This window comes from Pseudomonas sp. LBUM1671 (genome assembly GCF_059695685.1).
Window position 1 is genome coordinate 4,166,082 of record NZ_CP166782.1, and the last position, 57,671, is coordinate 4,223,752.

46 protein-coding genes and 2 pseudogenes (2 of these 48 cut by a window edge) are annotated in these 57,671 nt (G+C 60.9%); 22 read left to right on the forward strand and 26 right to left on the reverse strand.

The features are described 5' to 3' along the window. Together ctpM and ACA060_RS19345 are read right to left on the reverse strand one after the other, a co-directional pair. Window positions 1–1,292, reverse strand: the 5' portion of a protein-coding gene (gene ctpM / locus ACA060_RS19340) for a methyl-accepting chemotaxis protein CtpM (RefSeq protein WP_497312557.1). The gene continues 391 nt to the left of window position 1, outside the view; only the first 1,292 of its 1,683 coding nucleotides appear in the window; the start codon lies at window positions 1,290–1,292; the stop codon falls past the left edge of the window. 141 nt (window positions 1,293–1,433) lie between these two features. Beyond that, window positions 1,434–2,750, reverse strand: coding sequence for a Na+/H+ antiporter family protein (locus ACA060_RS19345; RefSeq protein ID WP_497318305.1), 1,317 nt, complete (start codon window positions 2,748–2,750; stop codon window positions 1,434–1,436). 1,562 nt (window positions 2,751–4,312) lie between these two features. Here ACA060_RS19345 and ACA060_RS19350 point away from each other — a divergent pair. Both ACA060_RS19350 and ACA060_RS19355 read left to right on the forward strand, forming a co-directional pair. Continuing rightward, window positions 4,313–4,459, forward strand: a pseudogene (locus tag ACA060_RS19350) (HAMP domain-containing protein); the annotation flags it as partial. 102 nt (window positions 4,460–4,561) lie between these two features. Next, complete coding sequence (locus ACA060_RS19355; protein WP_371922087.1) at window positions 4,562–5,317, forward strand: methyl-accepting chemotaxis protein; 756 nt, start codon at window positions 4,562–4,564, stop codon at window positions 5,315–5,317. A gap of 201 nt (window positions 5,318–5,518) precedes the next feature. On the opposite strand, the gene ACA060_RS19360 is transcribed toward ACA060_RS19355, so the two are convergent. The 4 genes from ACA060_RS19360 to ACA060_RS19375 are packed head-to-tail and all read right to left on the reverse strand — an operon-like array spanning window position 5,519 to window position 8,114. Next, entirely contained in the window at window positions 5,519–6,832 is a 1,314-nt protein-coding gene (locus tag ACA060_RS19360) for a sensor histidine kinase (RefSeq protein ID WP_497312559.1), read from the reverse strand. Then, window positions 6,829–7,497 (reverse strand): response regulator transcription factor, encoded by a 669-nt coding sequence (locus ACA060_RS19365; RefSeq protein ID WP_109633283.1) that lies wholly within the window; start codon window positions 7,495–7,497, stop codon window positions 6,829–6,831. The genes ACA060_RS19360 and ACA060_RS19365 overlap by 4 nt, the downstream gene beginning before the upstream one ends. Window positions 7,498–7,500: 3 nt before the next feature. Beyond that, on the reverse strand, window positions 7,501–7,806 hold the full coding sequence (locus ACA060_RS19370) for a PepSY domain-containing protein (RefSeq protein WP_109633285.1): 306 nt from the start codon (window positions 7,804–7,806) through the stop codon (window positions 7,501–7,503). Beyond that, window positions 7,806–8,114 carry a PepSY domain-containing protein gene (locus tag ACA060_RS19375; RefSeq protein WP_109633287.1) on the reverse strand — a complete coding sequence of 103 codons (309 nt, stop codon included), beginning with the start codon at window positions 8,112–8,114 and terminating at the stop codon, window positions 7,806–7,808. Before ACA060_RS19375 ends, ACA060_RS19370 begins: the two co-directional genes overlap by 1 nt. Before the next feature lie 323 nt (window positions 8,115–8,437). Here ACA060_RS19375 and ACA060_RS19380 point away from each other — a divergent pair, with 323 nt between their 5' ends. The 5 genes from ACA060_RS19380 to codA all read left to right on the forward strand — a co-directional run bounded on the left by ACA060_RS19380 (window position 8,438) and on the right by codA (window position 13,898). Beyond that, on the forward strand, window positions 8,438–9,517 hold the full coding sequence (locus ACA060_RS19380; RefSeq protein ID WP_109633289.1) for a hypothetical protein: 1,080 nt from the start codon (window positions 8,438–8,440) through the stop codon (window positions 9,515–9,517). An 84-nt stretch (window positions 9,518–9,601) separates the two neighbouring features. Next, window positions 9,602–9,958, forward strand: a complete 357-nt coding sequence (queD, locus tag ACA060_RS19385; protein ID WP_008152165.1) for a 6-carboxytetrahydropterin synthase QueD — start codon at window positions 9,602–9,604, stop codon at window positions 9,956–9,958. A gap of 277 nt (window positions 9,959–10,235) precedes the next feature. Then, window positions 10,236–11,069 carry an alpha/beta fold hydrolase gene (locus tag ACA060_RS19390; RefSeq protein ID WP_497312562.1) on the forward strand — a complete coding sequence of 278 codons (834 nt, stop codon included), beginning with the start codon at window positions 10,236–10,238 and terminating at the stop codon, window positions 11,067–11,069. 296 nt (window positions 11,070–11,365) lie between these two features. Continuing rightward, window positions 11,366–12,637, forward strand: a complete 1,272-nt coding sequence (gene codB / locus ACA060_RS19395) for a cytosine permease (protein WP_497312564.1) — start codon at window positions 11,366–11,368, stop codon at window positions 12,635–12,637. 13 nt (window positions 12,638–12,650) lie between these two features. After that, entirely contained in the window at window positions 12,651–13,898 is a 1,248-nt protein-coding gene (gene codA, locus ACA060_RS19400; protein WP_497312566.1) for a cytosine deaminase, read from the forward strand. Window positions 13,899–14,008: 110 nt separating this feature from the next. Here the strand turns inward: codA and ACA060_RS19405 are convergent, their stop codons facing one another. Both ACA060_RS19405 and ACA060_RS19410 read right to left on the reverse strand, forming a co-directional pair. Next, on the reverse strand, window positions 14,009–15,001 hold the full coding sequence (locus ACA060_RS19405) for a diaminopimelate epimerase (protein WP_497312568.1): 993 nt from the start codon (window positions 14,999–15,001) through the stop codon (window positions 14,009–14,011). 46 nt (window positions 15,002–15,047) lie between these two features. Further along, window positions 15,048–15,827, reverse strand: a complete 780-nt coding sequence (locus ACA060_RS19410; protein WP_497312570.1) for an AraC family transcriptional regulator — start codon at window positions 15,825–15,827, stop codon at window positions 15,048–15,050. Window positions 15,828–15,918: 91 nt separating this feature from the next. On the opposite strand from ACA060_RS19410, the gene ACA060_RS19415 reads away from it, so the two are divergent. Further along, window positions 15,919–16,170, forward strand: a complete 252-nt coding sequence (locus ACA060_RS19415) for a hypothetical protein (RefSeq protein ID WP_497312572.1) — start codon at window positions 15,919–15,921, stop codon at window positions 16,168–16,170. 137 nt (window positions 16,171–16,307) lie between these two features. Beyond that, window positions 16,308–17,459 carry an MFS transporter gene (locus ACA060_RS19420; RefSeq protein ID WP_109633299.1) on the forward strand — a complete coding sequence of 384 codons (1,152 nt, stop codon included), beginning with the start codon at window positions 16,308–16,310 and terminating at the stop codon, window positions 17,457–17,459. 116 nt (window positions 17,460–17,575) lie between these two features. On the opposite strand, the gene ACA060_RS19425 is transcribed toward ACA060_RS19420, so the two are convergent. The 8 genes from ACA060_RS19425 to ACA060_RS19460 all read right to left on the reverse strand — a co-directional run bounded on the left by ACA060_RS19425 (window position 17,576) and on the right by ACA060_RS19460 (window position 26,952). Next, on the reverse strand, window positions 17,576–19,999 hold the full coding sequence (locus tag ACA060_RS19425) for a TonB-dependent siderophore receptor (protein WP_497312574.1): 2,424 nt from the start codon (window positions 19,997–19,999) through the stop codon (window positions 17,576–17,578). Window positions 20,000–20,096: 97 nt separating this feature from the next. Further along, window positions 20,097–21,071 (reverse strand): FecR family protein, encoded by a 975-nt coding sequence (locus ACA060_RS19430; RefSeq protein WP_497312576.1) that lies wholly within the window; start codon window positions 21,069–21,071, stop codon window positions 20,097–20,099. A gap of 40 nt (window positions 21,072–21,111) precedes the next feature. Continuing rightward, a complete protein-coding gene (locus ACA060_RS19435; protein WP_109633302.1) occupies window positions 21,112–21,612 on the reverse strand; it encodes a sigma-70 family RNA polymerase sigma factor in 501 nt (166 codons plus the stop codon). Window positions 21,613–21,946: 334 nt separating this feature from the next. Beyond that, window positions 21,947–22,309: a DUF6124 family protein gene (locus ACA060_RS19440; protein WP_497312578.1), complete on the reverse strand. Its 363-nt coding sequence runs from the start codon at window positions 22,307–22,309 to the stop codon at window positions 21,947–21,949. Window positions 22,310–22,724: 415 nt separating this feature from the next. Beyond that, complete coding sequence (locus ACA060_RS19445) at window positions 22,725–23,285, reverse strand: hypothetical protein (protein ID WP_497312580.1); 561 nt, start codon at window positions 23,283–23,285, stop codon at window positions 22,725–22,727. 223 nt (window positions 23,286–23,508) lie between these two features. Beyond that, window positions 23,509–24,345 (reverse strand): helix-turn-helix transcriptional regulator, encoded by an 837-nt coding sequence (locus ACA060_RS19450; protein ID WP_497312582.1) that lies wholly within the window; start codon window positions 24,343–24,345, stop codon window positions 23,509–23,511. Window positions 24,346–24,398: 53 nt separating this feature from the next. Further along, a complete protein-coding gene (locus tag ACA060_RS19455; protein WP_497312584.1) occupies window positions 24,399–25,817 on the reverse strand; it encodes an aminotransferase in 1,419 nt (472 codons plus the stop codon). A gap of 31 nt (window positions 25,818–25,848) precedes the next feature. After that, window positions 25,849–26,952: a polyamine ABC transporter substrate-binding protein gene (locus ACA060_RS19460; protein WP_497312586.1), complete on the reverse strand. Its 1,104-nt coding sequence runs from the start codon at window positions 26,950–26,952 to the stop codon at window positions 25,849–25,851. A 217-nt stretch (window positions 26,953–27,169) separates the two neighbouring features. Here ACA060_RS19460 and ACA060_RS19465 point away from each other — a divergent pair, with 217 nt between their 5' ends. The 4 genes from ACA060_RS19465 (at window position 27,170) to ACA060_RS19480 (ending at window position 32,115) form a co-directional block, all read left to right on the forward strand. Beyond that, on the forward strand, window positions 27,170–27,952 hold the full coding sequence (locus ACA060_RS19465) for an enoyl-CoA hydratase (RefSeq protein ID WP_497312588.1): 783 nt from the start codon (window positions 27,170–27,172) through the stop codon (window positions 27,950–27,952). Next, entirely contained in the window at window positions 27,949–29,130 is a 1,182-nt protein-coding gene (locus tag ACA060_RS19470) for an acetyl-CoA C-acyltransferase family protein (RefSeq protein WP_497312590.1), read from the forward strand. Before ACA060_RS19465 ends, ACA060_RS19470 begins: the two co-directional genes overlap by 4 nt. Before the next feature lie 274 nt (window positions 29,131–29,404). Continuing rightward, window positions 29,405–30,526, forward strand: a complete 1,122-nt coding sequence (locus ACA060_RS19475) for an HlyD family secretion protein (protein ID WP_497312592.1) — start codon at window positions 29,405–29,407, stop codon at window positions 30,524–30,526. Next, window positions 30,523–32,115, forward strand: coding sequence for a DHA2 family efflux MFS transporter permease subunit (locus ACA060_RS19480; RefSeq protein ID WP_497312594.1), 1,593 nt, complete (start codon window positions 30,523–30,525; stop codon window positions 32,113–32,115). Before ACA060_RS19475 ends, ACA060_RS19480 begins: the two co-directional genes overlap by 4 nt. On the opposite strand, the gene ACA060_RS19485 is transcribed toward ACA060_RS19480, so the two are convergent. Then, window positions 32,116–32,556, reverse strand: a complete 441-nt coding sequence (locus ACA060_RS19485) for a carboxymuconolactone decarboxylase family protein (protein ID WP_497312596.1) — start codon at window positions 32,554–32,556, stop codon at window positions 32,116–32,118. A gap of 186 nt (window positions 32,557–32,742) precedes the next feature. On the opposite strand from ACA060_RS19485, the pseudogene ACA060_RS19490 reads away from it, so the two are divergent. Next, window positions 32,743–33,075 (forward strand): annotated as a pseudogene (locus ACA060_RS19490) (TonB-dependent receptor domain-containing protein); the annotation flags it as partial. Between the two features lie 146 nt (window positions 33,076–33,221). Here the strand turns inward: ACA060_RS19490 and ACA060_RS19495 are convergent. Beyond that, window positions 33,222–34,664 carry a mechanosensitive ion channel domain-containing protein gene (locus tag ACA060_RS19495; protein ID WP_497312598.1) on the reverse strand — a complete coding sequence of 481 codons (1,443 nt, stop codon included), beginning with the start codon at window positions 34,662–34,664 and terminating at the stop codon, window positions 33,222–33,224. A gap of 131 nt (window positions 34,665–34,795) precedes the next feature. Then, complete coding sequence (locus ACA060_RS19500; RefSeq protein ID WP_497312600.1) at window positions 34,796–35,662, reverse strand: pirin family protein; 867 nt, start codon at window positions 35,660–35,662, stop codon at window positions 34,796–34,798. Window positions 35,663–35,887: 225 nt separating this feature from the next. On the opposite strand from ACA060_RS19500, the gene ACA060_RS19505 reads away from it, so the two are divergent. Both ACA060_RS19505 and dkgB read left to right on the forward strand, forming a co-directional pair. Further along, a complete protein-coding gene (locus ACA060_RS19505; RefSeq protein WP_497312602.1) occupies window positions 35,888–36,427 on the forward strand; it encodes a PaaI family thioesterase in 540 nt (179 codons plus the stop codon). A 236-nt stretch (window positions 36,428–36,663) separates the two neighbouring features. Beyond that, window positions 36,664–37,467: a 2,5-didehydrogluconate reductase DkgB gene (gene dkgB / locus ACA060_RS19510; RefSeq protein WP_109633387.1), complete on the forward strand. Its 804-nt coding sequence runs from the start codon at window positions 36,664–36,666 to the stop codon at window positions 37,465–37,467. Between the two features lie 3 nt (window positions 37,468–37,470). On the opposite strand, the gene ACA060_RS19515 is transcribed toward dkgB, so the two are convergent. The 6 genes from ACA060_RS19515 to ACA060_RS19540 form a co-directional block, all read right to left on the reverse strand. Next, on the reverse strand, window positions 37,471–40,659 hold the full coding sequence (locus tag ACA060_RS19515; RefSeq protein WP_497318308.1) for a transporter substrate-binding domain-containing protein: 3,189 nt from the start codon (window positions 40,657–40,659) through the stop codon (window positions 37,471–37,473). A 36-nt stretch (window positions 40,660–40,695) separates the two neighbouring features. After that, on the reverse strand, window positions 40,696–41,316 hold the full coding sequence (locus tag ACA060_RS19520; protein WP_497312604.1) for a response regulator: 621 nt from the start codon (window positions 41,314–41,316) through the stop codon (window positions 40,696–40,698). A gap of 142 nt (window positions 41,317–41,458) precedes the next feature. Then, window positions 41,459–41,866 carry a response regulator gene (locus ACA060_RS19525; protein ID WP_497312606.1) on the reverse strand — a complete coding sequence of 136 codons (408 nt, stop codon included), beginning with the start codon at window positions 41,864–41,866 and terminating at the stop codon, window positions 41,459–41,461. A gap of 103 nt (window positions 41,867–41,969) precedes the next feature. Beyond that, complete coding sequence (gene mgtA, locus ACA060_RS19530; protein WP_497312608.1) at window positions 41,970–44,672, reverse strand: magnesium-translocating P-type ATPase; 2,703 nt, start codon at window positions 44,670–44,672, stop codon at window positions 41,970–41,972. A gap of 518 nt (window positions 44,673–45,190) precedes the next feature. Beyond that, window positions 45,191–46,528, reverse strand: a complete 1,338-nt coding sequence (locus ACA060_RS19535; RefSeq protein ID WP_497312610.1) for a lysine N(6)-hydroxylase/L-ornithine N(5)-oxygenase family protein — start codon at window positions 46,526–46,528, stop codon at window positions 45,191–45,193. Window positions 46,529–46,650: 122 nt separating this feature from the next. Next, complete coding sequence (locus tag ACA060_RS19540) at window positions 46,651–47,133, reverse strand: sigma-70 family RNA polymerase sigma factor (protein WP_497312612.1); 483 nt, start codon at window positions 47,131–47,133, stop codon at window positions 46,651–46,653. A 321-nt stretch (window positions 47,134–47,454) separates the two neighbouring features. Between ACA060_RS19540 and ACA060_RS19545 the strand changes: the two genes are divergently transcribed. From ACA060_RS19545 to ACA060_RS19555, 3 genes are read left to right on the forward strand one after another with little or no spacing between them, the layout of a single operon-like run. Next, entirely contained in the window at window positions 47,455–48,627 is a 1,173-nt protein-coding gene (locus tag ACA060_RS19545) for an efflux RND transporter periplasmic adaptor subunit (protein WP_497312614.1), read from the forward strand. Continuing rightward, a complete protein-coding gene (locus tag ACA060_RS19550) occupies window positions 48,627–50,600 on the forward strand; it encodes a MacB family efflux pump subunit (RefSeq protein ID WP_497312616.1) in 1,974 nt (657 codons plus the stop codon). Before ACA060_RS19545 ends, ACA060_RS19550 begins: the two co-directional genes overlap by 1 nt. 7 nt (window positions 50,601–50,607) lie before the next feature. After that, entirely contained in the window at window positions 50,608–52,002 is a 1,395-nt protein-coding gene (locus ACA060_RS19555) for an efflux transporter outer membrane subunit (protein WP_497312618.1), read from the forward strand. A 137-nt stretch (window positions 52,003–52,139) separates the two neighbouring features. On the opposite strand, the gene pvdP is transcribed toward ACA060_RS19555, so the two are convergent. Next, window positions 52,140–53,768: a pyoverdine maturation tyrosinase PvdP gene (gene pvdP / locus ACA060_RS19560; RefSeq protein WP_497312620.1), complete on the reverse strand. Its 1,629-nt coding sequence runs from the start codon at window positions 53,766–53,768 to the stop codon at window positions 52,140–52,142. Between the two features lie 252 nt (window positions 53,769–54,020). Between pvdP and pvdM the strand changes: the two genes are divergently transcribed. From pvdM to pvdO, 3 genes are all read left to right on the forward strand, one after another. Next, complete coding sequence (gene pvdM, locus ACA060_RS19565) at window positions 54,021–55,370, forward strand: pyoverdine-tailoring dipeptidase-like protein PvdM (protein ID WP_497312621.1); 1,350 nt, start codon at window positions 54,021–54,023, stop codon at window positions 55,368–55,370. 30 nt (window positions 55,371–55,400) lie between these two features. Continuing rightward, window positions 55,401–56,681, forward strand: a complete 1,281-nt coding sequence (gene pvdN, locus ACA060_RS19570) for a pyoverdine-tailoring periplasmic protein PvdN (protein WP_497312623.1) — start codon at window positions 55,401–55,403, stop codon at window positions 56,679–56,681. 216 nt (window positions 56,682–56,897) lie between these two features. Next, window positions 56,898–57,671 carry the 5' portion of a dihydropyoverdine dehydrogenase gene (pvdO, locus tag ACA060_RS19575; protein ID WP_497312625.1) on the forward strand. Its footprint extends 105 nt past the window's final position, so 774 of the gene's 879 nt are visible here — the first part of the coding sequence; it begins with the start codon at window positions 56,898–56,900; its stop codon lies beyond the right edge, outside the window.

Consider the following 57,671-nt stretch of genomic DNA (forward strand, 5'->3'; position numbering starts at 1 on the left):
TCGTCGGCCACCACCGCAAAACCACGACCCGCCTCACCGGCGCGCGCGGCTTCAATGGCGGCGTTCAGTGCCAGCAAATTGGTCTGTTCGGCAATCGAACGAATCACTCCCAGCACGCTGACAATCGACGACACGTCTTTCTGCAGGCTATCAAGGGACACGCCGCTGCTGCGAATGTCGTCCACCAACGCATGAATCTTCACGATGCTGCCGGCTACCACACGCTTGGCGGTCTGGCCTTCTTCGTCGGTTTGCTGAGCAGCCACCGCCGCGTTTTGCGCGCTTTTCGCCACTTCCTGTGCCGCCGCCGACATTTCGTTGATCGCCGTGGCCACCTGATCAGTCTCGTGACGCTGACGCTCCATGGCCTGATCCGAACGCTGGGCCTGATCGGAAACCTGATTCACCAGGCCGGTCAGTTGCGAAGTCATTTCGGTGATCTGGCGCACCAGGCTGTGGATCTTGTCGACGAAGCGGTTGAACGAGCCGGCCAGTTCGCCGAGTTCGTCCTGGCTGGTGATGGTCAGGCGACGAGTCAGGTCGCCCTCGCCCGCCGCGATGTCATCGAGGTTGGCTTTCATCAGGTTCAGCGGACGCAGGATGGTATTGGCCAGCAGCAGTCCGACCGCCGCGATCACCAGCAACATCACCACCGCGAGGCCGGCGATGGTCAGCACCACGCCTTCCATCCGCTCTTGCACCTTGGCTTCGACCAGCGCGACTTGCGCCTCGATACCGTCAAGGTTCACCGACGTACCGACCGCCATGTCCCATTTCGACAGGTACTCGGTGTAGCCCAGTTTCGGCACGAGCACTTGGGTGTTGCCGGGCAACGGCGAGCTGTATTGCAGGTAATGCGTGCCGTCTTTGGCGACTTTCACCAGATCGCGGTTGACGTAGACGCCGTTCGGGTCGCGGTTGTCCTTGAAGCTCTGGCCCACGCCATCGGGGCTGTTGGCCTTGAACAGGCGCACGGTGTTGGAGTCGTAACCGAAGAAATAGCCGTCCTTGCCGTAGGTGATGCTCGACAGCAGCTTGATCACCTGCGCCCGCGCCGCGTCATCGCCGGGGGCGGCCGCGTCGTAAAGCGGTTTGATCGTGGTCATGGCCACAGCGACGTAGCTTTGCAGGGTTGCCTTGGCATCGCTGAGCAGGCGCTGACGGGTTTCCTCGACTTCCTTGCGCGCCTGCTCCTGCAGAATGAACAACGTGGTCAGGCTGATGACCAGCGCAAAGAGCAACACCGGGAGGACGGCAAGGGACAGGACTTTAGCCTTCAGGCTCATGCGCATGACGGTTCACTCTTTTGATTTTGTTGGCGTGGTTAAAGGCTTTAACGGCACGCCAACGAAAAACTGTAGGAGCCAGGCTTGCCGGCGAAGGCGATTTTGAAGACGCCTTCGCCGGCAAGCCTGGCTCCTACGAAAGTGAAATCAGAGGACCATCGCGGCAACCCAGCCGAACGCCAGCAGTGGCAGGTTGTAGTGCAGGAAGGTCGGGACCACGGTGTCCCAGATGTGGTGATGCTGGCCATCGATATTCAGACCAGAGGTCGGGCCCAGGGTCGAGTCCGAGGCCGGCGAACCGGCATCACCCAGGGCGCCGGCCGTGCCGACGATGCACACGATCGCGATCGGGCTGAACCCCAGCTGCACGCACAACGGCACGAAAATCGCCGCCAGGATCGGCACGGTGGAAAACGACGAGCCGATGCCCATGGTCACCAGCAGGCCGACCAGCAACATCAACAACGCGCCGATGCCTTTGCTGTGCCCGATCCACGACGCCGACGTCTCAACCAGCGTTTGCACCTCACCAGTGGCTTTCATCACTTCGGCGAAACCCGAGGCGGCGATCATGATGAAGCCGATCATCGCCATCATCTTCATGCCTTCGGTGAACAGGTCGTCGGTGTCGCGCCATTTCACGATGCCCGACACCGAAAAGATCAGGAATCCGGACAGCGCCCCGATGATCATCGAATCCAGCAGCAATTGAATGATGAACGCCGCCGCGATGGCCACAGCGGCCACCATGAGGCTCAGCGGGTTGTATTCCACCGCGACTTGCTCGACTTTCTCGATCTTTTCCAGGTCGTAAACGCGTTTCTTGCGGTAGCTGATAAACGCGACCGCAAGGCCCACGACCATGCCCAGCGCCGGAATGCCCATGGCATGTGTGACGTTGATGCCGCTGATGTCGACGCCGCTGCGGGCAACATTGGCCAGCAGGATTTCATTCAGGAAGATGTTGCCGAAGCCCACCGGCAGGAACATGTACGGCGTGATCAGGCCGAACGTCATGACGCAGGCGATCAAACGGCGATCCAGTTGCAGCTTGGTCAGCACATATAAAAGCGGCGGCACCAGCAGCGGAATAAAGGCGATATGTATCGGCAGAATGTTCTGCGAAGCGATGGCCACTACCCAGAGCAAGCCGATCAGCAGCCACTTGACCTGACGGCCACCGTTGGCGTGTTGACGATCAACCATCAGCAGGGCTTTGTCCGCCAGGGCATGGGCCAGGCCGGACTTGGCAATCGCTACGGCGAACGCGCCGAGCAAGGCATAGGACAACGCGACCGTCGCGCCGCCGCCGAGGCCGCTGTTAAAGGCTTTAAGGGTGGCGTCGATGCCCAGGCCACCGGTCAATCCGCCGACCAGGGCGCCGACAATCAGCGCGATCACTACGTGCACGCGGGACAGGCTGAGGATCAGCATGACGCCGACCGCGGCAATTACAGCATTAATCATCGTTACCTCAGGGCAAGCGAAATGAGCTCAGCCGGCCGTCTGCGAAGAGCCGCCAGCGGATTGAAGAATGGGTTTTATTAGAGGGCGCGCACTGTGCCGCAGAGTCGGCCCGGTGTCAAAGCGTGTGGGCCTGGCGGATGTGCCACGGGTGGTGATGAACCTTGTGGTGAGGGGATTTATCCCCGTTCGGCTGCGAAGCAGTCGTCAAACCTGACCATTCGGTGTGGTTGAAAGAATGCAGGGGGCCGCTTCGCGCCCCAACGGGGATAAATCCCCTCGCCACAGGCTAGCGCCCTCACCACAAAAGGCCGCCGACCAACGGTCGTTTCATCATTCAGGAACTGCCATAAAGAAAGCACGATCGCGGCCGTTACAGTGCAAAGTCTCAGATAAATATCGAATAAGGACGTCTCTCCATGTCGCTCAGACAACTTTCCATCCAATGGAAAATCACCCTGCTGGCCGGGCTGTGCCTGGCCGGCATCGTGACCCTGCTGGTGGGTCTTTCCCTGTATCGCATGGAGCACAGCTCCGAAATGGTGAAAGCCTCGAGCATGGAGATGCTCACCGAAGCCGCTCGGGCCCGGATCGAATCCCAGGGTGAAAACCAGGCGCTGGTGATTCGCCAGCAGTTCATGGACGCCTATCAGTACGGCCACGGTTTTTCGCGTCAGGTGCTGTTCCTGCGCGATCAGGCGGAGAAGCGCTTTCTGGACGCCTTCGACCTGCGTGAAGACCTGACCCGCCAGGTCAAGTCAGCGTTGCAAGCCAACCCGGAATTGCTTGGCCTGTCGCTGGTGTTTGAAGCCAACGCGCTGGACGGCAAGGACGATCTGTTCGCCGGCCAGGCCGAGCTGGGCAGCAACGACAAGGGCCGTTTCGCCCTGTACTGGTCGCAACCGACGCCAGGCAACGTGACGTCGATGGCGCTGCCGGAAAGCGACATGGCCGACACCAAAGCTGGCCCCAGCGGCGAAGCGGCCAACGCGTGGTTCACTTGCCCGCGCACCACGCTCAAGCCGTGCGTGATCGAACCGTATTTCTATGTGATCGACGGCCAGAACGTGCTGATGACCAGCATCGTGTTCCCGCTGATGGTCAACGGCAAAGTCATCGCCTCGCTGTCTGTGGACATTAACCTCAACAGCCTGCAGGCCATGAGTCAGGGCGCGAGCAAAAAACTCTATGACGGCCAGACCAATGTCAGCATCATCAGCCCGGTCGGCTTGCTCGCCGGTTACAGCCCGGACGCCAGCAAACTCAGCCAGCGCCTGGATGCGGTGGATAAGACCAACGGTGCCGAGCTGATTCGCATGCTCGCCACCAGCAGCAAAACCGAAAGCCTGCACAGCAACCAGCAACTGAAAGTGCTGTCCCCTTTCCAGCCGATCCCCGGTGGAAAACCCTGGGGCGTGTTGCTCGACGTGCCGGAAAAAGTCCTGGTCGGCCCTGCCGAAGCCCTGAAAAACCAACTCGATGACAGCAACCGCAGCGGCACTCTGGTTGAACTCGGCCTCGGTGTACTGGCCGCTCTGATTGGTTTGTTGCTGGTGTGGCTGATGGCGCGCAGCGTGACCAAACCGATCCTCGGCGTGGCGCACATGCTCGAAGACATTGCCAGCGGCGAAGGCGACCTGACCCGGCGCCTGGCTTACGACAAGCAGGATGAACTGGGCCAGTTGGCCAGCTGGTTCAACCGTTTCCTCGACAAGCTGCAACCGATCATCGCCGAAGTGAAACGCTCGGTGCAGGACGCCCGCAGCACCGCGGACCAATCCTCCGCCATCGCCACGCAGACCAGCGCCGGCATGGAGCAGCAATACCGTCAGGTCGATCAAGTCGCCACCGCGTCCCACGAAATGAGCGCCACCGCCCAGGACGTCGCCCGCAGTGCCGCGCAAGCCGCCCAGGCGGCAAAGGATGCCGATCAAGCGACTCGCCGAGGCCTGACCGTCATCGACCAGACCACCACCAGCATCGACAACCTCGCCGCCGACATGAGCGCGGCCATGGTGCAAGTCGAAGGCCTGGCGGCCAACAGCGAGAAAATCGGTTCGGTGCTGGAAGTGATTCGCGCCATCGCCGAGCAGACCAACCTGCTGGCGCTCAACGCCGCGATCGAAGCGGCCCGTGCCGGTGAGGCCGGCCGTGGGTTTGCGGTGGTGGCCGATGAGGTACGCAATCTGGCGCGACGCACGCAGGAGTCGGTTGAAGAAACCCGTCTGGTGATCGAGCAGTTGCAAAGTGGCACGCAGGATGTGGTCGGCTCGATGAACAACAGCCATCGCCAGGCGCAAGGCAGTGTCGAGCAAGTGGGCCAGGCGGTGACGGCGCTGCGTCAGATTGGCGAGGCGGTGACGGTGATCAGCGACATGAACCTGCAGATCGCGTCTGCGGCCGAAGAGCAGAGCGCGGTGGCCGAGGAGATCAACAGCAACGTGGCGACGATTCGCGATGTGACGGAGTCGCTGTCAGGGCAGGCGAACGAGTCGGCGCGGGTGAGTCAGTCGCTCAATAGCCTGGCGAATCAACAGCAGAGTTTGATGGATCAGTTCCGGGTCTGAACTTAGTGGGGCGTCATATGAAAACACCCCTCACCCCAGCCCTCTCCCCAAAGGGGAGAGGGGGAAAGGGAGCCGATCTCCATTGGCTTCCAAACCTGAGCTCGTCTTTATTTCCTCGGTCGCAGAATATCTAAAAAACAACTCGGTGAGTCCCCTCTACCCCCTGGGGAGAGGGTTAGGGTGAGGGGTGGATTTCAAGTTCTAGCGCTTAGGCAACTCAATCACCACACGCAACCCACCCCACTCGCTCTCCTCCAACCTCATCACCCCGCCCCACGTGTCGACGATATCGCGCACAATCCCCAGCCCCAACCCATGCCCATCCGTCTGTTCATCCAGCCGTGTTCCCCGGTTCAGCACCTGATCGCGTTGTGCCTCAGGAATCCCCGGCCCGTCATCTTCCACACTTAGCTCAAACCCCTCAGCCGTCTCGACCACGCTCAACCGCACCTCGGCATCCGCCCATTTGCAGGCGTTATCCAAGAGATTTCCCAGCAATTCGAGCAGATCCTCGCGATCCCATGGCAATTGCAAACCGGTCGGTGCGCGGTAGCTCAGGTTCAAGTGTTCGCCGTGAATCATGTTCAACGTCGCCAACAACCCCGGCAGTTCCCCATCGCAATCAAACAACGCCCCCGGCAGCGCATCGCCGGACAACCGGGCGCGGTTGAGTTCGCGATTGAGTCGCTGCTGGACCTGTTCCAGTTGCGTCTTGAGGAGCTTGCGCAGTTCGGGATGAGCGTTGAGTTTTTCGCTGGAAGCCACGCTCAACAAAACCGCCAACGGCGTTTTCAGCGCATGCCCAAGGTTGCCCAGGGCATTGCGCGAACGCTTGAGGCTGTCTTCAGTGTGCGCGAGCAAATGGTTGATCTGCGCCACCAGCGGCTCCAGTTCCACCGGCACCTGATCATCGAGTTGCGAGCGCTGGCCCTGCTGCAACTGGGCGATCTGTTCACGGGCCTTTTCCAGTGGACGCAAGGCGCGGCGCACGGTGATGCGTTGCAGCAGCAGAATCAGCAGCAGCCCCGCCAACCCGAGGCCCAGACCGATCTGCTGCATGCGCCGGAAGCTCTCGCGCACCGGCGTGTAGTCCTGCGCCACGCTGATCGAAATCGATTGCCCGAGCCGTCGATAATCCGAACGCAGCACCAGCAATTGCTGGCCCTCCGGACCCAGTTGCAGGTTGCTGTGCAGGCCGGGATGGTCGAGTGGCGGCAGTTCCTGATCCCACAACGAGCGGGAACGCCAATGCTTGTCGGCAAAATCGATACGGAAGTAGTGCCCGGAAAACGGTCGTTGATAGGCTGGCGACAGGTGCCGCTCATCCAGTTGCAACCCCGCCGGCCCGCGCACCAGCGCCACCAGCAGGTTTTCACTGTCGTTGCGCAAACCGTCTTCGAGGTAGCGCTGCAGCCCCTTTTCGAACAACCACAAGCTGGTTTGCGCCAGCACCAGGCCGACGACCACCATCACGCTGATCAGCCCCAGACTCAAGCGGCGCTGAATCGATCTCACTGGGCTTGTCCGCCGAACAGGTAACCCTGGCCGCGACGGGTTTCGATCACGCTGCGCCCGAGCTTGCGCCTCAGGTGGTTGACGTGAACTTCGAGCACGTTGGAATCGCGCTCGGTTTCACCGTCGTAGAGGTGTTCGGCGAGGTGGCTTTTGGAAAGGATCTGCTCGGGGTGCAGCATGAAATAGCGCAGCAGGCGGAATTCCGCAGCGGTCAGCTGGATGTCGGCGCCGTCGCGGGTCACGCACTGACGGCCTTCATCCAGGTGCAATCCGGCGGCTTTGAGCGTCGGCTGGTTGGCCTGGCCGTGGGAGCGACGCAATAACGCCTGGACCCGCAGGTGCAGCTCCTCGGGGTGGAACGGCTTGGTCAGGTAATCGTCGGCGCCGGCCTTGAGGCCTTCGATCCGCTCGGCCCAGGAACCGCGCGCCGTGAGGATCAGCACCGGCGTTGCCAGACCTCCGGCCCGCCATTGCGCCAGCACCTCGAGCCCCGGCAACCCCGGCAGGCCGAGGTCGAGGATGATCAGGTCATAGGGCTCGCTGCTGCCCTGATACACCGCGTCGCGGCCATCGGCCAGCCAGTCCACGGCGTAACCCTGCCGGTTGAGGCCGGCCATCAATTCGTCGGCCAGCGGCACGTGGTCTTCCACCAGAAGCAAACGCATCGATCAATCTTCCTTGTCTTTCAATAACTGGCCAGTGGTGGCGTCGAGGTCCAGCTCACGGACCACCCCTTCGGCGGTCAGCAGCTCGACTTCATAAATGTAGACGTCGTGTTTTTCTTCAAGCTCGGCTTCCAGCAGTTTCGAGCCGGGGTAGCGGTCGAGCGCCTGCTTCAACAGTTGCTCCAGCGGCAGGATCACGCCTTGCTGGCGCAAGCGCAGGGCTTCGTCCTGGTCGAGGTCGCGGGCCATGACGACTGAGCAGAACGCCAGCAGTACCAGCGCCATGCGTGAAAATGAACACACCTTCATTACGTATCCTGATGATCCTTGAGAATCTGCCCGCTGACAGCGTCTAATTCCAGATCCCACTCAATGCCTTGTGGGTCGCGCAGCTCAACCTGGTAAATGTACTTGCCGTACTCTTCTTCCAGCTCGGTTTCGGTGATCTTGGCACCGGGATGTTTGGCCAGAGCGGTGGCGTTGAGCTTCTCGAAAGACACAATGGTACCAGCGTCGCGCAGCCGCAGGGCTTCATCGGGGCCCAAGTCACGAGCATGGACGAGGCTGGCGGTCAGGGTGAGGATGGACGCGGTGAACAGGGCAGTCAGGGTTTTCATGGGTGTCTCCGTATTTTTTATGTATTGCCTACGGGGTGCACCATAACGAGGCGAACTTAACTGAAACTGAATTGCCATCATTGGAAGTGGCACCTCGATATCGCAGAGCTGCACAAAATCTGTGGGAGTGAGCTTTGGTGGCGAGGGGATTTATCCCGTTCGGCTGCGAAGCAGTCGTAAATTATGTGCTGTCGCCTAAATTTTTGGGGTCGCTTCGCGACCCAACAGGGATAAATCCCCTCGCCACAGGTCACTCCCACAGTGGATTTGTGGTGATGCCTGAGCTGTTTATAATCCCCCGCTTGCCAGACATCGAGACCGGTATGACCGCCATCCACATCAAGTTCCCTTCCCTGACTCTCAAGGCCGGCCCGCGTGCCTTGGCGCGTATCCGTGAAAACGGTTTGAGCGCCGCCGATGTCGGTACGCTGCCGGGTGCCGCCGGTGGGCCGAAAGCCTTGGGGATTCAAGGTCTGGACCTGGCGTTGTTCGGCGAATGGCTGCCGACAGCTCCGCGGGAGCGTTCGTTGATTGGTGCGTCGGTCGGTTCCTGGCGTTTTGCCAGCGCCTGTCTGCCGGACGCCGCCGAAGGCATCCGGCGCCTCGGTCACCTCTACACCGAGCAGAACTTCGACAAGGGCGTGACCATGGCGCAGATCAGCCAGAGCTCCCGGCGCATGCTCGATGAACTGCTCGACGGTCGCGATGCGTCGATTCTGGACAACGCCCATTACCGCCTGAACATCATGGTGGTTAAAAGCCACGGCTTGCTCGCAGATGATCATCGCGGGCGCCTCGGGCTGGGCCTGTCATCGGTGATCGCTGACAACCTGCGCGGTCGTGCGCGCCTGTCGCGGCACTTCGAACGGCTGATCATCCACGACCCGCGCCTGGCGCCGCCGGTCAATGCACTGAATGATTTCCCGTCGCGCTTCGTTGCGCTGAATGCCGGCAACCTGCGCCAGGCCCTGCTCGCCTCGGGCTCGATCCCGATGGTGATGGAAGGCGTGCGGGATTTGCCGGGCGCAGGTGCGGGGACGTTCCGCGATGGCGGTCTGCTGGACTATCACCTCGACCTGCCCTACAGCGGCAACGACATTGTGCTGTATCCGCACTTCACCGACCGGGTCATTCCCGGCTGGTTCGACAAGACCCTGCCGTGGCGCCGGGCCTGCCCTGAACGGTTGCAGGATGTTCTGCTGCTGGCGCCGTCGAAGGACTACCTGGCGCGCCTGCCCTACGGCAAGCTGCCGGACCGCAACGACTTCAAACGCTTCATGGGCGATGCCCCGAGCCGGCAGAAATACTGGCGTACGACGATGGATGAAAGCCGTCGCCTGGGTGACGAGTTCCTCGAACTGGCCGCCAATGGTCGCCTCGGCGAGCGCTTGCTGACCCTTTAGTCAGTGTTTTGCCCGACGCTCTGGTAAACTCGCCGCCTGCCCACATCGCCGCGGCGATCGCCACCTGACAGAGCTGAAATCACTGTGGAAATCTTCAAAGAGTTTACGTTCGAATCCGCCCACCGCCTGCCTCACGTACCGGAAGGCCACAAGTGCGGCCGCCTGCACGGTCACTCGTTCAAAGTGGCGATTCACTTGAGCGGCGACCTCGATCCGCACACCGGCTGGATCCGCGATTTCTCGGAAATCAAGGCGATCTTCAAGCCGCTGTACGAACGCCTGGACCACAACTACCTGAACGACATCCCCGGCCTGGAAAACCCGACCAGCGAAGTGCTGGCCAAGTTCATCTGGAAAGAGCTGAAGCCGCTGCTGCCGGAACTCAGCGCAATCCGCATTCACGAGACGTGCACCAGTGGCTGCATCTATCACGGCGAGTAAGCCGTTCTAAAAGACAACACAAACCCCTGTGTGGGAGCCTTTGTGGTGAGGGGATTTATCCCCGTTGGGCTGCGAAGCGGCCCCCTGCATTCCGACAGTCACACCGAATTGTCAGGTTTTACGACTGCTTCGCAGCCGAACGGGGATAAATCCCCTCGCCACAAAAGCCCGCTCCCACAGGGGGAATGCGTTTCGTCAGTGATACAAAAAACAGCCTTCATTGGCTGTTTTTTTATGCCTATGCTTTTTGGCTCGAACACGCCAAGAGGACATCCCCATGAGGACTGACTGGCCGCTGGCTCAGACCTATCGCTTCAACGGGCATTCCGTTCGTTACGCCGTCCGTGGCGACGGCCCGCCGCTGGTGTTTGTGCACGGCACGCCCTTTTCGTCTTACGTGTGGCACCGCATTGCTCCGCACTTCATCACCACCCACCGGGTGCATTACTTCGACCTGCTGGGTTATGGGCAATCCGAGAAAATCGCCGGCGATGTGTCGCTGGGCGTGCAGAACGACCTGTTGGCGAACTTGCTCGACCATTGGGGCCTGGAGCGACCGGACGTGGTGGCCCACGACTTCGGCGGCGCCACCGCGCTGCGCGCGCACCTGCTGAACGGCAAGGATTATCGCAGCCTGACCCTGATCGATCCGGTGGCGCTGACACCGTGGGGTTCGCCGTTCGTACAGCACGTGCGCCAGCATGAAGCGGCGTTCAGCGGGCTGCCCGATTACATTCAGCGGGCGATTGTGCCGGCGTATATTCGCGGGGCGATCAAGCGCGACATCCCCGATGAAGAACTCGACCCCTATGTGCAACCGTGGCTGGGCGATCCCGGGCAAGCAGCGTTCTATCGGCAAATTGCGCAGATGGACGAGCGCTATACCCGTGAGGCCGAAGGGCTGTACCCGATGGTGCGTTGCCCGGTGCAGATTCTGTGGGGCGAGGATGATCAGTGGATTCCCATCGAGCGTGGACGGGCGCTGCATCAGATGATGGCCGGGTCGCAGTTTTATCCCGTCCCGAATGCCGGGCATCTGGTTCAGGAGGATGCGCCGGAAGCCATCGTCGCGGCGTTGCTGAAGTTTTTGCCCCTGATCCAATCTCCCTGAACAAACCGGATCCCTTGTGGGGCGACCTGTGGCGAGGGGATTTATCCCCGTTGGACTGCGCAGCAGTCCCAGAGCTTTTGGGGCCGCTGCGCGACCCAACGGGGCGGTGCGACGTTTCGATAAACCCCCTCGCCACAGATCGCTCCCACATGGGCAGGGTGTTCTTTCAGGTGCACCGCTTTTGTGCCCTCTCCCGCGTCAATCCCGCCGGCTCGGCTATACATAACTAAGCCATCCCCGTTTGGCACGACCACTGCAACCCCTCCCGCGTCTTCCCATTCAGCAAGGAACGCCACATGACGCAAAAAGATCCGGGCAACGATTACCCCCTCAGCGAAGTGCCGATGCATGCCCGCAAGGGCCTCGCCTCCACCGCCATGGTGCTGCTGGGCTTTACCTTCTTCACCGCCACCATGTTCGCCGGCGGCAAGCTTGGCGTGGCGTTCAGTTTTGGCGAGATGATGGCGGTGATCATCGTCGGCAATCTGCTGTTGGGAATCTACGCCGCAGGCCTGGGTTACATCGCCTTCAAGAGCGGTTTGAACTCGGTGCTGATGGGGCGTTTTTGTTTCGGTGAAGTGGGTAGCAAGCTCAGCGACTTGATCCTCGGCTTCACCCAGATCGGCTGGTACGCCTGGGGCACGGCCACGGCTGCGGTGGTGCTGGGCAAGTATTTCGAACTGAACGAAGGCACCGTGCTGGGCCTGATGGTGTTGTTCGGCCTGGCGTTTTGCGCCACCGCGTATGTCGGTTATCGCGGGCTGGAAATCCTCTCCTACATCGCGGTGCCGGCGATGATGTTGCTGCTGATGCTGTCGATGTGGGTCGCCACGGTAAAGGTCGGCGGGCTCGATGGGCTGCTCGCGGTGGTCCCGACCGGCACGCTGGACTGGTCGACCGCGATCACCTTGGTGTTCGGCACCTTCGTCAGCGGCGCCACCCAGGCGACCAACTGGACGCGCTTCTCCCGTTCCGCCCGGGTCGCAGTACTGGCGAGCCTGATCGGCTTCTTTATCGGCAACGGCCTGATGGTATTGATCGGGGCCTACGGGGCCATCGTCTACCAGCAACCGGACGTGGTCGAAGTGCTGCTGTTGCAAGGGTTCGCCATGGCCGCGATGGCCATGTTGCTGCTCAACATCTGGAGCACCCAGGACAACACCATCTACAACTTCGCCGTCGCCGGCTGCAACCTATTGCGCACCGGTCGTCGCAAAACCGTGACCCTGGCCGGCGCAGTGATCGGCACCTTGCTCGCGCTGCTGGGCATGTACGACATGCTGGTGCCGTACCTGATTCTGCTGGGCACGGTGATTCCGCCGATAGGCGGCGTGATCATGGCGGATTTCTTCTACCGCTATCGTGGTCAATATCCTCGTCTGGCCGATGCTCGATTGCCGGCGTTCAACTGGCCCGGTTTGACCGCCTATGCCGTGGGCACTGTCGCCGCGTTCAGCTCACCCTGGATCGCGCCACTGGTAGGGATTGCCGCTGCCGCGCTAACGTATGTGTTACTGACCAGCGTACTGGGTGCCCGTGCTGCTGAAGCGCCATTACAAGATTTATAAAAGGATTCGCCTGATGCACATCATCAACGCCCGCCTGCGCAACCAAGAAGGCCTGCATGAGTTGCACCTGGAAAACGGCCTGATCCGCTCCATCGCCCGTCAGACCGAAGCCCCGACCCTCGGCCCCGACGACCTCGACGCCGGCGGCAACCTGGTGGTGCCCCCCTTCGTCGAGCCGCACATTCACCTCGACGCCACCCTCACCGCCGGCGAGCCGCGCTGGAACATGAGCGGCACGCTGTTCGAAGGCATCGAGTGCTGGGGTGAACGCAAGGTGACCATCACCGAGGAAGACACCAAGACCCGCGCGAAGAAAACCATCCAGACCCTTGCCGCCCACGGCATCCAGCATGTGCGCACCCACGTCGACGTCACCGACCCGCAACTGACCGCGCTCAAGGCGATGCTCGAAGTGCGCGAGGAAAGCCGTCACCTGATCGACATGCAAATCGTCGCGTTCCCGCAGGAAGGCATCGAGTCCTACCGCAACGGTCGGGAGTTGATGGAAGAAGCGATTTCCATGGGCGCCGATGTGGTCGGCGGTATTCCGCATTTCGAGTACACCCGCGATCAAGGCGTCAGCTCGGTGAAGTACCTGATGGACCTGGCCGAGCGCACCGGCTGCCTGGTGGACGTGCATTGCGACGAGACCGACGACCCGCATTCACGCTTTCTTGAAGTGCTGGCCGAAGAAGCCCGCAGTCGTGACATGGGTTCGCGGGTAACGGCCAGCCACACCACGGCGATGGGGTCCTACGACAACGCTTACTGCGCCAAACTCTTCCGCCTGCTCGGGCATTCGGGGATCAGTTTCGTCTCCTGCCCGACCGAAAGCATCCACCTGCAAGGGCGCTTCGACACCTTCCCAAAACGCCGCGGCGTGACTCGGGTGAATGAGTTGCTGGAAGCGGGGATGAACGTGTGTTTCGGCCAGGACTCGATCGTTGACCCGTGGTATCCGCTGGGTAACGGCAACATTCTGCGGGTGCTGGAAGCGGGGCTGCATATTTGCCACATGCTGGGTTACCGCAACCTGCAAAGTGCCCTGGACCTGGTCACCGATAACAGCGCCAAGGCCATGAACCTCGGCGACCGTTATGGGCTGGAGGCCGGACGGCCGGCGAATTTGCTGATTCTGTCGGCGGACAGCGATTACGAGGTGATTCGCAGTCAGGGCTTGCCGTTGTATTCGGTGCGCGATGGCAAGGTGTTGATGAAGCGGACGATGCCGGTGGTGGAGTTCAGTGACGGTTCGAGCTGAGATTTTCGTTGAATTTGCAGGCCCCATCGCGGGCAAGCCCGCTCCCACAGGGATCTGTGTCGTTCACAAACCCTGTGGGAGCGGGCTTGCCCGCGATGGGGCCCGCTGATTCAACTCATCAACCGCGCCGTGCCGAACAGCCTGACCCGACTCAATTCCCCCTCCGACTCTTCCAGCAAAATCGGCGCCGTACCGCCCGGCATGACCACTTTCACTTCCCCCGCCGCCACCCAACCCACCCGCCAAGCCGCACACGCCACCGCACTGGCGCTGGTGCCTGACGACGCGGTGGGCCCTTCCCCTCGCTCAAACACCCGCGCCACCACGCGCCCCTCGGACTCAAGCATCGCCCATTGCAAATTCACCCCCGCCGGACACGGCAGCCCTGCTCCGGTCGGCGCGGCGTAGGCGATACGCAACAAGCCTTGCGCCAAGGGCGGCTCACGCATCTGCTCATTGCTCGGCAACGCGTCGGCATTCGTCAGCAGCGTCACGCAATGGGGATTGCCGATGCGCACAAATTGGCTGCGGTTCCACACCGGATCAAGCGCCGATAACGGCGGCACATGACTGACTTCGCGTTCATTCAGCACCACGCCTTCAACCTCGCGCGCACCCACGGCTTGCGGCCCGAACGAAGGTTTTCCCAGATCCAGCCAGAACCCTTGCACACCGTCGACTTCAGCGGGTTTCACCGTGGTTTCCTCCGGTGAAACCGCATCGCGCTTATCGTGATGAACCCGCAGCAGGCACGCCTGCTCGTTCGGCATCCATCCTTGCTCGCTGAGCGCCTGGGAAAAAATCGTCAGCCCATTGCCACTGCGCTCGGCCAGGGTGCCGTCGGTATTGACGATCAACAGATCAAACGGCGGCGACGATTGAAACGGCCCCACCAACAGCCCGTCGCAGCGATGGTCTTTGCTGCCGGGCGGTCGGGTACCGGGTGCCCATTTGCAGAACGACTCGATGGCCGCCAACGCCCAGTGCTCGCGGATTTGCGCAGCGTGGCTGGCCTGGTTCGGCAAATCGATACCGCTACCGCGCACCTCGTCGGGTGTCACCACCGCGTAGATATTGCCTCGAGCATCGTAGAACGGCGTCATGGATCGGTCCTGAAATCAGCCTGAAAAAGAGCCTGTACTGTAGGCGTCAACTGGCGGCGATGAAATACCGCCCCGGCGTCACGCCAAGCGCGCGGCGGAACATGGCAATGAACGCGCTGACATTGTCATAACCCAGTTGCAGCGCAATGGTTGTCACTGGAACGTCTGCGGCGAGCAACTCCAGCGCCCGCAGCAAGCGTGCGCGCTGGCGCCATTGGCTGAAGCTGAAGCCGGTTTCACTGACGAAGCGTCGGGCCAGGGTCCGGGCAGACAAGCCTGCCCATTGCGCCCACTCCGCGAGTGAACGGTTGTCGGCAAGGTCGTCGGCCAGTGCCTGACTGATCCGTCGCAGACGCGGATCAAGCGGCAGCGGCAGACCAAAGGGCTCGGCGGGCAGCGCGGCGACCTCATCCACAATCAATTGGGCGATTCGTTCCTGCCGCTGATCCAGCGGTCCCTCGCCCCAGGTCGCCGCCCGGTCGACGGCCTCACGCAGCAAACCCGAGGTCGCGATGATGCAGGGTTGCCCGGGCAAGTCGACACAGGCTGGCGCGGCCACGTAGACACTCCAGCCGTGGAACGGGCCGTGGGAGCGCAAGCCATGCACACAGTCCGGTGGAATCCACACCGCATGGGTCGCCGGCACCACCCAGTGATGATCCGCCGCCTCCACCGTCAACAGTCCGCGCCGCGCGCCCAGCAATTGCCCGCGCGCGTGCCGGTGGGGAGCGCTGGTTCGCTCGCTCGGGCTGTTCAGGACTGAGGCAATCACCATGGGCCCCGTGGAGGATTGCACCCGTTCAGTAGATATCAGCGGTTTAGTCATTGGCAGTTTCACGTTATCGAATGACCCGGATAGCGCAGTTTAGCCAAGAGCGACACATTAGTCTGAGCGCTCATCCACTGGAGCCTCAACCATGCGCGCCGAAGACCTGCTTCCCGACGATCAAAACCAAAGCCAATTCAAAGGAGTTGCCGTGCGCAAAGGCACGGTCGGGGCCTTTCTGACCAATGCCCGGGTATTTGCCGACGACCGTGCCAACGAAGAAAAACGCCGAAGCGCCGAGCTCGATATTGTGGCGGCCTTGCCGGCGCTTCGCGCATTGGGGTTGTTCGACATCCTGCAAGTACGCGACGAGTCCTTGCGAGTGTTGTGCGACCAACCGTGACACCCGCGCTCGCGATTGTGGGTCAGGCTGTGCAAGGATGTCCCCCTGCCTCACCGCAAACCTGCGCGGACGCTGACCGAACCCTATGGGTCAGTCACTGTCCCTTGGGAACGCGACGTTTTTTGCCAAGGATTGATATGACCAGCCTCAATACCCAAGCCTCATTTGTTCCCGGACGCCTGGAGCAGATGTCCACCCGCATCGCCTTTTTCATCGCAGGTCTTGGCATCGCCGCCTGGGCGCCGCTGGTGCCATATGCCAAGGCACGGGCCGGGCTCGACGAAGGGACGCTCGGGTTGTTGCTGTTATGCCTGGGGGTGGGCTCGATTCTGGCGATGCCGATGGCGGGTCTCTTGTCCACGCGTTTCGGCTGCCGTCGGGTTGCGACCGGGGGAACGTTGTTGATCTGCGTCGCGTTGCCGTTATTGGCGACGGTGTCATCGGTGCCGGCATTGATCGCCACGCTGTTCCTGTTTGGCGCTGGTTTGGGCACGGTGGATTCGACGGTGAACCTGCAAGCGGTGATCGTCGAACGCGCCAGTGGCAAGAACATGATGTCGGGGTTTCACGGGATGTTCAGCCTCGGCGGGATTGTCGGCGCGGCGGGTGTCAGCGCCCTGCTCGGCCTGGGTCTGTCGCCGCTGGGGGCGATGGCGGTGGTGATTGTCGTGCTGGTACTGGCCTTGCTTAAAGCGGCGCCGCACCTGTTGCCTTATGGCAGTGAAAGCTCGGGACCCGCGTTTGCCGTGCCCCATGGCATCGTGCTGTTTATCGGCGGCATGTGTTTCATCGTGTTCCTGGCCGAGGGCGCGGCGCTCGACTGGAGCGCGGTGTTCCTGGTGCAGGAACGCGGGATCGACACGGCATACGCGGGGCTGGGCTACGCGGCGTTTGCCCTGACCATGACCGCCGGGCGGCTGACCGGCGACAGGATTGTCCGGCATCTGGGCGCGACGCGGGTGATGGTGTTCGGTGGCCTGATGGCGGCGGCGGGACTGGCACTGGCGACATTTGCACCGGCCTGGGAGGCGGCGCTGGTCGGTTATGCGTTATTGGGTGCGGGTTGCTCGAACATCGTGCCGGTGCTGTACACCGCGGTCGGAAAACAGACAGTCATGCCTGAGCACATTGCGGTGCCGGCCATTACCACGTTGGGCTACGCGGGGATTCTCGCGGGCCCGGCGGTGATCGGGTTTATCGCCCATGGCAGCAGTTTGAGTTTTGCGTTTGGGTTGATGGCGGTGTTGCTGGTGGCGGTGGCCATTGGCGGCAAGGTGTTGAAAGTCTGATAAAGCTATCGCCAGCAGGCTGGCTCCCACAGGGGATCTTCAGCGAACACAAATTCTGTGTTTGGCAATGATCAATGTGGGAGCCAGCCTGCTGGCGATGGGGTCACCTCGATCCATCAGAACCCGACGCTGGCCTGCACAAAGAACGTGCGCGGCGCACCGACGTACATCCCCGAGTTGTTGTCGCTGGAGCGGGTGAAGTACTGCTTGTCGAAGATGTTTTTCACCCCGGCGCCGACCTTCAGGTTCGACAGCTGCGAACCAAAGTCATAACCACCGCGCACGTTCCAGGTCACGTAGCCCGGAATGTCGCCGTACTGACCATCAGCGGAGCCTTCGGTGATGTAGTTGTTGGTGAAGCTGCCATCGGCGTTCACCGCAACGCCCGGTGAGCGCTGCTTGGACTGGGCAAACGCATCGAGGTTGTAGGTCCAGCGGTTGATGTCGTAGCGCAGTCCGGCGGTCGCCACCTGGCGCGAGTAGAACGGCAGGTCACGGCCCTTGAAGCCAGGGATTTCACCTTCATACACGGCGCGAGTGTAAGTGAACCCGGCGTTGGCGGTCAGGCCGTCGAGCCGTGGGTCGAGTGCCGCCAAGTTGTAGTGCACCGACGCCTCGATGCCCTGGTGCGTGGTCGCGCCGAGGTTGGTCCAGCCCGCGTCGTTGCTGATGTATTGCAGCTCTTTATCGAAGTCGATGTAGAACGCCGTCAACTCGCCGCCCCACACCTCATTGTTGTAGCGCGTGCCGACCTCATAGGTCTTGGCCTTTTCCGGTTCCAGGCCATTGGCGGGTTCGTCCCCCGTCCCGCCCTGACCCAGCTGGAAATACTGCAGGCTGCCGAACGAGGTTTCGTAGTTGGCGAACAGCTTCCACTCTTCCGACAGGTGATACATCACGCTCAGCGCCGGCAGTGGCTCGTTGCTTTCGATGCTGCGGTTCTTCTCCGGCACACGTCTGCCAGCGGTGTCGAGCACGGCGCGGTCGTGCCAGTCGGTGCTGATGTGTTCGAAGCGGATGCCAGGGGTGATGGTCCAGTTGCCGACGTCGATTTTGTTATCGACGTACACCGAGTTGGCTTCAGTGCCACCGGTACGATCCTGGTACACATGGCCGTCCGAACCGGGACGAATCACCGGCTCGTTGTTGACCAGCGCCAGGCGGCTGGCCTGCTCGTGCATGCCTTCCTTGAGGTAGCGATAACCGACACTGACTTCCTGGGTGGTCGGGCCGACGTCAAACACACGGGACACCCGCGGTTCGATGCCGAAGGTGTAATACGTGCGCGGGAACGAGCCCAGGGTTCTCTGATCGCGAGCGGCAATGTTGCTGCCACGGAAGCTGTCGGTGTAGTAAGTCAGCACTTCGGCCTGGGTGCGGTCGTCGAGCTGCCGCGTCCACTTGAACGAGACATCCTTGCGGCGTCCGCTGAAGTTGTCGTTGTTGCGGTCGGACTGAAACGGATTGGCGTCGTACTGCGCCTGGGTCAGGCCGCCGGGCATGTCGGCGCTGGCGTCGTAGTAGTGAAAATTGAGGCTGAAGTCGTCGACATCGGTCGGCGCCCAGTGCGTCTTGAGCATCACGTCGTCGATGTCATTGCCGTTGTTGCGCTCGCGGTAACCGTTACCGGTCACGCCCGAGTACAACAGCGCCATGCCGATGCCATTGTCGGCGGTGCCACCGAGAAACGCCGTGTCGATGTGCTTCCAGCCGCCGTGCTGGGAAGTTTCCAGGGTGGTGCCGATTTCACCGGTGGCTTTCTCCGGGATCGCGCGCGTCACGAAGTTGATCACGCCACCGACGTTCTGCGGTCCATAACGCACGGAACCGGCGCCACGTACCACGTCGATGCTGTCGAGGTTGCCGGAGGAGATCGGTGCCATGGACAGTTGCGGCTGGCCGTACGGCGCGAAGGCGGCCGGTATACCGTCGATCAGCACCGTGGAGCGCGGCGAGAGGCGCGAGGTCAGGCCGCGCACGCCGACGTTCAGGGAAATGTCGCTGCCGCCGGTACCGTTGGCGTCCTGCACTTGCACGCCGGGCACGCGCTTCAACACGTCGCCGACATTCATGGCGCCCTGCTCGACCATCGCTTCGCGGCGGATCACCGTGCGCGCGCCGGGATGGTTCTGCACCACCGCTGCGTCGGCGTCGCCGAGCCAGTCACCGACCACTTTGATGTCAGTCACGCCCAGTTCGATCGGGCCGGCCGCAGCGGAAGTCGGCGCCGGCTTCAGGGTCACCGAGCCTTCATCGATCTGGTATTGCAGGCCGCTGCCTTGCAGCAATTGGCGCAAGGCCTGCTCCGGCGAGAGGTCGCCGTCGACGGCAGGCGCCTGTTTGCCGGCCACCAGTTCAGGACTGAAGAAAACCTGCAGCGACGTTTGCTGACCCAGCTCACTCAAGGCCTGGCCCAACGGCTGCGCCGCAATATGGATGCCGTCGGCGGAGAACGCCTGGGGTAGCGCGGCACTGACGGCCAGGGCGAGCGCGAGCCGCAACCAAGGTGAATTGTTGTTTTTAGCGGTGGTTTTCTTCACGTCGAACATTGTCCTGTAGATCGCAAGAGTGTGCGGCTGTTAATGCAAACCAGTTGCAGTTGGACAAGAAGACGAAGAACTCAAAAAAAACCTGAATCTATTTTGAAATTATTTCCTGACTGCCGTCGTCGAGGTTTCGTACGGCCACCGGCAAAATGCTCGGCAAGGCCTTGAGCAGCGCGTCGGTGTTGTCGGATTTGAACACGCTGGTCAGGCGCAGATTGCCCACTTTGTCGTTGCCGACCGTCAGCGGCTTCTCGCGATAACGCGAGACTTCCGCCGCGACATCGGCAAGGCTGGCGTTGTTGAACACCAGTTTGCCGCTGCGCCACGCGGTCAGTTCTGCCGGATTGACCGCGTAAGCGGCAGCCACCACGCCTTGGGCATCGACGCGAGTGCCGAGGCCGGCGGTGAGACTGATGACATCCGGTCCCTGACCCTGGACCTTGACCGTGCCCTGCTCCACCGCCACACGGGTTTCGGTGAGGTCGCGGCGCACATCAAAGCGCGTGCCGGTGACCGTCACCTTGCCGCTGCCCGCCTCGACCACGAACGGCCGGTTGCTGTCGTGCTCGACGCTGAACATGGCTTCGCCTTCAGTCAGCTCGATGCCGCGACGGTCCTTTTCATAGCGCACCTGAACGCGGCTGCGGCTATTCAGGTCGATCACCGAGCCGTCGGGCAACGCCACATGACGGCGCTCGCCCAAAGCCGTGGAATATTCGGCGGTGTAGGTCGCAGGGTGATTCAAACCGCTGAACAGCCCCAAGCCGAGCGCCACGGCCAACACACTGGCCGCCACCGCGTAACGCACCAGCGGCTGACGTTTACGCCGGGCCGGCGGGGTTTCGCACAGGGCTTGCAGACGCTTGGCGGGCAGCAGATCGGCGGCCGACCACAGGCCCTGGAGCACTTGGAACTCATCACGATGCTGAGGATGTTCAGCCAGCCAGGCTTCGAAACGGCGGTACTCCTCGACATCCACGGCCGGTTCCTGCAAACGCACAAACCACCGCGCCGCGTCGTCGCGAACCGTTGTTTGCCCGCACGCACAATCACGAGTATCCATCATGGAAGTTCCTGTTTGGCTGGGGGTGAGAAGGCGCGGGCGATCATGGGTGCAGTCCGTCGAGGCGGTCGCGCAGATGCCGCAAGGTGCGGATCATATACTTTTCCACCATGTTCTTGGACAGTCCCAGGCGTTCGGCGATTTCCGCCTGGGTCAGGCCTTCGATCTTCTGCCAGACGAACACTTTGCGGCAGTTGACCGGCAGCTCGGTGAGCGCCCGTTCGATGGAATCAGCCAACTGGATCGCATGCATGAAATGCTCCGGGTCGCCGGACGACGACGCACTGTGATCAACCGCCTCCGACTCCATGGCGCCCCGCCGGTCCTCACGCCGATAACCATCCACCGCGATGTTGCGCGCGGTCTGGTGCAAATACGCCCGGGGTTGCTCCACCGCCGACGAATCGGACTCAAGCACCCGCACGAAGGTGTCGTGGGCCAGGTCCTCAGCCTGCTGACGATTTCTCAGGCGACGGGTCCAGGTGCCAACCAACTCTTCGTAATGCTCGAAAAAGCCGTGTCTGCGGGGCAACTTGGGGGTCATTGCGGTGTGCTGTGGAGACGGGGCGTGAATAGTAATGCTTCCTATTAAGGGGAAGCAATGGATTCCACATCGGCAGGGTCGCCGTTAGTCAGTCGAGCCAACGGCCCCCGTTGCAGGGGCCGTTGTAAACGTCTTCCGAGCTGGAGCGGCAGGCTGGGCGGTTGAATCAGTTGGTGGGGAGTTTTCAAATCTAAAAGGCGTTAACACATTTGTGGCGAGGGAGCTTGCTCCCGCTGGGTTGCGCAGCAGCCCCAAGATTTTCGCAATGCATGCAAATCTTGTGAGTGCTGCGCACTCAAGCGGGAGCAAGCTCCCTCGCCACAGGGGCCCGGTGTTACTTCGGCACTTCGACGTTATCCATCATCCGGTTCACCGCCAGTTCCGCCTGCATGATGATCTGCTGGATTCCCAGCGCCGTATGCCGATGCGGTCCTTCCAGGTAGGCCGCGAAATCGGCGGTCATGACGCTGGCCGAGGCCAGTGACTCGCAGGTGTGCGCCAGCAGGTCTTCGTCTTTGATGTCGGGTGCGATCATGAACATGGTGCTCGGTTTTCGAATGACCGGGATTTTGAGGGCGGCGGGGTTGAGGTAATGGTCGAGGGCGCGCTCGGCGGCTTCGTGGAGCTTTTTGGAATCGAGTGATTCGTAGGGGGATGCCGGATCAGTGTCTGGCGGGTTTGGAGTCACTTTGCACATATTCACACCTTCCTGATTGGGCAGCCACGCCTCGCTACTAATACGAGGGGTGGCGGCTGTACGCAGGTTAGTAGACCGGGGAAAAGTGCGAAAGCCGGCGCGCCCGAGGGCGCCCTGCGCACAGCCACCATCAGGTACAGGCATGGAAATACCTGTCTGACAGACGCTTGTGCACACTTTCTCAAACCTCGGGCTACTAAACCCGATCACTGGGAATCAGTGACGGGGATCAAGTTACCGAGGGCGTCCAAAGCGCACAAGCCGGCGGATTCTGGCGTAGTCGTAGGTAATGGCGCAAGGCGCTGTAGCTTTCAGGAAGTAACCTTAAACGTCTTTAAACATGTACTCCGAAAAAGCAGCAGACTCGCTCACACAATTGATCGAATTGTCCGGACGAACGCTGTTACCGGTGATGTCACCAGAAGCAGTAAGCCAGCGCCACACCAGCGGCAATACCAAAAGCTCCCAACGCCTTCGCCGGCAAGAATCCGGGAAATCGCTGCAAGGACGTGTCCGCCAGCACGGCGTGGTCGTAGCGTTGGCGCATGATTGCCCGGTAGACGTATCGAAAGCCGATCAACAAAAACAGCAAGATCGCGCCCAAGGCTAACCCGCGAGTGATTGCCGGCTTGATCAAAGGCGCAGGGGCATCTTCCAGGCAAGCGGCGCTGTCAACTTCCACGACCGTGATTCGCCCGTAGTCCGTGGCAGGCCGATGTTCGCCTCTAAGGATCGACGCCTGTTGCTCCAGATCGAGCGCCTGATATTTCCAGAGCGTCGATGATCCTTCACGACAGTAAGTGAACGCTGCAGGGTTGGAGGCGGCAATAATACACGCGTCATGGATACCGAGTTTTTTCAGGGTCTCGGCAGCCGGTCGTGTGAAGTCCAGGTCGAGGACAGGAATCATCCCGGTGGCAGACGTCGCAGTCGAAACCAACAGGCTTCCGGTAGCGCAGAGGGCTGAGATTTTCAAGATTGAATGCCCCTTGTTTCGCAATATTTTTGTTGTTTGAGCGCGGCTGCAACCTGCCTGCTTACGTCTGGAATTCTAGTTGAACCTCGACGAGCTGCGACCCATCGACCCTCAATATTGCCGAAAAAAACAAACGTCAGATCCGTAGCGGTTCGAGGATTCGCCTCAGTCTCTCATCCCCTCCTCAACTGCGCTCCCACAGGGATCTGGTCTGGCTGTTGGATCAGTGCTTGCGCAGCCACTCGATAAACAGCGCAAACAACTCCGACTGTGAACCGATCTCCAACTTCAGATAAAGATTCTTGCGGTGCATGCGCACCGTCTCCGGCGAGATGCTCATCTGGCTGGCCGTGGATTTCACGGAATGCCCCCGCAGCACCATGTGCGCCACTTCCCGCTCGCGTTCGGTGAGCAAGTCGCAGCCAAAGTTTTCGAAGGCCGACTGCACGCGTTGCTTGAGATCGTCACGCACGCCCTCATTGACGGCGCTGTGCTGCAAGCCCCGGCGTCCAAATTCGCTGATGAATTCGCGCACCAGCGGCTCGACCGCCCGCAATAGATTCAGTTGCTCAACCCGCAGCCCTTCCCCGCCAAAGCCTTGAAACAGGCTCACCGACACCTGGGTGCCATTGCCGGTATCGACAATGTAAAAACTGTCTTCCGAACTCCCGGCCTTCAAGTAGTAAGTCTTGTAGTACTCACTGTCGAAGAAGTTGTCCGGGGCAATGTCCTCCAGGTGATAAAACCCTTCGGCCAGCCCCTGCTCCACCGCCAGGCAAAAAGGGTCGAGCAGGTAGCCCCCGGAAAAATAGCGGTCGATGATCGACTCCCGGTATTTTTCCGGAATGCCCCGCTGATACAACAACTGTGGCGGGCGATCCTTGTGCTCCAGGCTGATCATCACCGATTCGATGGCCACCAGATGCCCGAAGGCCGACGCCAGGAAGTGCAGCGCGTCGGGTTCATCGATATGGGCGAATGCCTGGCGCATGTCGGCGTGCCATTTATGCAAGGCGCCGAAAGGCAATGCGATCAACGTGTCGTCGTTTGGTTTGCTCATGCCCCGCAGTCTAGCGGGTGAGCCGACACCTGTTAACCGCGGGGTCGAGGAACTCATTGGCCGAAATACTGGCCGTTCTGCTCAAGCTCACCCGCCACTTCAAGAATGCACACCCGCAGGATCTCGACGATTTCATCCACCTGTGCGCACGACAGGACCAGCGGCGGCGACATGACGTTGAGGTGCATGATCGGCCGCACCAGCAACCCTCGGGCCTGCGCCCGGGAATGAATCATTTCACCAATGTTGATCTCATCGGCGAACAACGCCTTGGTGCGTTTATCGGCGACGAATTCCACGCAGGCCATGAATTTCTGGCAACGCACATCGCCCACCAGCGGCAAGTCGCAGAGTGTGGCCAGACGTTGTTCCAGATACGCGCCGACCACGTCGACATGCTCCAGCAGGTTTTCCCGCTCGATGATTTCAATGTTCTTCAACGCCGCCGTGCAGCAGACCGGGTGGCCGCTGTAGGTGAAGCCGTGGGTAAAGCAGCGACCCTTGCCAGGCTCGGCGATGACTTTCCAGATGCGCTCGGAAAAAATGCAGGCGCCCAACGGCAAGTAGGCGGAAGTCAGCCCTTTGGCCGTGGTGATGATGTCCGGCTGAACATCGAACAGATCATACGAGGCGAAGAACTTGCCCAGACGCCCGAAAGAAGTCACCACTTCATCGGCGACAAATAGAATGTCGTAGCGCTGGCAGACTTCCCACATGCGTTTCAGGTAACCCTTGGGCGGAATGATCACGCCGCCGGAGCCCATGATCGGCTCGGCAAAAAAACCCGCGACCTTGTCCGCGCCGATGGACAGAATCTTGTCTTCAAACTCCTTTATCAGAAATTCGAGAAACTGCGCTTCGTCCATGCCCTCCGGCGCCCGGTAGGGATTGGGGTTGGAGACGTGGTGAATCTTGTCGTTGGCGTAGTCGAATTCCGGCACACGGTCGGCGGTTTTGTTGCCGATCGACATCGTCAGGGTGGTGGAGCCGTGATACGCGTTGAAACGGGCGATGACGTGCTTCTTTTCCGGTTTGCCGCGGCAGTTCTGATAGTACTGAATCAACCGGTACGCGGTGTCCACGGCGGTAGAGCCGCCGGTGGTCAGGAATACGTGATCGAGATCGCCGGGAGCGAGGCTGGCGAGTTTCTCGCACAACTGGATAGCGACGTTGTTGGACATGTCGGAAAACGGGTTCGAGTACGCCAATTGACGGACCTGATCGGCAATCGCCAACGCCATTTCCTCACGGCCCAAACCGATGTTCGTACACCACATGCCGCCGACCGCATCCAGAAAGCGGTTGCCCTGGGTGTCGTAAATATAAGCGCCATCACCGGCCACAATGTTCAGCGCGCCCTGTTCGGCGTGTTCGTCGAACATGTGATAGCCGTGCATGTAGTGCGCTTTGTCGGCTTTGACCAGTTGCGCATTATCAACGTTGGACACAACTTTCTTGATTGGAGTTGCCATACAAAAAACCTCAAACCGAACAATTAAACAATCAGATCCCGCTCTTTACCGTGCTCCAGACCCGGGTCATGGCGCGCATCTCTTTCGCGTCCTGCGTCTTTTGCGGAAACAACCGCTGGCGCGTTTCGTCATCGGGATAAATCGCCGGGTTGTTGCGCACATCGGCGTGCACCAACGGCGTGGCCGCCGCGTTGCTGTTGGCGTAATGAATGAAGTCCGTCACGTCGGCGATGACTTGTGGCTGCATCAAGTAATCGAGGAACTTGTGCGCGTTGGCCACATGGGGCGCATCGGCGGGGATGTACAGGTTGTCGAACCAGATCAGCGAGCCTTCCTTGGGAATGAAATAGGCCAGTTTGATCTTCAACTTGGCCTCTTCGGCGCGGGCCATGGCGGTTGCGTAATCCCCCGACCAGGTCATGGCCATGCACACATCGCCATTGGGCAGGCTGGTCAGGTAATTGACCGAGTCGAACTTGCGGATGTAAGGCCTGATGGACAACAGCAACGCTTGCGCCGCTTCCAGATCGGCCGGCGCGGCGCTTCTCGGGTCGCGTCCCAGGTACTTCAGCGCCAGTGGAATGACTTCTGTGGGCGCATCGACCAGGGTCACGCCGCAGTCGGCGAAGCGCGAGACGATTTTCGGATCGAAGATCATCGCCAGTGAGCCAATCGGCGCGTCCGGCATGCGTTCCTTGATCTTGTCGACGTTATAAGTAATGCCGTTACTGCCCCAGGTGTAAGGCGCGGAGTACAGCGTGCCGGCATCAAAGCCCTGCAAGTCCTGCAAGACTTTCGGGTCCAGATTCGTCCAGCCCGGCAGCAACTTTTTATCGAGCGGCTGGAACACTTTGGCCTTGATCAGCGGCGGTGCAAGAGAAGCGTTCAACACCACTAGGTCATAGCCGGAGTGACCGGTGAGCAACTTGGCCTGCACCGTTTCATAGGCATCAAACGTGTCGTAAATCACGCGGATGCCGGTGGCTTTCTGAAAGTCGGCAATGGTTTTTTCGCCGATGTAATCCGCCCAGTTGTACAGCCGCAACGTGTTGTTATCGTCCACTTCGGCGCCGTGGACGGCTACCGACAGCGGCACAAGTAACGCACCAAGCATCACCAAGAAGGCCTTGTGCATAGCAAATTCACCTTATCAAGCGAGTTCCGATCTGTATGAGCGGATGAATCCACTATTGGTCGATTCAGCCGACCGCGCCATACCCCGAATGGGTGTGTGAGCCTTGCGATGACCCGACATGGCAAAAAGCAGCAGTTTCGTTGACCTGTTTTGTCATAGATCCAGCGCCGGTCCCGCGCTTAGAGTGCCCTGCATAGAGATCACCCAGGGCACGTACATGAACGACCTGATCAAACAAGAACGACACGAAGGCGTCCTGACGCTGACCTTTGACCGCCCCGACAAACTCAACGCGCTGAACAACAGTATGTACACGCAGCTGGGCGACCTGTTGCTGGCCGCGGACGAAGACGCCGACATTGGCGTGATCATCCTCACGGGTGGCGCCTCGTGCTTTACCAGCGGCAATGACCTGGCGGATTTTCTCCAGCATCCGCCGACCGATCTGGACAGCCCGGCGTTTCGCCTGATGCGCGTGGTCATCCAACTGCAAAAACCGTTGATCGCCGCCGTGTGCGGAGCAGCTATCGGGATCGGCACCACCCTGCTGCTGCATTGCGATCAGGTGCTGGTCACGCGCAATACCCGGTTGCGCACACCGTTCGTGAACCTGGGCCTGTGCCCGGAGTTCGGCGCAAGCCTGCTGTTGCCGCGCCTGCTCGGCCATGCCCGGGCGGCACGCTTGCTGTTGTGGGGTGACAGCCTGGACGGTGAAGCCGCCGTCGCGTGCGGGTTGGCCAACGAACTGTTCGACGACGGGGCACAGTGTCTGGCAGCCGCCGAGCACATGGCTCGTCGACTGCTGGCGCTGCCCCAGGAATCCCTGCGTCAGTCCCGGCAATTACTCAAACAGACCTCGATGCCGGAACTGCAAGCCACCATTCGCCAAGAGAACTTGCTGTTCATCAAGCGCCTGCAAACCCCGGAAGCGCAGGCGGCGTTGAACGCACTCCTTAATCGCACCATTGAAAAGAACCCATCGACAGGAACGCCTTCATGAACACCCCAGACGTATTCGTTGTCAGCGCCGCACGCACCGCCATCGGCTCCTTTGGCGGCTCGCTCAAGGATGTCCCGCTGGCCGATCTGGCGACCACGGCCGTCAAGGCCGCCCTGGAACGCTCCGGCGTTGACCCGGCGCAAATCGGCCATCTGGTGATGGGCAACGTGATCCCGACCGAAACCCGCGATGCGTACATCTCCCGGGTCGCCGCGATGAACGCAGGCATCCCGAAGGAAACCCCTGCCTACAACGTCAACCGCCTCTGCGGTTCCGGCCTGCAAGCCATTATCAGCGCGGCCCAGACCTTGCTGCTGGGCGACGCCGAGATTGCGATCGGCGCCGGCGCCGAGTCCATGAGCCGCGGCCCGTACCTGATGCCGTCCGCCCGTTGGGGTGCACGCATGGGCAATGTCCAGGCCATCGACTACATGCTGGGTATCCTGCATGACCCGTTCCACGGCATCCACATGGGCATCACCGCCGAGAACATCGCCCAGCGCAATGGCATCACCCGCGACATGCAAGACGCCCTCGCCCTGGAAGATCAAAAGCGTGCCGCATTCGCAATCGCCAATGGCTACTTCAGTGAGCAGATCGCGGCGGTGGAAATCCGTGGTCGCAAGGAAACGACGCTGTTCAGCATCGACGAACACCCGCGTTCCACCTCCCTGGAACAACTCGCGCAGATGAAGCCAGCGTTCAAGAGCGACGGTTCGGTCACGGCCGGCAATGCCTCGGGCCTGAACGACGGCGCCGCTGCATTGGTCATGGCAACAGGCAACGCGGTTCAGGCTAACAACCTGCGTCCGCTCGCCCGCCTGGTCAGCTATGCCCATGCCGGTGTCGAGCCGGAACTGATGGGCCTGGGACCGATTCCCGCCACGCGCCTGGCACTCAAACGCGCAGGCTTGACCGTGGCGGATATGGACGTGATCGAAGCCAACATCGCCTTCGCCGCGCAGGCCTGCGCAGTCAGCCAGGAACTGGACCTCGACCCGGCCAAGGTCAACCCGAACGGCTCGGGTATTTCCCTCGGTCACCCGGTGGGCGCTACCGGGGCGATGATTGCCACCAAAGCCATCCACGAACTGCAGCGCATCAACGGGCGATATGCGTTGGTGACCATGTGCATTGGTGGTGGTCAGGGGATTGCGGCGATTTTTGAGCGGGTTTAAACGTCAGTGCGACGGTGATTGAACGTCGCAGACTCCAGGTTGCAGGGCAACCCTGCAACCTCAGGCCGGTTGGTATGCACTCTGATTTTTTATCAGGGTAAATGCGTCTGTTCGGTGCTGCTGTAGGTGTTGCTCGCATTGCTTAAAAAATTGGTGTCCTTGCGGTTACCGCCGACCACCTGACGACCGGATGCACAAATCATTTGCCACTAAATATTACCTACGTCATATTACATTCGTAATAAAGACTCGATTCCCATAGGTATTCATTCAAATGACCAGCATGCCCAGCCTCGAATCCGACGTTGCTGTCCCGGTGAGCACACCCAAGCCTCCCCTGCTCAAACGGTTGATCCTGCTGACGGCGGCCATTGCTGCTCTGGTGTTTGCCGGGTTGTACGCGACGCACTGGTGGACAGCCGGCCGTTTTATCGAAGAAACCGACGATGCCTATATCGGCGGTGACGTGACGGTGATCGGGCCGAAAGTCGCGGGGTACATCGAAGAAGTGCTGGTCACCGACAACCAGAAGGTCAAGGCCGGCGATGTGCTGATCCGCCTCGACTCGCGTGACTACCGCGCCAACCTGGCCAAGGCCGAAGGTGCGGTGGCTGCCGAAGAAGCCTTGCTTGCCAACCTCGACGCCACCGAACAACTGCAACACGCGGTGATCGGCCAGGCCCGCGCCGGCATCGATGCCGCTGGCGCCGAAACCGAGCGCTCACGGGACGACAATGCGCGCTACAAAAAATTGGTCGGCAGCAATGCCGTTTCGGTGGAAAGCGCCCAGCGTGCCGATGCGACGTTCAAAACGGCTCAGGCGTTCAGTTCGCGGGCTCAGGCCGAGCTGCTGGCGGCGCAACGTCAGCTGAACGTGATCGCCACGCAAAAACAGCAAGCCCGCGCCGCGCTGATGCAGGCCCACGCCGAACGTGATCTGGCGCAATTGAACGTGAGTTACACCGAACTGAAGGCGCCGGTGGACGGTGTGATCGGCAATCGCCGGGCACGAACCGGAGCCTACGCACAGGCCGGTTCGCAACTGCTATCGGTGGTGCCTTCCAGTGGATTATGGGTCGATGCCAACTTCAAGGAAGATCAACTGGCGCGCATGATTCCGGGTCAACGGGTGGTCATTCATGCCGACGTGCTGTCCGGGCAGGAATTCCACGGGCATCTGGGCAGCCTCGCCCCGGCCAGTGGCTCGCAGTTCAGCGTGCTGCCACCGGAAAACGCCACCGGCAACTTCACTAAAATCGTTCAGCGTGTGCCGGTGAGAATCATCCTTGATCCCGCCGATGGCGTACTCGGTCACTTGCGTCCGGGCCTGTCGGTGACCGCCGAAGTGGACACCCGCAAAGACCCCGAATCCCCGGCCGTGGCCAGCGCGCCATGAGTCGCGCCCTCGCCGCCCCTGCGCAACCGTTCAATGCTGCCAGCATGGCGACGGCGACCAAAGTCTTCGCCTTCGCCACCATGTGCATCGGCATGTTCATTGCGCTGCTGGACATCCAGATCGTCTCCGCCTCGTTGCGTGACATCGGCGGTGGACTCTCGGCCGGCACCGATGAAACGGCATGGGTGCAAACCAGTTACCTGATCGCCGAGATCATCGTGATCCCGTTATCCGGCTGGTTGTCGCGGGTGTTCTCGACGCGCTGGCTGTTTTGCGCTTCCGCGGTGGGCTTCACCTTGGCCAGCCTGCTCTGCGGTGCGGCCTGGAACATCCAGAGCATGATCGCCTTCCGTGCCCTGCAAGGCTTTCTCGGTGGTTCGATGATCCCGCTGGTGTTCACCACCGCGTTCTTTTTCTTCACCGGCAAACAACGGGTGATCGCGGCGGCAACCATCGGCGCGGTGGCTTCGCTGGCTCCGACTCTGGGGCCGGTGATTGGTGGCTGGATCACCGACATTTCGTCCTGGCACTGGCTGTTCTACATCAACCTGGTGCCGGGGATTTTCGTCGCCGTGGCGGTGCCGATGCTGGTGAAAATCGACCAGCCGGAACTGTTGCTGCTCAAAGGCGCCGACTACTTGAGCATGGTGTTCATGGCGCTGTTTCTCGGCTGCCTGGAATACACCCTCGAAGAAGGCCCGCGCTGGAACTGGTTCAGCGACAGCACGATTCTGACCACAGCGTGGATCAGCGGCCTCGCCGGCCTGGCCTTCATCGGCCGAACCTTGCACGTGGCCAACCCGATCGTCGATTTGCGCGCCTTGAAGGATCGCAACTTCGCCCTCGGCTGTTTCTTTTCATTCGTCACCGGGATTGGCCTGTTCGCCACGATTTACCTGACGCCGCTGTTCCTCGGCCGGGTGCGCGGCTACAGCGCACTGGACATTGGTCTGGCGGTTTTCTCCACCGGGGTGTTCCAGATCATGGCGATTCCGCTGTACGCCTTTCTGGCCAATCGCATCGACTTGCGCTGGATCATGATGACCGGCCTTGGGCTGTTCGCGCTGTCGATGTGGGATTTCAGCCCGATCACCCATGACTGGGGGGCTAAAGAATTGATGCTGCCGCAAGCCTTGCGCGGGATTGCCCAGCAACTGGCGGTGCCGCCAGCGGTGACATTGACCCTCGGCGGACTGGCGCCGGCGCGGCTCAAACATGCTTCGGGATTGTTCAACCTGATGCGGAACCTGGGAGGCGCCATCGGCATCGCCGCGTGTGCGACCATTCTCAACGACCGCACCAACCTGCACTTCACTCGGTTGGCAGAACACCTGAACAGCACCAACGAAGCGCTGAACCAATGGCTGTCCCAGGTCGGCAACAACTTCGCGACCCTCGGCCAGAGCGGTGACGCCGGCGTCACCGCCAGCCTGCATCAACTGTGGCTGCTGACCTACCGCGAAGCCCAGACCCAGACCTACGGTGACGCGTTTCTGATGATCATGGTCTGCTTCATCATTGCCACGGCAATGGTGCCCATGATGCGCAAGGTGCAACCACCGGCCGCGCCGTCAGCGGATGCTCACTGATCAGGCTTGAGGCATTTTGCGGAACCCCACCGCCAGACGATTCCAGGCGTTGATCGTGGTAATGGCCACGGTCAGGTCGACCAGTTCCTTCGGGCTGAATTCGGACGCTGCCAGTTCGTAGTCCTCATCCGGGGCGTGGGTCTGGCTCAGCAGGGTCAAGGATTCAGTCCACGCCAGCGCCGCACGTTCACGTGGGGTGAAGAACGGCGTTTCACGCCACGCCGACAGCGTGTACAGACGGCGCTGGTCTTCACCGCCCTTGATGGCATCGGCGCTGTGCATATCCAGGCAGAAGGCGCAGCCGTTGATTTGCGAGGTGCGCAGCTTGACCAGTTCGATCAGGGTCTTTTCCAGCGGCAGCTTCGAAACAGCGCCTTCCAGCGCGATCATGGCTTTGAGGGCGTCTGGGGAAGCGGTGTAGAAATCGAGACGAGGTTTCATGGTGGACTCCAATAGCAAATGGGGGGTGGAGCTACGTTATTCCTGACGACGCCGCCGACAAATAGCCAATATTTCAGAAGTCGAGGAGGCCATTGGCAGGGCCGATCAAAAAGACAATTGCCAGCGCTCGTTGAACACCGCCAGAATGCGATCAATTCTTAGTTGCACTCAGGTCAGGATGCCCGCAACAACGGCGACCGCGCGGTCGGCGTGCCGCGCTTTCAGCTCAACGTCGGGGCGGACTGGGACGTGTCTGGGATCGAAGGCGCAGCGTTCAGTGCGCGGATGTTGCGCACGGGTGGGCAGTATTTGAATGCCGCCAACACCCAAAGCATTCCGGCGTGGAATCGTTTTGATGTGGGTTCGCGGTATGCCTTTACGCTCGATGACAAGGAAATCACCTTGCGCGCCAATCTGGAGAACGTGGCGAACAAGGCTTATTGGGCGTCGGCCAATGATGGGTGTTTGACCCAAGGGACGCCGCGGACGTTGAAGGTGTCGGCGACGCTGGATTTCTGATCGGAATACTGTGGGGAGTCCGCCATCGCCATCGCTATCGCGAGCAGGCTCGCTCCCACATTGGACCGAGTTTCTTCAGGGGAACCACAATCCCTGTGGGAGCGAGCCTGCTCGCGAACCGCGCAGCGGCCATCCACCCGAAATCGCTAAGCCCGACTCCGCAACCAGCGCAAAAACCCTTTCTTCTCCACCACTTTCGGCACTTCCTGGGTCAACGACTGCGCCTTGTGCAAGCGGAAATCCAGCAACGCCTTCATCGCTTCGCTGATGTCATGCCGCGCATCCAGGCACGGTTTTAGGTAGTCCTTCTCGATCCGATACAAGCTGCAGGGCGTCTTCGCGGTGAACTCTGCCGGCAGTGCGGTATCGGACAGAATCCCGCCCTCGCCGATCACCTCGCCCGGGCCCATGCGCCCGGATTCAAACTTGACCCCGCCACGGCTCAACTGCACCGAGACCACACCCGATTCGATGATGAACAGGTGATCGCTGACCTCCCCTGCCGGCATGATCATGTCACCCGCACGGAAGGTTTGCAGCGTCATGTTCTGGCTGAAGGTTTCTTTCTCTTCCTGACGCAGTGTCGAGAATATGTTCGAGCTGTCCAGCAACGCCCGTGGCCGTGACAGGCCGGCAGGTGCGTTGGATTCGACGTTCGACAACAGGCTGACGCCGGATGCCTGCAAGTGCCGGTACGCGAGGTCGAACAGCAGATTGCGGACCATGCGTTTCTGATCCATCGAGACCACGAAACCGCTGATTTCGTACTCCACGCCACTGGCGCTGGAGCCTTTCAACGCCACACTTGGCGCCGGTTTGTTCAGCAGATAACGGCAACCCTGCATCGCCCGCTCCAGCGCGTCGAGCACCGTTTGCGGGCGCGCGTGCGGGCTCAGTTGCAGGCTGATCGAAACGCCGAACATATCGCTGGGGCGGCTGAAATTGATGATCTTGGCCTTGGCCGCCAGCGAGTTGGGGATCACCGCCATGCTGCCTTGGGAGGTTTGCAGGCGCGTGGCCCGCCAGTCAATGTCGGTGACCCGGCCTTCAGTGCCGTCGATGGAGATCCAGTCATCCAGTTGGTAGGGTTTGGTGGTGTTGAGGACGATCCCGGAAAACACGTCGCTGAGGGTGCTTTGCAAGGCCAGGCCGACGATGATCGCCAACGCACCCGAGGTGGCGAGCACGCCTTTGACCGGCAATTCGAGCACGTAGGCCAGAGCGGCAATGACCGCGATCAGGAAGATCACCGCACCAAGCAGATCCTGCAACAACCGCCCGGTGTGCCCGACCCGCTGCATCATCAGCGCACCGATCAGCACCGTCAATGTGCGCGCGGCGAACAGCCACCAGCCAATCTGCAACCCCGTGGCCGCCAGGTGCAGCGGCACGTTATCGACCCAGGGTGCCGGCTCCAGCGGGTTCATGCCTTCGTTGAACAGCAGGACGCTGAACAATGCAAAAATCACCAGCCGCACGACCAATTTCCAGTTGCTGCCATTGGCACTGATCAAGCGCCACAATCCGAGATCGATCAGGACCAGGACCAGCGCGCTGATCAAGGGGTGATTGGTAAGCAGTGACAGCATCAAGCAACTCCAGCGAAGGCCAATGGCGCGAAGATCTCACACATTGGGCACATTGTAGGAGTGTTTGGTGCAAAACCAATGTAGGAGCGAGCCTGCTCGCTCCTGCCGGGTTTTGTCAGTACAACACTTGCTCAGTCGCTCATCTCGCCAAACCGGCCGGACTGGAAATCAGCAAAGGCCTGATGAATCTCTTGCTCGCTGTTCATCACGAACGGGCCGTGACCAACAATCGGTTCGTCGATCGGCTCACCGCTGAGCAGCAACACCACGGCATCGTCATTGGCTTCCAGGCTGAGCTGATGGCCATCGCGTTCGAACAATGCCAACTGCCCTTCGCGCACCAGCTCCAGACCGTTGACCTCAACCGTGCCGCGCAGCACCACGACCGCGGTGTTGCGACCTTCATGCAGATCGAGGGTCAACAACTTGCCGCCGTTGAGGTGCAGGTCCCAGACATCGATGGGCGTAAACGTGCGCGCTGGACCGGTATGACCCTCAAACTCGCCAGCGATCAGGCGCAGGCTGCCGGCCTGGTCCTTGAGCGGGAGGCTCGGGATGTCGCCATCGAGAATCGTCTGGTAACCGGCATCGGCCATTTTGTCCCGGGCCGGCAGGTTGACCCACAGCTGCACCATTTCCAGGGTGCCGCCGCGCTTGGCGAAGCCTTCGGAATGGAATTCCTCATGAAGGATCCCCGAGGCCGCTGTCATCCATTGCACATCGCCGGGGCCAATCTTGCCGCCGCTGCCGGTGGAGTCGCGGTGCTCCACTTCGCCCTTGTAAACGATCGTCACGGTTTCGAAGCCGCGATGTGGATGCTGCCCCACACCACGACGTTCGGTGGTCGGGGTGAATTCGGCAGGGCCTGCGTGATCGAGCAGCAAGAACGGGCTGATGTGTTTACCCAGGTTGTCGTAGGAAAACAGCGTACGAACCGGAAAACCGTCGCCGACCCAGTGGGTCCGCGGGCTGGTGTAAATCCCGATGATATTTTTCATCCTGTCTCCAAATTCGTGGTTTGACGCGATGGATACAGCTTAAAATCGAACCCAATGATGCACTAGACCGCAAAAATCAACCTCAGCGTCCTATCTGGAGAACAATGGTGAAGGTTTCCTCATTGCTTGAGGAGACGACACACGGGGCTGGCGGAGTTTTTATTTCGGACATAATATTGATCAAAATTACAACCATAATATCCGCTCCCGCCTGAGGACCTCATCATGCAAAGCCCCAACCGCGACGCCACCCTCGCCCAATGGATCGCCCAGGAACAGGCCATACGCTCGCGTCTTTCCGGACCGGGCAGCCTGTCGATGGCCGAGGTCAGTGCGCTGTCGCCCGCCGAGTTTTTCGAGGGTATCGGCGACGGTGCACTGCCTTCACCGCCCATCGGCGCCTTGATGGATTTCATCCCCATCGAATGGTCGGCCGGGCTGTTCATTTTCCAGGGCACGCCGGATTCGCGGCATTACAACCCGCTGGGCAGCGTGCATGGCGGCTATGCGGCGACCTTGCTGGATTCATGCATGGGCTGCGCGATTCATACGCAACTGAAGAAGGGCCAGGGGTATACGACGCTGGATTTGCGCATCAGTTATGTCCGCGCATTGACCGGCACCAGCGGACCGGTTCGGGCCGAGGGCAAAATCGTGCATCTGGGTCGTTCCACTGCGCTGGCCGAGGGGCGGATTTATGATGTGGACGGGCGACTGTATGCGACCGGGTCGACCACTTGCATGATTCTTGAGGCTCGGGGGTAAGTTCCGAGACCGAGTCGGGGCCTTCGCGGGCAAACCTCGCTCCTACAAACGCAACGCCGCCCCCTGTAGGAGCGAGGCTTGCCCGCGAAGACGGCAGACCAGACACCCTCAATCCCCCAGGCTGCCCCACGATTCATGACTTGCGGTAAACAGTGCTTTGCCCATCCAGCGGTTTTTCCCAGGGAGGCACGCGGGGATACTCCTGCCCATTCCCACTGCAACCCCTGGAGTCATTGATGTCTATTCCCGCATTCGGTCTCGGAACCTTTCGCTTGCAAGGCCAGGTGGTCATCGATTCGGTGAGCACCGGCCTGGAGCTGGGCTACCGGGTGATCGACACCGCACAAATCTATGAAAACGAAGCCGAGGTCGGCGAAGCCATCGCCGCCAGCGGCATCGCCCGTGAAGAGCTGTTCATCACCAGCAAAATCTGGGTCGCCAATTTCGCCAAGGACCGGCTGATCGACAGCCTCCAAGAGAGCCTGCGCAAACTGCAGACCGACTACCTGGACCTGACGCTGATCCACTGGCCATCCCCGGAAGATCAAGTGCCGGTCGAAGAATTCATGGGCGCCTTACTCGAAGCTAAACGCCAGGGCCTGACCCGGCAGATCGGTGTGTCCAACTTCACCATCGACCTGATGCAACAGGCGATTGCGGCGGTCGGTGCCGAGCACATCGCGACCAACCAGATCGAACTGCACCCGTACCTGCAAAACCGCAAGGTCGTTGAGTTTGCTCAGCGTCAGGGCATCCAGATCACGTCCTACATGACCCTGGCCTACGGCGAAGTGTTGAAAGACCCGGTCATCCAGCAAATCGCCGATCGACTGCGGGCAACCCCGGCCCAAGTCACGCTGGCCTGGGCCATGCAACTGGGCTACGCGGTCATCCCCTCTTCCACCAAACGCGCCAACCTGCAAAGCAATCTGCAAGCCTGCGCCCTGCAGTTGAGCGAAGCCGACATGGCGTTGATCGCCAGCCTGGAGCGCGGCCATCGTTTGACCAGCCCCAAAGGCATCGCGCCGCACTGGGATTAAGCGTCAGTCCTGCTCAAGCCTCTGTTCGAGACTGCGCATGGCGTCCTGCAATTGATCGACGGCTTCGTCGATCAATGTCGCGCGACCTTCGGCGCAGGCACTTTCCAGCACCATGCAACACTCGATCAACCGTTGAGCCCGAACCATGCGCGCACTGCCCTTGATGCGATGCGCCAGCTCTCGCAGACCGGGGAGATTGTTGTCGGCATGTGCCTGAAGCAGGTTTTTACGGTCATCTCGATTAGTCAGTGCCAGTTCGCGCAGCAATTTATTAATCAACGTCCGGTCTTCACCGACGTATTTTTCCAGCTCGCTCAAGTCCATCTCGGACGATGAAGATTGTTCGCTCGTCATCTCTGAAAACCAGTCGGCCAACCAGCTACTCAGATCCGCCAGCCGAATCGGTTTGAACAGGCAATCGTCCATGCCCGCTTCCAGACACCGGACCTTTTCCTCAGACTGCGCATTGGCGGTAAAACCCAGAATCAGCGTCGGCGGCAAACCTTGCGCACACTCTTCATCGCGTATCGCACCGGTCAATTCATAACCGCTGAGCCTCGGCATATTGCTGTCAGTGATGACCAGGTCAAACTCGTGTGCACGCCACAGTTCCAGCCCATGCTCGCCATCCTCGGCCTCCATTACCCGGTGCCCCAAGTAGCTCAGCTGACTTGAGAGCAACAGGCGATTGGCCGAGTGATCGTCGACCACCAGAACAGTCAGGGACCGCGTGGGGACCTGCACCAGCGCCCTGTTCGCCGATTCATCGGCGGGCAGCGGCTGCAACGCGATCAGCGACAGGCTGATCTCGACTTTCGAGCCCTGCCCGAGGACGCTGCGCAGCTCCAGGCGGCCACCCATCATTTCGCATAACGTGCGACTGATCACCAACCCCAACCCGGCCCCCTTGCGGGCGGATTGCTGGCTGTTGCCGCCCTGAACGAACGGACTGAACAACAGCTTCTGATCAGCTGCGCTGATGCCAATGCCGGTGTCTTCAATGCGCACATTGACCACCAGATGCCCCGACAATCCGGGCACCACACTCAACGTCAAACTCACCTCCCCTTCACGGGTGAACTTGGTCGCGTTGCTCAACAGGTTGGACAGCACCTGCTTGAAGCGCGTGGGGTCGATCAACACGTCGCGATCGCTGCGCGCGTCCATTTCGACACGCCATTCCAGGTTTTTCTGCCGTGCCAACCCTTCGAAAACCCGGCAGACCGACTCCACCAATGCCCGCAGATTGGCGCGTTCAGGTGTCAGGGATAAATGCCCGGACTCGATGCGGGCGATGTCGAGGATATCGCCGATCAACCCCAGTAACTGTTGCGCGGCCGCTGACGCGACTTCAAGGGCCGTACGGTCTGCCACGCCCTCTTCTGCCCGCTTCCAGGCCATTTCCAGAAACCCGATCAGGGCATTCATCGGTGTACGGATTTCATGGCTCATGGTTGCCAGAAACGTGGTTTTGGCCCGGTTAGCATCCTCCGCTGCGTCTTTGGCGTCCTGCAATTGCTGCAGCCACTGCTGGCGCTGGCGGATCTGCCGACGCTGCCAGGCGATCCAGCCCAAGGCCAGCAGCAACAAGACCCCGGCCGCGGCAAACGCCTGCAAAATGCCTTGGCGATGACGCAGCCAATAGCTGTCATCCACGACGACATCGTTGCTCCAGCGGGCGACCAGATCGTCCATCTCCTCGGGCGAAATGCTCAGCAACGCCTTGTTTAAAATCGAGTTCAACACCGATTCATCACGGCCGGTTGCCATAGCGATGCGCGCCGGCTCATCGCCCACGGTGCTGCTGATGCGCAAACGGCCCTGGTAATACCGGGCAATCAGGTAACGGGTAATGAACAATGAACTGAGCGCGAAATCGGCCTGTTCCTGTGCCACCAGTTCCAGACCCTGGGCCGGGTTTTGTACGTCCACCATCTGCACATCGGGTGCCTGTTTCTGAATGAACGCACGCATCGGGTGACGGGGATAAATCGCCAGACGTTTACCGGCCAGATCGTCCAGCGTCTTCGGGTTACCGGAGGTAGTCGCACTGACCAGCATGTACGGATTGATCAAATAGGACCGGGTAAAGTGCAGTCCGCCAACGCCTTCGGTCGTGGGGATGATGGCGGGCAAGACATCGATCTCGCCGGCCTTGAGGCGCTGGATCTGCTGGTCCAGGGTCTGGCCTCGCAACACGTCGAAGTTCAAACCGCTGCGCTGGCTGATCAGCTTCAGCAATTGCGCCGTCAACCCACTGAATCGTCCCTCGGTATCGTAGAACGTCAACGGCGCAAAGTCCCCGACGACACCCACCTTCACCATTGGATGCTGATCCAGCCAGCGCTGTTCACTCTCGCTCAGACTCACGCGTTGCTGCCCCGCCACTTTGGCCCTGCCGGCGCTCCAGCGCTGCTCGATAACCGAGCGCTGATCCATAGGGATCGCCGCCAGCGCCTTGTCGATGAGGTCCTTCAGCGCCAGGTTGTCCCGAGCCAGCGCGAAGCCGAACGGGTTAGCGTCGAGGCCCGAGGGCCCCATCAGCTGAACGTCATTGAGGTAGTTATTGTTGATCAGGTAATTGGCGCTGAAGATGTCTACGAGAGCGACGTCAACCTGCCCATACGCCACCGCCCCGAGCGCATCGAGCGTCGACGGATAACGCTGCAGGCTGGCCTCGGGATAGAACGATTCAACGGTCTGCGCCGGCAGGTAATCATCGGCCATGGCAATGCGTTTGCCCGCCAGATCCGCGGGCATGTGCTCGTCCAGCCGGGTGACCAGCATCGGCTGATCTTCAGCATAAGCGCTGGACAGGATCAGCTCGGGGTCGGCCAGTTCAAAGTTGTTCGAAGTCCCCAGCACATCCAGCTTGCCGAATTTAAGCGCCTCCATGGCCGCTTCACGGGTGACATAACGCAGCACCTCGATCTGCACGTTGAGCAGCTGCGCAATGAGCATGGCGTAATCAGCGGTGATGCCCTCCAGCTCATCGTGATTGCGCGTCACCTCGAACGGCGGGTAGTCCGGCCCGCTCACCCCAAGGCGCAAGACGCGTTTGTTGCGCAGCCATTGGCGGTCCTGTTCATCCAGACTGACCTCGTAGCCCTCCACTGTGGAACGCCCCAGCACCTGCAAGCGCTCAGGCTTGCTGGCGATCGTGGCCGACGCTGGCGGCACGAGGCACACCATGAGGATCAGCAGCCATACACGCACGGGCGGGCGCACTCAGATCAGGTGATTGCGTATGGCGAAATCCCGCAGGTGCACCGCCGCCATCACCCCCAGTTTTATGATCAAACGCGTTTTGTAGGTGCTGACGGTTTTGTGGCTCAGGTTCATGGCTTCGGCGATCGCCTTGTTGGAGAGGCCTCGGGCGAGGTATTGCAAGATGGTCAACTCACGGTTGGACAGTAAATCGATCAACTTTTTTTCGCTGTGTTGCAGCGGGTTCATCGGTCTGGAAAGCAACTGCGTGAAATAGGTATAACCCGCCCTCAACGCTTGCACGGCCTTGTGCAATTGATCCAGGCTGTTGGTTTTCGAGACGTACGCCAAGGCACCACCGCGCATGCAACGCTCCTGGAAAAACAGCGGATCGAGCGAGGTGAAAACCAGCACCACACATTTCCAGTCGCTCGCCCTGATTCGCTCAAGCAAATCCAGCCCGTTGCCGCCGGGCATCACCAGGTCCAGGATCAGCAGATCGACGGGATGCTCCCGCAGTATCGTCAACGCTTCCCCAACGCTTGCCGCCTCATGAATCTGCTTGAAACCCTCCCGTTCAAGGACAAGCTTGAGTGCGGCGCGGACCACCGGATGATCGTCGACAATCAGCACTGCCTTCATGACAACTCCCTGTGCAAAGACTCAACGAATGTTCGCCGGAAAACGCCGGGGCAGACGCAACGGCTGCGCCAAGACTGTTGCATGGAGGAAAGGCAGATTCTACCTGTAAGAAATGACAGTTCCGACGAACGGTGCGCCGCCATCACCCGGCATACCGCTGATAAAACTCCGGCGATGGGTCAATGATCGTCATCAACTGCTGAATGCACGCCAGATCAGGCAGCACATCGTGACTCACCCGAATTTTCTGTTGCCCGCAGGCCGGAATCGGCGGCAACTGCGCCTGTTGCCCGTCGAAAATCAGCGCGTGGCAAACCTGCCGGTTATCGAGAAAGTAACTGAGCAAATCCAGCTCGCCTGCCCCCAGCGCGGCGTTGACGACCACCAGGTCAAACGGCTCGCAACCGTACTCGACCAGGGTCAGCATTGACGCAAGGTCGTGCACCGGTGCCACCCGGTAATAATCGAGTTGGTTGAATAGCCGCTCGATGATCATCCGGTGAAAGTGCTGCTCGTCGGCGATCAGGATGCGCAAGGCTTTATTCGGCATCGTAGCCTCATGTGTGAATAGCTGATTTTTGAAGCGGCGAGGCTACGGGAGGCGCACAGATGTTTCTGTAGGACTTTTCTGAAATAGCCGCAGCCTCCGACAATCACTGCCAACCGAACCGCCGAATGTAAAAGCCCTTCACTGCCTGGGTCAGCACCATGTACGCCAGCAGAATCACCGGCAGGAACACGAAATACAGCGACGGCAGCGCCTGCAATTTGAAGTAGTGCGCCAATGGCCCCATCGGCAGGAAAATCCCCACGGCCATGATGATCCCGGTCATGACCATCAACGGCATCGCCGCGCGGCTTTGCAGGAACGGGATTTTCGGGGTGCGGATCATGTGCACGATCAACGTCTGGGTCAGCAGCCCGACCACGAACCAGCCAGACTGGAACAGCGTTTGGTGGTCCGGGGTATTGGCGTCGAACACGTACCACATCAGGGCAAACGTGGTGATGTCGAAAATCGAACTGATCGGGCCGAAAAACAGCATGAAGCGCCCGACATCCGCCGGTTGCCAGCGCTGCGGTTGCTTGAGCATTTCGTCATCGACGTGATCGAACGGGATGGCGATCTGTGAAATGTCGTACAGCAGGTTCTGCACCAGCAGGTGCATCGGCAGCATCGGCAGGAACGGAATGAACGCGCTCGCCACCAGCACAGAGAACACGTTGCCGAAGTTCGAGCTGGCCGTCATCTTGATGTACTTGAGCATGTTGGCGAAGGTGCGGCGCCCTTCCAGCACGCCCTCCTCCAGCACCATCAGGCTCTTTTCCAGGAGGATGATGTCGGCCGCTTCCTTGGCGATGTCCACGGCGCTGTCCACCGAAATACCGATGTCGGCAGTACGCAGCGCCGGCGCATCGTTGATGCCGTCGCCCATGAAACCGACCACGTGGCCGTTGCCCTTGAGCAGACGCACGATGCGTTCCTTGTGCGACGGCGTCAGTTTGGCAAAGACATTGGTGGTCTCGACCGCCACTGCCAATTGGGCGTCGCTCATGCGCTCGATGTCGTTGCCCATCAGCAGGCCTTGTTGCTCCAGGCCGACTTCGCGGCAGATCTTCGCCGTCACCAGCTCGTTGTCACCGGTGAGCACTTTCACCGCGACGCCGTGAGCGGCCAGCGCCTTCAGGGCCGGGGCGGTGCTTTCTTTCGGTGGATCGAGGAACGCCACATAGCCGATCAGCGTCAGCGCCTGTTCATCCGCCAGGTTGTACGTGTCGCGGCCTTCAATCATGGGACGCGCGGCGACCGCGACCACCCGCAAGCCTTCAGCGTTGAAGGCAGCAGTGACCTGGCGAATCCGCGCCAGCAGTTCCTCGCTGAGGGCTTCATCGACAACGCCATGACGTACCCGCGTGCACACCGCCAGCACTTCCTCCACCGCGCCTTTGCAGATCAGCAGAGGCGGCTGATCGCGCTCGGCGACCACCACCGACATGCGCCGGCGAGTGAAGTCGAACGGAATTTCATCGACCTTGCGAAACGCCGTGCCGACCTTCAATTCACGGTGGATTTCCACGTGTTCGAGCACCGCCACGTCCAGCAGGTTTTTCAGGCCGGTCTGGTAGTAGCTGTTGAGGTAGGCCATTTCCAGCACGTCGTCGGAGTCGTTGCCCCAGACGTCGACGTTACGGGCGAGGAAGATTTTGTCCTGGGTCAGGGTGCCGGTCTTGTCGGTGCACAGCACGTCCATGGCACCGAAGTTCTGGATCGCGTCGAGGCGTTTGACGATGACTTTTTTACGCGACAGGAACACCGCGCCCTTGGCCAGGGTCGAGGTGACGATCATCGGCAGCATTTCCGGGGTCAGGCCCACGGCAATCGACAGCGCGAACAGCAGCGCTTCGGTCCAGTCGCCCTTGGTGAAACCGTTGATGAACAGCACCAGCGGCGCCATGACGAACATGAAGCGGATCAACAGCCAGCTGATTTTGTTGACCCCGGTCTGGAACGAGGTCGGCGCACGATCGGTGGCGCCGACCCGCTGGGCCAGGGCGCCGAAATAGGTATTGTTGCCGGTGGTGAGAATCACCGCCATCGCCGTACCGGACACCACGTTGGTGCCCATGAACAGGATGTTGTCGAGGTCCAGCGGATTGCCGCTGTCGCGGTCCTGCTGGCGCGGGAATTTTTCCACCGGCATCGATTCGCCGGTCATCGCCGCCTGGCTGACGAACAGGTCCTTGGCGCTGAGCACCCGGCAATCAGCGGGGATCATGTCACCGGCCGAGAGCACGATCAGATCGCCCGGCACCAATTGCTTGATCGCCAGCTCGGTACGCGGCGCTTCCCGGCGCAGCACCGTGGCGGTATTGCTGACCATGGCCTTGAGGGCGTCCGCGGCCTGGTTGGATTTGCTCTCCTGCCAGAAGCGCAACAAGGTCGAAAGCACCACCATCGAGAAAATCACGATGGCGGCTTTCATGTCCTCGGTCAGCAAGGAGATCACCGCGAGCAAGGTCAGCAGCAGGTTGAACGGGTTTTTGTAGCAGTGCCACAGGTGAGTCCACCACGGCAGTGGCTGTTCGTGCTCGACTTCGTTGAGGCCGAATTGCCCGCGCAGGGTGTCGGCTTCCTGTTCACTCAAGCCGTCGGTGTGGCTGCCGAGTTTTTTCAGCAAGGCGCCGGTGTCGCTGTTAGCTGCGGTGACCAGGGTTTGCGCCAGCGTTGGCGGTACTTCACGGCTGACCGTGGTGTCGGTGAAGCTTTCCAGCAGCGCCAGTCGGCGAAAGTGCCGGCCGATGTGACGGGTGCGCAGGAATCCGGCGAAGAATTCCTTGAGCAGGGTAAGGTTCATGGCGTTGCCCCCAGGGTCAGCCGGGAGACCTTCGAGCAGGCGTGTCGAGTCGCTGCGATGACGACAGGCACGTCGAACATCACACACGATCAGGCGTCGATGAGAGGGACATCGGGAGTCGGGCCGCAACTGGCTCGATCGGGAGGCCGCTACTCGCTCTCAGGCGAGACAACGGCACCAAAGACTGCGCGTTATCTTGCCGGGAAGGTACCGGTTATCGAAACCGGCCGACTACTGTCACTCGAACAAGTACCCACTGAGGGTCTCCACTATTGATGAAAACGCGCGAAGCTTACGCCCCGACTTCTGGAGAGTAAACGAAGGAACGGTGGGTGGCGGGGGAATTGCAGGGTTCTTCAGGAAGGGTTCAGCTTTCAAGATTTGTGCTGCTATTGAGGGCCCTATCGCGGGCAAGCCCGCTCCCACAGGGATCTCTAGTGAACACAGATTTTGTGCCAATAGATCAAACTGTGGGAGCGGGCTTGCCCGCGATGACGGCCTCACAGCCGCCACACATTTTAGCTGGCAGTGGCCAACAACAAATCCACCACCGACCGGCTATGCCCACGGTTCTTGCCATGGTCATACAAGGAACCTGCAATCTCATCCGCGCGAATCGGCAGGATCGACAACAGTGTGTCGCTCAAACCATGGCTCGCCTGGCAGAAGCCCTGCATATAGATGCCGGCCTTGCAGCGCTCGTCGGTGATCAGTTTGTAGTTGCGATCCACTTCGAAATCACCCAGGTATTGCTCCAGCGGCGCCAGCAGTTTGCGGTGCATCTGGCGCTCGTAACCGGTGGCCAATACCACCGCATCGTACAGACGAACCGTCACTTCCCCGGTGGCGTTGTTGCGCAACGCCAGTTCGATACCGTGCTCGGTGGCGGTGGCTTTTTCGATAGTGGTCAGGGTACGGAAGGTGTGACGCGCAATGCCCGAGACTTTCTGGCGATAGAAGGTGCCGTAGATGCGTTCGATCAGGTCGATGTCCACCACCGAATAGTTGGTGTTGTGGTACTCGTTGACCAGGCGCTCACGCTCGCTGCTCGCCTGCTGGAACACCAGGTCGGTGAACTCCGGCGAGAACACTTCGTTGACGAACGGGCTGTCATCCGCCGGTTTCAGCGCCGAGCCACGCAGGATCATGTCGACCTGCACGGACGGGAAGCTGTCGTTCAAATCGATGAAGGCTTCTGCCGCGCTTTGCCCGCCGCCGATGATCGCGATGCTCATCGGTTGATTGTTCACGCACGGCTGCTTGTCCATCTGCGCCAGGTACTGCGAGTGGTGGAACACGCGGCCATCATCTTTCAGCGCCTTGAACGCTTCGGGAATGCGCGGCGTACCGCCGGTACTGACCACCACCGACCGGGTGGTGCGTACATGTTGATGACCCGTGGCGTCGCGAGAGATGACCCGCAGCGCCTCGACCTGCTGGTTGTGCAGCACCGGCTCGATGGTCAGCACTTCTTCGCCGTAGCGGCTCTGGGCTTCAAACTGGCCGGCGACCCAGCGCAGGTAGTCGTTGTACTCCATGCGGCACGGGTAGAAGGTGCCGAGGTTGATGAAGTCCACCAGACGGCCGTGATGCTTGAGGTAGTTGACGAACGAATACGGGCTGGTCGGGTTGCGCAGGGTCACCAGGTCCTTGAGGAAGGAAATCTGCAGCTCGCTCTGGGTCGACAGGGTATTGCCATGCCAGCTGTAGTTGGGCTGCTTGTCGAGAAACAGCACATCCAGCTCGCCCTGGCTCGGCCCGCGCTCTTGCAGAGCGATGGCCAGCGCCAGGTTCGAAGGGCCGAAACCGACGCCGATCAGGTCGTGAACGATGGGCGATGCAATTGCCTGTGTCATTTCCAGTGTCCTCTGGATGAACCCCTCAACAAGGGGAATAAGCCTAAGTGACCTGATGCAGGACAGCAGGTCGTCTGTTGAGTAGGAACGAGGACAATGAAAAAAAATTTAGAGAGAAGGGATCAATGGGCGTCCCACTGGCGCATCCGTATGCGGCAGTGCTTCATGGCATTGACGATGTGCTTCTCCACCAGCGCGCGGGAGATGCCCAGGTTCTCGGCAATTTCCGGGTGCGACAGGCCATCGATCTTGCGCAGCAGAAAACTTTCGCGACACAGCCGTGGCAATTCCGCCAAGGCACGTTGGAGCATTTCCAGGCGCTGGCCGTGGTCGAGGCAATTGTGCGGGGATGGCGTGAAGTAGCGCTCTTCGTTGTCGAGCACGTCCAGCGACTCGACCTGGCGCAAGGCATTGCGCCGATGATCGTCGATCACCAGGTTCAGAGCGGTGCGATAAAGGAAGGCCCGGGGCTGCTCGATCGGCGTATCACTGGAACGCTCCAGTACTCGCAGATAAGCGTCATGCACCACATCTTCGGCCACCTGACGGTTGCCTAGCTTGGCGTTCAGGAAACACACCAGCTCGCGATAGTAGTTTTCCAACATGACTCCCGGCCGCACAGGGTGCGGTTTCTGTCCTTGAGCCACCTCGGCGACCGCCGACATAGGCAGTGGCAAGATGGTGGCAGTTCAAGCCGCGTAATTTATAGTAATTCTCATATAGATTTAAAGTGTTGGTTTGACTTACCCGATAAATAGTCTTGTGCTACACCTGTAACCCTATGTGTCCGCGCCTAAATTCCCCGCCCCTTTCCTCGTTTACAGGACAGCTCCCCGTGTCTGTCGGCTCCCCGACAGCGTTCGGCTGTCGCCGGTTTATCTGCGCAGATTGAACGACGGGCCGATATCCATTGGCCGGAACCCTGCATGAAACGTCCCCGACAGACCCGACGCGCCCTGCTTGTAGCACTTTGTCTGATCCCCGTTATCGCCATCGCCGCCTGGCAAGTGATCCCGCCTGGCCGGGATAAATTCGCCACCGTGCAAGTCAGCCGTGGCGACATTGAAAGCAGCGTCACCGCGTTGGGCACCCTGCAACCGCGGCGTTATGTCGACGTTGGCGCCCAGGCGTCCGGGCAGATCCAGAAGATTCACGTGGAAGTGGGCGACGTGGTCAAGGAAGGCCAGCTGCTGGTGGAGATCGACCCGTCCACCCAGCAGGCCAAGCTCGACGCCGGACGCTACTCCATCGAGAACCTCAAGGCGCAGCTCCAGGAACAACGGGCCCAGCACGAACTGGCCCGGCAGAAGTTCCAGCGCCAGCAGAACCTCAAGGCCGGTGGCGCGACCCGTGAAGAAGACGTGCAAACAGCCCAGGCCGAACTGCGCGCCACCCAGGCGCGCATCGACATGTTCCAGGCGCAGATCCGCCAGGCCCAGGCCAGCCTGCGCAGCGATCAGGCCGAACTTGGTTACACGCGGATTTACGCGCCAATGTCCGGCACCGTGGTCGCCCTCGACGCCCGTGAAGGCCAGACCCTCAACGCCCAGCAGCAAACACCCTTAATCTTGCGCATCGCCAAGTTGTCGCCGATGACCGTGTGGGCCGAAGTCTCGGAAGCCGACATCGGCCACGTCAAACCCGGCATGAGCGCCTGGTTTACCACCCTCAGCGGTGGCAACCGACGCTGGAGCAGCACCGTGCGGCAGATTCTGCCGGTGCCACCCAAGCCATTGGACCAGACCAGTCAGGGCGGCGGCAGTCCCGCCAGCTCGAGCAAAAGCGGCAGCGCGCGCGTGGTGCTGTATACGGTGTTGCTGGATGTCGATAACGCCGACAACGCGTTGATGGCGGAAATGACCACCCAGGTGTTCTTCGTTTCCGATCAGGCGAAAAATACCCTGACCGCACCGGTCGCGGCGTTGCAGGCCGGCACCGAAGCGAATAGGCAAATCGCCCAGGTCGTCGCCGAAAACGGCAGCATCCAGCAGCGCGACGTGCGCACCGGCATCAGCGATCGTCTGCGGGTGCAGATCCTCGACGGATTAGAGGAAGGCGATCACCTGCTGATCGGCCCGGCCGACGGGAGGGGCGGCTGATGCACACGCCCCTGATCGACCTGCAGGACATCCGCAAAGCCTATGGCGGCGGTGATTCACCGGAAGTTCACGTGTTGCGCGGCATCGACCTGTCGATCCATGCCGGGGAGTTCGTGGCGATTGTCGGTGCCTCCGGGTCCGGCAAATCGACGCTGATGAACATCCTCGGTTGCCTCGACCGCCCGACATCGGGCGAATACCGTTTCGCCGGGCAAAACGTCGCCGCCCTCGACAGCGACGAGCTGGCCTGGCTGCGCCGCGAAGCCTTTGGCTTTGTGTTCCAGGGTTATCACCTGATCCCGTCCGGCTCGGCCCAGGAAAACGTCGAGATGCCGGCCATCTATGCCGGCACCCCGGCCGCCGAACGCCACGCCCGTGCCGCCGCCCTGCTCGACCGTCTCGGCCTCGCTTCGCGCACCGGCAACCGTCCGCATCAACTGTCTGGCGGCCAGCAACAACGGGTGTCCATCGCCCGCGCCTTGATGAACGGCGGCCACATCATCCTCGCCGACGAACCCACCGGCGCCCTCGACAGTCACAGTGGCGCCGAGGTGATGACCCTGCTCGACGAACTGGCGAGCCAGGGCCACGTGGTGATCCTCATCACCCACGACCGCGAAGTCGCGGCCCGGGCCAAACGCATCATCGAAATTCGCGACGGGCTGATCATCAGCGACAGCGCCTACGACAATCCTCAAGCACAGACCTCGGCCAACCCCGGCGCGCTGCAAGCGGTGGATCTGCGCAAGCGCCTGACCGAAGGCGCGCAAGCCACCGGCGCGTGGAAAGGCGAGCTGATCGATGCGGTGCAAGCGGCGTGGCGGGTGATGTGGATCAACCGCTTTCGCACGGCGCTGACGTTGCTTGGCATCATCATCGGCGTCGCGTCGGTGGTGGTGATGCTGGCCGTCGGCGAAGGCAGCAAGCGCCAGGTGATGGCGCAAATGGGCGCGTTCGGCTCCAACATCATTTACCTCAGCGGCTCATCGCCCAACCCGCGAACGCCGCTGGGCATCGTCACCCTGGACGATGTCGCAGCGGTGGGCAGCCTGCCGCAGGTGACGCGGATCATGCCGGTCAACGGCCAGGAAGCCGGAGTGCGTTTCGGCAACCTCGACCACTTGAGCTACGTCGGCGGCAACGACACTAATTTCCCGGCCATCTTCAACTGGCCGGTGGTGCAAGGCAGCTATTTCACCGAGGACGATGAACGCAACGCCGCAGCAGTCGCGGTGATTGGTCACAAGGTGCGGACCAAGTTGCTCAAGGATGTGGCCAACCCGATCGGCCAATACATCCTGATCGAGAACGTGCCGTTTCAGGTGGTCGGTGTGCTCGCGGAAAAAGGCGCCAGCTCTGGCGACTCCGACAGCGACGACCGCATCGCCATCCCGTATTCCGCTGCGAGCGTGCGGTTGTTCGGCACCCACAACCCCGAATACGTGGCCATCGCCGCCGCCGACGCGCGCAAGGTCAAGGAGACCGAAATCGCCATCGAGCAATTGATGCTGCGCCTGCACAACGGCAAGAAGGATTTCGAGCTGACCAACAACGCCGCGATGATCCAGGCCGAAGCGCGCACGCAGAACACCCTGTCGCTGATGCTGGGTTCGATTGCCGCGATTTCGCTGCTGGTCGGCGGCATCGGCGTGATGAACATCATGCTGATGACCGTGCGCGAACGCACCCGGGAGATCGGCATCCGCATGGCCACCGGCGCCCGTCAGCGCGACATCCTCCGCCAATTCCTGACGGAAGCGGTGATGCTGTCGGTAGTCGGCGGGCTCGCCGGGATTGCCCTGGCGCTGATCGTCGGCGGTGTGCTGATCCTCAGCGAAGTCGCTGTCGCGTTCTCTTTGATAGCGGTGCTCGGCGCCTTCGGCTGCGCCCTGGTCACCGGTGTTGTCTTCGGCTTCATGCCGGCCCGCAAAGCTGCCCGACTCGACCCGGTCACGGCCCTTACCAGTGAATGATCTCTCCATGAAGCCGCAACTGAGTTTACTGACCCTCTGCCTGTTGCTCGGCGCCTGCGGCACACCCGCCCAGCGCCCGGACAGCGGCATCCAGCCGCCCTCTTCCTGGCAATCGCCGCACACGCAAAGCGCCACCCGCAGCAACCTGCAATGGTGGACGCAGTTCGGCAGCCCGCAGCTGGATCAACTGATCGAACAGGCGCGGGTCGGCAGTTACGACCTGGCCGCGGCCATCGCGCGGGTGCGCCAGGCGCAAGCCGAAACGGTGGTTGCCGGGGGTTCGCAGCTACCGGAGGTCAAGGGTGCCCTGAACGCCAATCGGCAAAAACTGCTGCGCGGTAACGGTTACAGCCAGCTCGACGCCGACAGCGACAACAAAGCCGTCGATTACTTCAATGCCAGCCTCAGCGCCACTTACGAAATCGATTTCTGGGGTGGTCAACGGGCTTCCCGTGACAGCGCGCAATTCGCGTTGCAGGCCAGCGAGTTCGATCAGGCGACCGTGGAATTGACGCTGCTCAGCGGCGTCGCCAATACCTACGCGCAGGCCTTGTCGCTGCGTGAACAAAGTCGCATCGCCGAGCTGAACCTGGCGAACGCGCAGAACGTGTTGAAACTGGTGCAGACGCGCTTCGATTCAGGCTCGGCAACGGCGCTGGAACTGGCGCAACAGAAAAGCCTGGTGGCGGCGCAACAACGGCAATTGCCGCTGGTGCAGCAGCAGGCGCAGGACGCGCTGATCGGTCTGGCCGCCCTGCTCGGCCGGCCGGTTCAGGAGCTGGCTCTGGGGCAGGAACGCTTCGATCAATTGTCATGGCCGACCATCGCGGCCGGCGCACCCAGCGAACTGCTCACCCGGCGTCCGGACATCGCCCGCGCCGAAGCGCAACTGGCCGCCGCGCAAGCCGACATCACCGTGGCCCGCGCGGCGATGCTGCCGAAGGTGACGTTAAGCGCGGAACTGGGGTCGGGCGCGGATCGTGCGGCGGATATGCTGCGCAATCCTTTCTACAACCTCACCGCCGGATTGCTTGCGCCGGTGTTCAACAATGGCCGCCTGAGCGCCGAGCGCGACAAAGCCACGGCCCGCCAGGAAGAACTGCTGGAGACCTATCGCGGGGCGATCATCAACGGTTTCGCCGACGTGGAAAAAGCCCTCAACAGCATCCGCGGGCTGGATGCACAGCGCCAGTGGCAAAGCGAGGAGCTGAACCAGGCACAGACTGCATTCAATATTGCGCAAAGCCGATATCAGGCTGGCGCCGAGGATTTGCTGACGGTGCTGGAGACCCAGCGCACGCTGTATGCGGCGCAGGATTTGAACGTGCAGCTGCGGTTGTCGCGGTTGCAGGCGAGTATTGCGCTGTACAAGGCGTTGGGCGGCGGGTGGCAGACGCTGTAACTGCGGCGCAAGTGGATACGCCATCGCGAGCAGGCTCGCTCCCACAGGGTTCTATGTTTGCCACATATTGTAGGCACGACACATAACCTGTGGGAGCGAGCCTGCTCGCGATTGAACGATAACGCGGTATCACCTGCTTAAGTGGTGATCGGCTTGGCCTTCAAATGCCGCGCATACCAAGGTCGCTGCGGCACTTTGCGGAACAGGTCCGCCAGTTTTTTTTCGTCCTCGCCAAAGGTGATGCGCAGCGCCAGTTTCATGGTTTCCGGGTCCATCTCAACCGACTTGCCCGCCTGCAACCCCGGCGTAGTGCTGCAGCCATGGGTGCTGGGCCCCAGCCACGGATCATCCACCTCGACCCAACGCCCCGGCGCAAACCACGCCACCCCGTTGACCTCCAGCCGACTGACCTCCCCCGGATGAAAACGCTCATGCGCGCGGAACCAGTCTTCCAGGCGATCATCGATCCAGCCGTGGAAATGCCAGAACACCGGGTTTACATGGGAAGAAAACGGGTCGCCGAGGAAGTCGTTTTCCGGCGCATACCAGCGCGCGGAGAAATCTGCCGGATCCCGCGCAAACGGCACCGGCTGACCATTGGACGGGTCACGGGGCACCGAGGCCCAGCGCATGTGCAGCCAGTCGTGCAGCCCCAGTTCAACCTCTGAACCGAACTGCCCCAGGGTGAGTTTCGACAGATAACGCGGATCACGGTAGCGCGACTCCCAGACCTGGAAGTTGCTGTGATACGTCTCGGCCGTCTTGATGTCGCTGACCCATTGCGAATACTCGGCATCGTCATCGGCCAGCCAGGTCGGCGGCAGCGCGGTGCCGTCGTGGTTGTCGCAGTAATTGGCGAAACCGATGCGATCCCGGGCCAGTTCCGGCTGTGGCAGCGGAAAGTGCTGCCACGACGGCAAGTCCTGCATCGAACGCGCCGTGCCCAGCATGTGCCGGTGCATGAAGAAAAAGTCCACGCCCGAGCCGTTGCGATCCTTGCGCGTGCCACGGGCATCGCGCTCCTTGTCTCGCGGGCCCGGCTGCCAGCCAATGCCACGCAGGGCGTTGCGCTTGTCTTCTGACAGGGTGTGCCACTTGTCCCGCGAGGCATGCCAGAGCTGGTGAAACAGCCGATGCTCGGCGGACACCAGCCACGCCAGCAGCGGGGCGTTGAGACCGGCTCGCTCGCGAGCTTCGGGAAAAACCCGTTTGACCGCGATGAAGCGATTGTCCTGGGCGGTCATCATCAGCGGACGATCGAGGTTCAACACCCGCCCACTAAGCGTGCCGCTGCCGGCATTGCCGAAACCGGCCCAGACTTCGTCCAGCGACATGCTGAATTCGTAATCCGGCGTGCCATTGGCGGCGCTGGCACTGACCAGCCGCCAGCTCAGTTCAGCCGGCTTGGCTTCTGCCAGATCGCCCAGCACCCGGTAGCGCGGCTCTTCGCTGGAGCGCAAACGCTGGGCGGTGTCGAGGAACCCGATCAAGCCGCGCCCTTTGTGGCCGACGTCGAGAAACACTTCCAGCCCGTCCCGAGGCAGGCCTTCGATACCGGCGTCACGCCCTTCGAAACGAATCTGCCAGACGCCGCGCAAGGTATTCGCCAGATGCTGGCCGGCGACATCCGCCACATCGAATGAAGCTTCGCCGGGGGTGATCGTCGGATCCGGTTTCGTCCATTCGCGATGCCCATAAAAAGCCGCAGGCACGGCGGCGCCGGTCAGCGCCAGGCCTGCCATGAACCATCGTCGAGAAATCGTCATTGCCCTACCTGTGTCAGCCATGAAGCAGGCTTTATCCAAGCTAGAACGTTTGTTGCCCGCAGAAATTTAAAAGCATCGCCAGCAGGCTGGCTCCCACAAGGATTGGGTGAACACCGAAGATCCCCTGTGGGAGCGAGCCTGCTCGCGATGGGGCCATCAGCCCCACTAAATTTCCAACCGGGCCACTCGTTCTTCCCAGATAGCAAAGGCCCCTGCGCCCGCACCGGGGCGGCGAACCTGACTGAGATGGCAATGACAAAACCACGTTCGAAAAAGGCTCTCTACATCGGCCTGCCTCTGGCCCTGGCGATCAGTGCCGGGGCAGGCTATGCGGTTTGGGATTACTGGTTCAAGGACAATCCCGGCTACCCGGTTAACGTCATGAAACAGGCCGATGAGCTGCAAGAGCGCATCCTCTCCTTCGACAGCCACGTCACCGTCCCGCTGGACTTCGGCACCGCCGGCAATGAAGCGGACAAGGACGGCACCGGCCAATTTGACCTGGTCAAGACCGGCCGCGGTCGCCTGTCCGGCGCGGCCCTGACGATTTTCGGCTGGCCGGAAATCTGGAACGGCGCCAATGCCCCCCATCGCCCCACCGCCGGTTTCGTCGACGAAGCCCGCTTCGAGCAGGAAACCCGCTACAAAATCATCAGCACGATGGTTCGCGACTTCCCCAACCAGGTCGCCATCGCCTATACCCCGGACGATTTCCGCCGCCTGCACGGCGAAGGCAAGTTCGCGATCTTCATGAGCATGCTCAACGCCTACCCGCTGGGCAACGACCTGAACGCCCTGGACACCTGGGCCGCTCGCGGCATGCGCATGTTCGGTTTCAGTTACGTGGGCAACAACGCCTGGGCGGATTCGTCCCGACCGCTGCCGTTCTTCAATGATTCGCGAGACGCCCTCGGTGGCCTGTCGGAGATCGGTAAACAGGCGGTGCATCGCCTCAACGACCTCGGCGTGATCATCGACGTCTCGCAGATGTCGACCAAGGCTTTGGAGCAAGTCGCCCAGTTGAGCCGTACTCCGATGGTCGCCTCGCACTCGGCACCGCGCGCCCTGGTGGACATCCCGCGCAACCTCAGCGACCAGGAAATGCAGCTGATCAAGAACAGCGGCGGCGTGGTGCAGATTGTCGGCTTCCCGACCTACATCCGCCCGCTGAGCCAGGCCACTCAGGACAAACTCAACGCCCTGCGTGCACGCTTCGACCTGCAACCGTTGCAAGGCCTGGAGATGGCGCTGATGCCGGGCGATCCGATCATCACCGTCTGGTCCGAGCAACGTTTCGGCGAGTACGCCAGCCAACTCTACGCCATCGTCGACGAAGAACCGAAAGCCACCCTCAAGGACTACGGCGACGCAATTGATTACGCGGTGAAAAAAATCGGTATCGACCATGTCGGCATCAGTTCCGACTTCAACGACGGCGGCGGTCTGGACGGCTGGAAGGATGTCAGCGAAGCACGCAACGTGACGGCCGAGCTGATCAGTCGCGGCTACAGCGAGGACGATATCGCCAAGCTCTGGGGAGGGAATTTCCTGCGGGTCTGGGACCAGGTGCAGAAGTCGTCCAGACCGATGGCGAAAAACTGATGCCCTCTTTTGCCAAAGCGAACCGAGCTCATGACTAACCGCCGTTCATTCCTCAAGCAGGCCGGTATTCTCGCCGCAGGCCTGCCCCTGGCTTCTGCCGTGAATCTACAGGCACTGGCTGCCAGTCCAACGCCGCTGCCCAAGGACAAATGGGCGCAATTGCGTACGTTGTTCGACCAGGATCCGGATTACCTGCACTTCGCCAACTTCCTGGTGACGTCCCACCCTCGACCGGTGCGTGAGGCGATTGAACGCCACCGCGCCAACCTCGACCGCAACCCGGGCCTGGCAATGGACTGGGACCTGGGCGAAACCGAAAAACGCGAGCAAGCGGTGCGCGTCTGGGCCGGTCGTTACCTCAAGGCCAAGCCCGAACAGATCGCGCTGACCGGCAGCACCACCGAAGGCCTGTCACTGATCTATGGCGGCATCCATGTGCGTCCGGATCAGGAAATCCTCACCAGCGAGCACGAACACTACGCCACCAACTACGCCCTGGGTTACCGCCAGCAAAAGGACGGGGTCAAGGTGCGAAAGCTCAAGCTGTTCGAGAACAGTCACAAGGTGTCGGCGGATGAGGTGCTGGGTTCGATCGCCAAAGGCATCCGCCCCGAAACCCGTGTACTGGGCATGACCTGGGTGCAGTCCGGCAGCGGTGTGAAGCTGCCGATCGGCGAGATCGGCAAACTGGTGGAGGAGCAGAATCGCAACCGCGAGGAAAAGGATCGCATTCTGTATGTGGTCGATGGCGTGCACGGTTTTGGCGTTGAAGACCTCGACTTCCCCGACATGCACTGCGACTTTTTCATCGCCGGCACCCACAAATGGATGTTTGGCCCGCGCGGCACCGGGATCATCTGCGCCCGTTCCGCCGAGCTCAAGGATGTGACGCCGACGATTCCGACCTTCTCCGAAGCGACCACGTTCTCGACCATCATGACCCCCGGCGGTTATCACAGCTTCGAACACCGCTGGGCGCTGGACGAAGCGTTCAAGCTGCACCTGGAACTGGGCAAGGCCGAGGTGCAGGCGCGCATCCATGCCCTCAACACTTATGCGAAAAACCGCTTGCTGGAACACCCGCACGTCGAACTGGTCACGCCGAAGAGCCCGGACTTGTCGGCCGGTTTCACCTTCTTCCGAATCAAGGACCGCGACTGCGGAAAAATCGCCGAACAGTTGATGGAGAACCGCGTGGTCTGCGACTCGGTGGACCGCGACGTCGGCCCGGTGATCCGCATCGCGCCGGGCCTGCTCAACACCGAGAACCACATCGACCGCTTCATGGCCTTGCTGAGCAAAACCGTCTAATGCTGCCCCCTTGTGGCTTGAAGGCTTCTGTGGCGAGGGGATTTATCCCCGTTGGGTGGCGCAGCCGCCCCAGCACTTCTTCAGATACAGCGAGCCAGCAGGTTTGCGACTGCTGCGCAGCCGAACGGGGATAAATCCCCTCGCCACAGAAGCCCCATTCCACAGGATCGCACCCTCACCACAGTGACCCCGTTTTCTTTTAAATCGAGACGACAGATGAACCAAGATCTATTAACCGTGCCGCTCAAGGCACTCGCCCTGACCGCCCTCCTCGCCGGTCTATTACCAACCGCCGCCCAGGCGGCCACCGCCCCGCCACCCGGCAAAGTGTTCAAGGACTGCCGCGACTGCCCGGAAATGGTCGTGCTGCCCGCCGGCACTTTCACCATGGGCACGCCGGATGATGAAGTCGGTCGCGAGCCCGACGAAAGTCCGATGCACGAAGTGACCTTCGCCAAACCGTTCGCCATGAGCCGTTTCCAGGTCACCGCCGGTGAATGGGACAGCTACGTGCGCGAGAGCGGCGTGACCATCGCCAACGGCGATACCCGGCCGGGTCGCGAGTGCGTCGCCAGCAAGCCGCGTTATCCGCAAGGTCCGCGTCAGCCAGCGGTATGCATGAACTTCGATGATGTGAAGAACTACGTCGCCTGGCTCTCGAAAAAGACCGGTCAGAAGTACCACATGGTCAGCGAAGCCCAACGCGAATACGCCGCACGCGGCGGCACCAAGGGTCCGTTTCCCTTCCCGTTCGATGAAGGCAAGGAGTACAGCATCAGTAAACACGCCAACACCTACGGGCCGGCGGATGGTTACAGCTACAGCTCGCCGGTCGGCAGCTACGCGCCGAACGCGTTCGGCATGTACGACATGCACGGCAATGTCTACGAATGGGTCGAAGACTGCGAACACCCGAACTACGTCGGTGCACCCACCGATGGCAGCGCCTGGGTAGAACCCAATTGTGAAGCCGTGCGCATTCGTGGCAAC

Coding starts and splice junctions, on each gene's coding strand:
- ACA060_RS19465 (WP_497312588.1), top strand. CDS start 27,170: ATGAACGACCTGATCAAACAAGAACGACACGAAGGCGTCCTGACGCTG.
- ACA060_RS19355 (WP_371922087.1), top strand. CDS start 4,562: ATGGAGCAGCAATACCGTCAGGTCGATCAAGTCGCCACCGCGTCCCAC.
- ACA060_RS19415 (WP_497312572.1), top strand. CDS start 15,919: ATGCGCGCCGAAGACCTGCTTCCCGACGATCAAAACCAAAGCCAATTC.
- ACA060_RS19460 (WP_497312586.1), bottom strand. CDS start 26,952: ATGCACAAGGCCTTCTTGGTGATGCTTGGTGCGTTACTTGTGCCGCTG.
- ACA060_RS19500 (WP_497312600.1), bottom strand. CDS start 35,662: ATGAAAAATATCATCGGGATTTACACCAGCCCGCGGACCCACTGGGTC.
- ACA060_RS19475 (WP_497312592.1), top strand. CDS start 29,405: ATGACCAGCATGCCCAGCCTCGAATCCGACGTTGCTGTCCCGGTGAGC.
- ACA060_RS19420 (WP_109633299.1), top strand. CDS start 16,308: ATGACCAGCCTCAATACCCAAGCCTCATTTGTTCCCGGACGCCTGGAG.
- ACA060_RS19435 (WP_109633302.1), bottom strand. CDS start 21,612: ATGACCCCCAAGTTGCCCCGCAGACACGGCTTTTTCGAGCATTACGAA.
- ACA060_RS19365 (WP_109633283.1), bottom strand. CDS start 7,497: ATGCGTTTGCTTCTGGTGGAAGACCACGTGCCGCTGGCCGACGAATTG.
- ACA060_RS19370 (WP_109633285.1), bottom strand. CDS start 7,806: ATGAAGGTGTGTTCATTTTCACGCATGGCGCTGGTACTGCTGGCGTTC.
- codA (WP_497312566.1), top strand. CDS start 12,651: ATGCACATCATCAACGCCCGCCTGCGCAACCAAGAAGGCCTGCATGAG.
- ACA060_RS19470 (WP_497312590.1), top strand. CDS start 27,949: ATGAACACCCCAGACGTATTCGTTGTCAGCGCCGCACGCACCGCCATC.
- pvdM (WP_497312621.1), top strand. CDS start 54,021: ATGACAAAACCACGTTCGAAAAAGGCTCTCTACATCGGCCTGCCTCTG.
- ACA060_RS19550 (WP_497312616.1), top strand. CDS start 48,627: ATGCACACGCCCCTGATCGACCTGCAGGACATCCGCAAAGCCTATGGC.
- pvdP (WP_497312620.1), bottom strand. CDS start 53,768: ATGACGATTTCTCGACGATGGTTCATGGCAGGCCTGGCGCTGACCGGC.
- ACA060_RS19515 (WP_497318308.1), bottom strand. CDS start 40,659: ATGGTGTGCCTCGTGCCGCCAGCGTCGGCCACGATCGCCAGCAAGCCT.
- ACA060_RS19410 (WP_497312570.1), bottom strand. CDS start 15,827: ATGACTAAACCGCTGATATCTACTGAACGGGTGCAATCCTCCACGGGG.
- ACA060_RS19440 (WP_497312578.1), bottom strand. CDS start 22,309: ATGTGCAAAGTGACTCCAAACCCGCCAGACACTGATCCGGCATCCCCC.
- ACA060_RS19405 (WP_497312568.1), bottom strand. CDS start 15,001: ATGACGCCGTTCTACGATGCTCGAGGCAATATCTACGCGGTGGTGACA.
- ACA060_RS19535 (WP_497312610.1), bottom strand. CDS start 46,528: ATGACACAGGCAATTGCATCGCCCATCGTTCACGACCTGATCGGCGTC.
- ACA060_RS19450 (WP_497312582.1), bottom strand. CDS start 24,345: ATGAGCAAACCAAACGACGACACGTTGATCGCATTGCCTTTCGGCGCC.
- ACA060_RS19485 (WP_497312596.1), bottom strand. CDS start 32,556: ATGAAACCTCGTCTCGATTTCTACACCGCTTCCCCAGACGCCCTCAAA.
- pvdN (WP_497312623.1), top strand. CDS start 55,401: ATGACTAACCGCCGTTCATTCCTCAAGCAGGCCGGTATTCTCGCCGCA.
- ACA060_RS19480 (WP_497312594.1), top strand. CDS start 30,523: ATGAGTCGCGCCCTCGCCGCCCCTGCGCAACCGTTCAATGCTGCCAGC.
- dkgB (WP_109633387.1), top strand. CDS start 36,664: ATGTCTATTCCCGCATTCGGTCTCGGAACCTTTCGCTTGCAAGGCCAG.
- ACA060_RS19505 (WP_497312602.1), top strand. CDS start 35,888: ATGCAAAGCCCCAACCGCGACGCCACCCTCGCCCAATGGATCGCCCAG.
- ACA060_RS19380 (WP_109633289.1), top strand. CDS start 8,438: ATGACCGCCATCCACATCAAGTTCCCTTCCCTGACTCTCAAGGCCGGC.
- ACA060_RS19555 (WP_497312618.1), top strand. CDS start 50,608: ATGAAGCCGCAACTGAGTTTACTGACCCTCTGCCTGTTGCTCGGCGCC.
- ACA060_RS19375 (WP_109633287.1), bottom strand. CDS start 8,114: ATGAAAACCCTGACTGCCCTGTTCACCGCGTCCATCCTCACCCTGACC.
- mgtA (WP_497312608.1), bottom strand. CDS start 44,672: ATGAACCTTACCCTGCTCAAGGAATTCTTCGCCGGATTCCTGCGCACC.
- ACA060_RS19495 (WP_497312598.1), bottom strand. CDS start 34,664: ATGCTGTCACTGCTTACCAATCACCCCTTGATCAGCGCGCTGGTCCTG.
- ACA060_RS19545 (WP_497312614.1), top strand. CDS start 47,455: ATGAAACGTCCCCGACAGACCCGACGCGCCCTGCTTGTAGCACTTTGT.
- ACA060_RS19540 (WP_497312612.1), bottom strand. CDS start 47,133: ATGTTGGAAAACTACTATCGCGAGCTGGTGTGTTTCCTGAACGCCAAG.
- ACA060_RS19525 (WP_497312606.1), bottom strand. CDS start 41,866: ATGCCGAATAAAGCCTTGCGCATCCTGATCGCCGACGAGCAGCACTTT.
- ACA060_RS19520 (WP_497312604.1), bottom strand. CDS start 41,316: ATGAAGGCAGTGCTGATTGTCGACGATCATCCGGTGGTCCGCGCCGCA.
- ACA060_RS19430 (WP_497312576.1), bottom strand. CDS start 21,071: ATGATGGATACTCGTGATTGTGCGTGCGGGCAAACAACGGTTCGCGAC.
- ACA060_RS19455 (WP_497312584.1), bottom strand. CDS start 25,817: ATGGCAACTCCAATCAAGAAAGTTGTGTCCAACGTTGATAATGCGCAA.
- codB (WP_497312564.1), top strand. CDS start 11,366: ATGACGCAAAAAGATCCGGGCAACGATTACCCCCTCAGCGAAGTGCCG.
- ACA060_RS19390 (WP_497312562.1), top strand. CDS start 10,236: ATGAGGACTGACTGGCCGCTGGCTCAGACCTATCGCTTCAACGGGCAT.